Raw genomic sequence first — 41,982 nt, forward strand, 5'->3', positions numbered from 1 at the left:
CTACTGAACTCAGAGATAAATTGGAACAAAATACAATGTATTTCAGGGAAAAAATGACTGCTGCTGGTTTCGATATCAAAGAAGGGATTCATCCTATTGTACCAGTGATGTTATATGATGCTAAGTTAGCCCAGGAATTTGCTGCAAAAATGCTTGATGAAGGAATTTACGTAATTGGATTTTACTATCCTGTAGTTCCACAGGGAAAGGCGCGCATTCGTGTGCAGCTGTCTGCAGCCCATGAGCAGCATCATCTTGACAAAGCTATTGCTGCATTTATAAAAGTTGGTAAAGAATTGAAGGTTATTTCTTAATTCTGAACGCTGGCTTGTCGGAAACCGCCTTCACCTTAAAAAGGGGGCGGTTTCTTTGTGTAAAGATATTAATGAAATAGCTGTATATTTGGCATTATGTTGCAAGATAAAATTACACAGTATACTACTGAAATAAATGACTTTTCTACAGAAAATGTAGAAGAACTGGAGCAGTTTAGAATAAAGTTCCTGGGTACAAAAGGAATTATAAAAGATATTTTTGATGAATTTAAAGCAGTCTCTCCTGAGGAAAAGAAGACGCTTGGCAAGGTTTTAAATGAATTTAAACAGCTTGCAGAAAATAAATATCAAACACTTAAAGAACAGGATAAAAGTGAACTGATCGGAAAAGATGCGGGTTTAGACCTCACACTTCCCGGATCAGGCTTTGAAGTAGGTGCAAGGCATCCGCTGGCCCTGGTGAGAAGAGAAATTGTGGATATATTCAGTAAATTGGGATTTGTTGTAGCTGAAGGGCCGGAAATTGAAGATGACTGGCATAACTTCTCTGCATTGAATTTCCCTGAAGAACATCCGGCAAGAGATATGCAGGATACCTTTTTTATCAAAAAAGGCGGTGAACATGGCGATATTGCATTGAGAACCCACACATCCTCCGTGCAGGTAAGAATGATGGAAGCAGGAAAACCTCCTTTCAGGGCCTTAATGCCAGGGCGTGTTTACCGTAATGAAGCCATCTCGGCCAGGGCACATTGTTTCTTTCACCAGGTTGAAGGATTATATGTAGATGAAAATGTATCCTTTGCAGATCTAAAGCAAACATTATTCTATTTTGTACAGGAGCTTTATGGAGAGGGTACTAAAGTGCGTTTTCGCCCCTCTTATTTCCCTTTTACAGAACCTTCTGCAGAAATGGATATTTCCTGCACCATTTGTAAGGGAGAGGGATGCCAGTTTTGCAAATTTAGCGGTTGGGTAGAAATTCTGGGCTGTGGAATGGTAGACCCTAATGTGCTGGAAAATTGTGGCATAGATAGTAAAAAATATAGCGGATTTGCTTTTGGGATGGGAATCGAAAGAATTGCTAACCTCAAGTTTGTGATCAAAGATCTGCGTTTGTTCTCGGAAAATGATGCGCGTTTTCTAAAGCAGTATAAAACATCATTAATTTAATATGGGTAAGGCAACATGGTTTGTGATGCTGGTAGTAATACTGGTAAGTTGTGGTAAGTCGAGTAATGTTGTGCCTGATGTTCCAGTAAATTTAACTTTGCCATTAACAGATCCAAGGCTGCTGAATTTAAACAGCCCCGGAGGTGCAGTTACCATTAGTGGTTATGGAGTTGCCGGATTGATTATATACAGAACACTCACAGGAGGGTATGTAGCTTTTGATCGCTGCAGTACCGTAAATCCTGAAAAAAGATGTGCAGTGGTTTTAGATCCTGGAGCCTTTACGGCTACAGATCCCTGTTCGGGAGGGAAATTCCTGCTGGAAGACGGAAGCCCGGCAAAGGCCCCTGCTACGATTTCGTTAAAACAATACAGTGTGTTCCAGACCATAAACTCAATACAAATATCTAATTGATGGAACCAGAAAAGATTAAAGAGAGCATCATTAGGGCTGCAAAGGAGTTATTTCGAAAATATGGTTATCATAAGACCAGTGTAAATGAAATCGCTAAAAAAGCGAAGATTGCTAAGGCCACTATCTATAAATACTTCGAAAGCAAAGAACAGGTGTTGGATGCTATTTTAATGGATTATCTGGACCTGAACTTAAAAGAGATCCTGAAAAACAAAGCGCAGTTTACCGATGAAGAGGAGCACCTTAAAGCACTGGTAATGAAAACCTGCAGGCTTACTTTTACAGTTTGCAATGAATTTATAGGCTGGGATTTCGTCAGGGAAAATGCAAATTCACAGGAATTTTTGAAACACCTTTCAGACCAGCTTGAATCTTTACTGCTTTCGGCCTATTTAGGCCTGGATAGCTTTAAAAATAATCCTTCCAGAAGAGAAGGGCTGGCGTTTTTATTAAAGGCCAGCAAAAGTATTGTGTTTTCTTTTGCCTTTACCTCGGTTAGCGATTCTGATGTACGCAAGAATTTCGTAAGCTTTCAAAAAGAAATATTGCCCTTTCTGGTTAAAGCCGCATTGTAAACTTCCTTTGAAATTTGTTCATTTTATGACGAATATCACAGTATACTAGTTTGGTTTCCGGTATATAATCATCTATATTTACTTTGTAACATCGTTTATCATGAGCAAAGAGATATTAGAGATTTCGATATCAGTAGAGGAGAAATTTGATGTAAGCTTTAATCTTGTTGAAGGCATTTTTGGTTTAATCCTTAAAGTTTTTGGTAAGTAATTGTTAGTTGGCATATTTTTTCATTACAGGATATAGTTTATATCCTGGTAAGCCGGCATGAGGTCGCAGCTTTGATATGGCAAAAAAGTTGGCTCCAGCTTTCATGGCCTGTAAAAAACAATTATATTCTCATGAAATACCTGTCCTTAAAAACTAGGAACTGTTAAATACAAGCTTTAGCTTTGCAGCAGAATGAGTAGAAATAAAAAAGCGGGTACAGTTACTATCCTTCCTAACTTGAGTATTATTGATATTGCTGAAGAAGGTAAAGGAGTGGCTAAAGCCGATGAGCTGGTTGTGTTTGTTGATAAAGCCGTTCCAGGTGATATCGTTGATGTCAAAATCGTAAAAAAGAAAAAGAATTTTGCTGAGGCTATTATTGAAACGCTTCATACTGCATCAGAATTAAGGACTGATCCTTTTTGTCAGCATTTTGGTGTTTGCGGAGGATGTAAGTGGCAACATATGCAATATGATGCACAATTGCATTTTAAACAAAAAAATGTAGAGGCTGCATTGCAGCGATTGGCAAAAATTGATATTTCTTCTATAGAACCCATTCTGGGCTCAGCTGAAAATAAATATTACCGTAATAAACTGGAATATACTTTTTCCAATAAGCGCTGGCTAAATTCGCAGGATATGGCCGATCGCGATGATCTGGAAATGAATGCCCTGGGTTTTCATGTTCCATTGCGCTTTGATAAAATTCTGGATATACAACACTGTTATTTGCAGGCTGAGCCCTCCAACACGCTTCGAAACCAGGTGCGGGATTACGCCCTTAGAACTGGCTTAAGTTTTTACGACCTTCGTAACCATGAAGGAAATCTGAGAAATTTAATTATTAGAACCTCCTCTACAGGAGAAGTAATGGTAGTTGTGGTTTTTGCCTATGTAGAACAGGAGCAGGTTGATGGGTTGATGGAATATCTAAAAGTGAATTTCCCTGAAATTACTTCACTGCTTTATATAATCAATCAGAAAAAGAACGATACTATATTTGATCAGGATGTGATTACCTATGCGGGAAGGGATCATATTTTTGAAGAAATGAACGGACTCAAATTTAAGGTTGGGGCAAAGTCATTTTATCAGACCAATTCATTGCAGGCACATGAACTGTATAAGATTACCAAAGACTTTGCAGGTTTTAAAGGAGATGAGCTGGTTTATGACCTGTATACAGGCGCTGGAACTATTGCCAATTTTATTGCAGGCAGCGTAAAACAGGTAATTGGTGTAGAATATGTTCCCACAGCTATAGAAGATGCAAAATTTAATTCAGCATTGAATGGTATAGATAATACTGTTTTTTATGCAGGTGATATGAAAGACATACTCACTACAGAATTTATTGCTGAACATGGAAAGCCGGATGTGGTGATTACAGATCCACCAAGGGCTGGTATGCATACTGATGTTGTAGAACGTTTACTGGAGATGGAAGCAGATAAAATTGTGTATGTAAGCTGTAACGCAGCTACCCAGGCAAGAGATCTGGCCTTATTGAAGGAGAAATACCAGGTTAGCAGAATCAGGCCGGTGGATATGTTTCCGCATACACAACATGTAGAAAATGTTGTTTTATTAAATCTGATCAAATAATTATACCAATTAAGAAAAACAGAGATGGATATAGAAGAATTATTGCCACAACAGCCGGAGGGAGGAAAAGACGATAAAAAAGTTAGCCCGCTGGTGAGCCTGGAAAAAGATCTGGAATTATATAAAGAATCCATAAAAGAGATCGCTATAGAGATCATTGCTGAAGGAATTTCCAAACATCCTATATTTGTTGCACATCAGCATGAAGTATCCATTGGAGAGATAATCCTGAATAAAGATGAACTCAATACCAACTGGACTATTCAGGCTTCTATGGTAGAAGAATTTGTGGAGAAAGGCATCATTAAACCTGATTTACAGGAGTTGTTTTTGAGAGCTTATAAAAAGCCGGAAGAATTTATGTGCGTATTTGTAATCGTTCCTGAAGGGGCTAATTTTATTTACTATCCTTATCAAACAAGACGATAAGACCTAATGGATAACCCTACCCAATAACGATAGGTAGGGTTACTTTTTTAATCAATTTTCTTTACGTTTCCTTTTTTGGATCCGGATAAATCCTGCAAAGTGGCACTGCCTTTATATCCAATGCTGCCACCACTACTGGTTATACCCTGCAGTTCTTTAGTTACATTGAGCTTAACCGCTGCACCAGAGCTGGCCGTTACATTGGCATAATCCGTAGTCAGGCCCAGGGTATTTACCAGGCTCCCTGAACTGGAATCCAGTTTTAACTTTTCAGCTTTCCCGCTAAATGTTGCTGAGGCACCACTGCTGGCCTGTAACTGCAATTCTCCGCATGTGATGTTAGCATCTATAATGGCTCCTGAAGATACAGCTGCGTCTAAATGTTCTGCTGTTAGTGTGTTTTCTGTTTTTAACGAACTTCCACTGCTGGCAGTAATGTGGTTAAGGTTTTTATAAGTAATGTAAACCTTTGCAGTTCGGTTTCTCCAAACTTTTTTACTTCCAATATGGTTTATCCATTTTATATCTACATTGGTTCCAATCTGTTCAACCGATACTTCATCTATCAGCTTGTCTGTCGCAAGGATCTTTGCCGATTCAGAATCTCCGTGTGTAATGATCAACTCTATCCCTGCATTAACTGAAACAGAAGTAAAGTCGTTTACAGCTACATTTCTGATCTCCTGGGCGTTGACTGAAGGAATAGTAAAACACAGCGTGATCATAAGGAGCAAAGCTGTCTTAATTAGATTTAATGATTTCATGTGAATGGTTTTCGGATAATTGATTTAAACGCAAAAATCCCTATTTCTGTACAAAATAGGGATTTATATAATAATAAAAGCTGTTTATTCACCGATTCTTTGCACGTCACCTGTTCTTCTTGAAGAATTATCCTTTAATGACGGATTGCCACTATAACGGATTGTACCGCCGCTGCTTGTAGTTGTTTCCAGTGCTTTCGAAACGTGTACCTCTATATTTCCACCAGAGCTTGCAGTAGTTCTTGCATTTTCTGATGAAACTTTAAGGGCATTTACCGTACCACCAGAGCTGGACTCCAATACCATTTGACGGGCTATTCCTGTTAATGAAACAGATCCACCACTGCTAGCCTCTAATTCCAGTTCTCCACAGGCTATTTTAGCATCTATATTGGCACCGGAAGAAACACTCAGATCCAGATGGTTAGTTTTTACTGCATTTTCGGTTTTTAGAAAACTTCCGCTGCTCGCTGCAATCGCATTTAAGTTTTTATAAGTGATGTATACTTTTGCTTTTCTGTTGTTATGGTGTTTGCCAAATCCCCAATTATCTTTCCAGCCCACATTAATGCGGTTTCCACTTTTTTCTACCACTACCTCATCAATTACATCGGCATTGGCTACAATTTTTGCAGATTCAGAGGCTGCCTGTAAAATATGCAGCTCAATTCCGGCACTTACAGAAATCTCAGAAAAATATTTTACACTTACATTTCTCGTTTCCTGTGCTTTTAGTGACATACTAAAGGTTACAGCAATCAGGAATAAATATATAAATTTGATAGGTTGAAATGATTTCATAAACTTTTTCTTTAAAATTATAGGTAAGACGCTGACCCGGGAGAAATGTTACAAGTGTCAATCTGTTTGTTGCTGCCTTAATTAAATTCTGCTCACATTAGATCTTTTTGGATCAGAATTGTCCTTCAACATTGGATCTCCTTTATAACGTATACTGCTTCCGCTGCTGGTGTTGGTCTCCAACGACTTGCTAACGTTGACTTTAATGCTTGCACCAGAACTAGTGATCACTCTTCCATATTGTGCGGTTAAGCCTAGGGCATCTACAGAACTTCCTGAGCTCGCTTGTAAGGTGAGGTTCTTGATAGCACCGTTTAAATCGGCAGACGCACCGCTGCTGGTTCTCAAATCAAAATCTTCGCAGGCTATTTGTCCATCTATGCTCGCACCAGAAGATACCTCAGCATTTAAACGGTCAGTCTTTAAGATATTTTCAGTTTTTATAGAACTTCCGCTGCTGGCAGCGATATCATGTAATCTTTTATAAGTGATATATACTTTTACAGTAGTATTGTTAGTTCTGTTGTCTCTATGGAAATTTTCTCTCCAGCCAACTTTTACCCTATCTCCGGTCTTTTCTACTACTACTTCATTCACCAGGTCCTGGTCAGCTACAATTTTAGCAGATTCGGTTGTACCTTGTTTAATAATTAGTTCTATTCCTGCGCTTACGGAAACTTCAGAAAAATTATTTACAGCTACATTTTTAGTGACCTGGGCTTTTAACGACAGGGCAGTAAAGCATAAGGTAACCAGGACAAGAAAAGCAGGCTTAATTAAATTCAATGATTTCATATCAATATTTTCTTTAAGATTATACAAATAAGACGCAGTAGCTAGTTAAACGTTGCAACGTTTTGAAATTATTTTTCGGATATTTGATTAAGAAGCTTAAAATTCTTCTTTTTGTATCCTAACAAACATTACAAATGGCCGATTCGCAATTACTTATTTTAGATAAAAAACAAATCCAGCAGAAAATCAACCGTATAGCTTATCAAATACTGGAAGATAATTTAAATGAAAAAGAGATTGTGCTGGCAGGTATCTGGGACAGAGGATATAAACTGGCATTGAGGCTCAAGGAAATCTTATTGGAAATATCTGATCTGAAAATAACGATGTTTAAGATTGAGTTGGAGAAGGATACCAGTAAGCTGTCTGCGACAACAGATCTTGAACCTGTTAAGGTGAAGAATAAAGTAATCATCCTGGTTGATGATGTCCTCAATAGCGGTAAAACACTGGCCTATGGTTTTGGCGTTTTCTTAAATACACCACATAAAAAGATCCGTACTGTAGTACTGGTAGACAGAAGTCATAAGATTTTCCCTATTGCAACAGATTATGTAGGGCTTCAGATGGCTACTGTACTTAAAGAACATGTAGATGTGGTGCTTGATGTAGAAGGTCAGGAGGATGGTGTTTATTTAAGCTGATTATGCTTAATCTCATCATTGTATATGTTGTTCTTATATTCCTGATATTACGCTTTTCCGTAACGGTATTTAATTTTTTGTCAAATCCAAAACTGGGAAATTACGGAAAGCATTTTACGGATAAGGTTTCCATATTGGTGGATGCAACTGCAGATAACGATGGTTTGCTGAAATTGCTGACTGCCTTGCAAAAACAGGATTATCAGCGCATAGAAGTTTTCATTGATCATTCTAAACCGGAAGAAATTAATATTGATATCAATGACCTGTGCAAAAAAGATCAGCGTTTTAGGGTGAGGAAAAAGAGCTCAGGTAATATCAATCCGGCCGAAGAAACTACAGGGGCCTATCTTCTTTTTCTTGGCGTAAATACAATAGTTAAAAAAGGGCTGATCAATAGCTTAATCTATAGGACCAGGGTTTTTAACCTGGCATTGCTGAGTATTATTCCTACGCAATCGTTCTCCGGATTTATCAATTATTGCCTTGTTCCGCTCAACAACTTTGTACTACTTAATTTAACCCCTTTAAGGCTGGTACGTTTATTTTCAAGTCCTGTATTTTCGGCAGGCAGTAATCAATGCATGTTCTTTGACTCCGCTTTATATAGAAAATATGAATGGGAGCAGCGGTTTAATGGTAAACTGCCAGAGGCACTTGAAGTGGTTAAATCTGTAAAACAGGAAGGATTTAAGGCGGAGACCTTACTGGGAAATAAATTAATCTATACGTTTATCCCGTCTCATGGTTTTGTGTCTTTTCAAAAAATAGGTCAGCTGCTGCTGAGGAAATTTGGCAATAATATTTTTGCGGCCTTATTATATATCCTGCTGGTCGTAACAGGGCCGTTATTTATGCTGTTCAACTATGAATATAGCCTGCTTATACTTCCTGTGGGATTGATTTTCCTCACCAGGATGATGATCTCCTTTTTGTCGGGGCAGCATCCGTTATGGAATATCCTGCTGCATCCGCTGCAAATGTTGATGCTGTTGATATCCTTACTCACTGCAATTTTTGATAAAAGCATTCAGCTGATAAAAAGCAGAAATTAAGAATTTAATAAGCTTAGGGATATGAAACTCTTTTTGCGTAATTTTGTAGTACCAAGCATCTGCAGTATTTAAACAAAAACTTATGACCTACAATCTAGCCGTAACGATAGATAAAGCCTCAGGCTTTTGCTTCGGTGTAGTTTATGCAATAGAAATGGCTGAAGATATTCTGGCCGAAGAAGACTATTTGTATTGTCTGGGTGATATTGTTCACAATGATGAAGAAGTAAAACGTCTAACAGATAAAGGACTGCGTATTATTGATCACGAACAGTTACATCAGCTTTATGATGAAAAGGTACTGATCCGGGCGCATGGCGAAGCGCCTTCAACTTATCAGCTGGCATTAGAAAATAACCTGATTTTAATTGATGCTTCTTGTCCGGTAGTATTAAAACTGCAGAATCGGATAAAAAATTCTTATGATGATAAAGAGCAGATCCTGATCTTCGGAAAACATGGTCATGCTGAAGTAATTGGTCTTCAGGGACAGACTGATGGAAATGCCATTGTATTTCAGGACCTGGCAGAACTGGATCATATGGATCTTCCAAATAAGTTTACCTTATACAGTCAGACAACCAAAAGCACAGAAAAGTTCTACCACATCAAAGATCAGTTGCTCAGCAGGGGATATGAAGTGAAGGCCAACGATACCATTTGCAGGCAGGTTTCTAACCGTTACGAAGACCTCGAACAGTTTGTTGTAAATTATGACAGGATCATTTTTGTGTCGGGCAAGAAATCCTCCAATGGAAAAGTACTTTATGATGTCTGTAAAAAATACAATGATGAATCTTATTTCATTTCCAGTACAGATGAATTGGATCTGAACTGGTTCAATCCAAATGATAAAATTGGTATTTGCGGGGCTACTTCCACACCAATGTGGCTAATGGAGCAGGTAAAAGCCAAGCTAGAGTCGTTCTAACCGGTTTTGTTCATCATTAAAAAGTAATTATTCCACAGCCGTTTTTTAGCGGGTTTAGCTTAATGTATATTTGCGTCGAAACCTGATCTGTGATGTCATTTATGAGGAAATTTGTTTAAATAGATGATTTTATTCATTCATTTTTAGCATTAAACTTCCCTGGGTAATCTGGATAAGTTTCAATATAAAACTATGGGAAAAAAGGGTGTATTATTAGTGAATTTAGGAACCCCGGACAGCCCGGAGGTAAGTGATGTAAAAAAATATCTGGATGAATTTCTGATGGATGAACGTGTAATAGACGTGAATGCGTTCAGCAGAACATTATTGGTAAAAGGAGTAATCGTTCCTTTTCGAAGTCCTAAAACAGCAAAATTGTATAAAGAGATCTGGGATGAAAATGGCTCACCTCTGTTGTATTATAGTAAAATACAGGCAGCCCTTTTGCAGGAAGAACTTGGTGACGATTACCATGTAGAATTAGCGATGCGCTATCAGACCCCGTCTATTGCTTCGGCATTGGAAAATATGAAAGCTGGCCTGGTAGAAAGTATCCAGGTAATTCCCATGTTTCCTCAGTATGCTTCGGCAAGTACAGGTTCTGTGATTCAAAAGGTAATGGAAATTGTGGGGAAATGGCAAACTATTCCACCTGTATCTTTTGTAAATTCATTTCACGATAATGAACTGATGATTGGTGCATTCGCTGATAATGCCAGAAAATACCACCCTGAAACATATGATCAGATCTTATTTAGCTTTCATGGATTACCGGAGCGCCAGCTGAAAAAATGCGACCATTCCGGTCAGCATTGTCTAAAGGCAGACAACTGCTGTAATACATTAACCGATGTAAATAAATTTTGTTATTCGGCACAATGTCATGATACAGCGAGGCTGATTGCCGAAAGATTAAATATTCCTGCTGATCAATATTCGGTTTGTTTTCAATCCAGATTAGGTAAAGATCCCTGGGTACAGCCCTACACTAGTGAAGTACTAAAAGAGCTGGCTGCAAAAGGAAAAAAGAAACTGCTTGTTTTTTGTCCTGCTTTTGTGGCTGACTGCCTGGAAACACTATATGAGGTTACTGTAGAATATGGAGAAGATTTTAAAAAACTGGGTGGTGAAGAAGTTCAGTTGGTTTCCAGTTTAAATGAACATCCTCAGTGGATCGCTGCATTAGTAAAGATGGTGAAAGATCAGCATAGCGTTTAAATATAAGACTCCAGGTAATTGGTGATCTGTAAAGTTGATCCCGTTTTGTCCTGCACATACTTTTTAGCAGTAACTCCTGCATTTTTATCTGTCTGCAGTGTCTTAAACGCTGCAGACAGCTCTTCAATAGAGCTGATACTGATCGCGGCGCCAAAACTGATCAGGTCTTTCGCCTCCTGGAATTTATCATATTTTGGCCCAAAAATTACCGGCAGCCCAAATGCAGCGGCTTCCAGCGTATTGTGAATACCTGTGCCGAAACCTCCGCCAATATAAGCTATCAGACCATATTGATAAATAGAAGACAGCAGCCCGATGTTATCTATTAAAAGAACCTGCTTGTCCCTAAAATCAATCGTGTTTTCATTAAATTGTGAATATCGCAATCCATCCGGTATCAATTTAAGTAGCTGCTCTAAATGGCCCGCATCGATCTCATGCGGTGCAATAATAAATTTCCAACCCGGGAACTGATCAATTAATCCCGCAAGGAGTAGCTCATCCTGAGGCCAGGTGCTGCCGGCAACTAAAACAGGAGAAACCCCGCAGAATTTTTCTATCAGGGCAAGTTGCCTGGGGTTCTTTGCATTTTCTGATACCCTGTCAAAACGGGTATCGCCACTAAGGCTTATCTGTTCAAGCTTAATGCCTTTTAAGAGTTTTACACTCTCTTCATTCTGAACAAAAAAATGGGTAACCAGGCTCAGCATATGACGGTAAAAACCACCGTACCATTTAAAGAAAATCTGGTTAGGTCTAAAGATCCCGGAAATAATAATCAGTGGGATGCCTTTATCTTTTAGCGCTTTAAAATAGTGGAACCAGAACTCATATTTTGTGAAAATAACTATTTCAGGATTAATCAGGCTAACAAATTCTTTGGCGTTTTTGCTGGTATCCAGGGGAAGATAGAATACCCCATCCGCCAGGTCATAATTTTTACGTATTTCATAGCCAGAGGGGGAGAAGAAAGTAATAATAATCGATTTATGGGGATATTTATTTTTTAACTCTTCTAAAACTGGTCTTCCCTGCTCAAATTCTCCAAGAGAAGCAAAATGAAACCAAATATGTTTTTTTGTGAGATCTACCTTATTTGCTATAGTTTTAAAAATATTCTCTCTGCCTTTTATAAATAATTTAGCTTTAACGTTAAAGGGTGAAACGGTGTACAAGACTATTCTGTACAAAAAAATACCAAAATTATAAAGCCAAAGCATTTTGTAGGTTTATTTATTATCTTAGCCGAAGATACTCGATTAAAATTAAAATTTTCCGTATTATATGTTAAATCAATCTGTTTTTAGTGTGATGAAAACATATAGTTTTATGCTAGCTACTTAATAATTAAAAATATATTCATATGAAAATCGCCGTAATCGGAACAGGGTATGTTGGACTCGTAACAGGAACTTGTCTTGCAGAAACAGGTAACAACGTAATTTGTGTTGATATTGATAAAGCAAAAGTGCTCAAAATGCAGAATGGTGAAATACCTATCTATGAGCCAGGTTTGGATGTATTGTTTTTGAGAAACATTGAACAAAAAAGATTAACTTTTACTACTGATCTGGCGCTGGCTGTTAAAGACGCACAAATCATATTTATGGCATTGCCAACTCCTCCGGGAGGAGACGGAGCTGCAGATCTTTCCTATATTTTAGGTGCTGCAAAAGATATCTCTAAACTGGTTACAGAATATAAAGTTATAGTGAATAAATCTACTGTTCCTGTGGGTACAGCAGATAAAGTACAGGCTGTTTTCACCGAGAACACTGATGTTCAGATTGACGTGGTTTCAAACCCTGAATTTTTACGTGAAGGTGTAGCTGTTGACGATTTTATGAAACCAGACCGTGTGGTTATCGGTACACGCAGTGAGCGCGCACAAAAACTAATGGCTGAGTTATACGGGCCATATGTTCGTCAGGGTAATCCTATCCTGTTTATGGATGAGCGTTCTTCAGAGTTGACAAAATATGCAGCAAACTCGTTCCTGGCTACTAAAATCACTTTCATGAATGAAGTGGCTAATTTATGTGAACTGGTTGGTGCTGACGTTGATGCTGTCCGCAAAGGTATAGGTTCTGATGAAAGGATCGGTAAACGTTTCTTATTTCCAGGTATAGGTTATGGCGGATCTTGTTTCCCTAAGGATGTTCAGGCACTGGCTAAATCTGCTGAAGAGAATAAGTATGACTTTGCTATCCTTAAAGCCGTAATGGAAATCAATGAAAAACAAAAAACAGTTATCGTTGATAAAGTACTGAAATATTATAAAGATGGCATCAAAGGCAAACATTTTGCACTTTGGGGATTAGCCTTCAAACCTGAAACAGATGATATCCGTGAAGCACCAGCTTTGTATATCATCGATAAACTGGTAAACGAAGGAGCAACTGTTACTGTTTTCGATCCTGAAGGAATGCCAAATGTGAAAAAAGTCATTGGTGATAAAGTGAAATTTGCTGATAACCAATATGATGCTTTAGAAGGTGCTGATGCACTGCTGATCGCTACTGAATGGTCGGTATTCCGTAATCCTGATTTCGAGAAAATCGAAGAGAAACTTACCAACAAAGTTATTTTTGACGGACGTAACTTATACGACCTGCAGAAAATGATCGATTTGGGATATTATTATAACAGTATTGGCCGTAAATTGGTAGACTAATGGAACGCAAAAGAGTATTAATTACCGGTGCTGCCGGATTTCTGGGTTCGCATCTTTGCGACAGGTTTATCAAAGAAGATTATCATGTTATAGCAATGGATAACCTGATCACAGGCGACCTGCAAAACATTGAACATCTTTTTGCTTTAGAGAATTTTGAGTTTTCTCACCATGACGTCTCTAAATATGTTTATGTACCGGGCAAACTGGATTATATCCTTCATTTTGCATCTCCTGCAAGCCCTATAGATTATTTAAAAATCCCCATCCAAACATTAAAAGTGGGTTCATTGGGAACACACAACCTGCTTGGATTAGCTAAAAACAAAGGTGCCAGGATGATCATTGCTTCTACTTCTGAAGTATATGGTGATCCAAACGTAAATCCACAGCCGGAAGAATATTGGGGAAATGTTAATCCTGTAGGCCCACGTGGTGTATATGATGAAGCTAAACGTTTCCAGGAGGCCATCACGATGGCTTACCATACTTTCCATGGCCTGGAAACACGTATCGTACGTATTTTTAATACTTATGGTCCGAGAATGCGTCTTAACGACGGCCGCGTATTGCCTGCTTTTATCGGACAGGCATTAAGAGGCGAGGATCTGACTATTTTTGGGGATGGGTCACAAACACGTTCTTTCTGTTACGTTGATGATCTGGTTGAAGGTATTTATCGTTTATTATTAAGTGATTATGCACAGCCGGTAAATATTGGTAATCCTGATGAGATCACAATCAGTCAATTTGCTGAAGAGATCATCAAACTTACGGGAACTACACAAAAGGTAATTTATAAAGACCTGCCGATTGATGATCCAAAACAGCGTCAGCCGGATATTACTAAAGCCCGTGCATTGCTGAACTGGGAACCTAAGGTTGCCCGTGCAGAAGGACTTAAAATTACTTATGAGTATTTCAAAAGTTTACCTGCTGAAGCACTCGTTAATAACGATCATAAAGATTTTACAACTTATAACCGCTAATTATAAATGGGAAAAATATTGGTTACAGGAGGCACCGGATTTATTGGTTCTCATACAGCAGTAGAATTGATCAGTGCTGGTTATGATGTAATTCTTGCGGATGATTTTTCAAATTCTAATCCGAAGATTCTTACACAGCTGGAAACAATTACTGGTAAAAAACCTGAATTTATTGAGATAGATCTTTGTGATGAAGCTAAGGTAAAAGAACTGGTAGCACAGCATCCGGAAATTACCGGAGTGATCCATTTTGCAGCATTTAAGGCTGTAGGTGAGTCGGTACAGCAACCATTAAAGTATTACAGAAATAATTTCTATTCCTTAATTAACCTGATCACTGCTTTTAAAGGCAAGATCGATCTGGTATTCTCTTCTTCCTGTACAGTTTACGGTCAGCCGGATAAACTGCCTGTTACAGAGGATGCCCCTGTTAAAAAAGCGGAATCACCTTATGGAAATACGAAACAGATTGCGGAAGAGATGCTTACAGATACTTGTGCGGTTACGCCTGATCTAAAAGTGATTTCACTTCGTTATTTTAACCCGGTTGGCGCACATGCCTCTTCATTGATTGGCGAGCTGCCGATTGGTGTACCACAAAATCTGGTGCCTTTTATCACACAATCGGCAATTGGTAAACGCGGTCCGATTACAGTATACGGAAACGATTACAATACGCCCGATGGAAGTGCAATCAGGGATTATATCCATGTGGTAGATTTAGCTAAAGCGCATGTGGCAGCTATAAAACGTCTGGAAACTAAAAAAGCAGAAGGTAATTATGAAGTTTTTAACCTGGGTACAGGTAAAGGTTCTTCTGTACTGGAGATTATTCAGGCTTTTGAATCTTCTACAGGAGAAAAACTAAACTATACCATAGGCGCAAGAAGAGAAGGTGATGTAGAGCAGGTATGGGGTGATGTAACCAAATCCTCTGCACAGCTTGGCTGGACAGCAGAACTGGACGTCAACGAAATGATGTTGTCTGCATGGAACTGGGAAAAGTATTTGAAAGATAACCCATTTTAAATGCTGTTAAAGGATCATAAAGATCTTAAGGCTGCAATTACAGCTATACCTCCTAAAGAGAAGGATAAACTATTGTTGCGTCTGATTGCAAAAGATAAGGTGCTCACTGAGCACCTTCATTTTAAATTGCTGGAAGATGAAGCAGATCTGGCAGAAAGGTATCAGTCACTACTGGAAGAGATTGATGAAGCTGCGGAAATTTTGAACGGGATGAAAAAGTCCACTTCTAAAGATGTACTCCTGGTGCTGAGGAAACTGAACGGTAGGGTTAATCATCATTTCAAAGTAACTAAAGACCCGGATACAGAAGTTGAACTTCGCCTGCATTTATTAATAAATATGCCTATAGGATATAATGAAAGTGTTTTTTCACCTATGGCAAAGTTTAATGAAAGACTAAAAACATATTTTTTAAGAACTACGCTGGCCCTCTATAAAAAATACCAGAAACTGCATGAAGATCTGCAGTATGACTTAAAAGATAAATTTAATCAGATATTAGACAAGCTGCATCAGCACCAATTAACAAAGGCTGCCCGTGAAGTAGGGCTTCCGGAAGAATTATAAGCATAGGCTGATTAAAAAGCCTGAAAATAAGAAAATAAGATGAAGAAGATTTTAATTACAGGAGGTGCGGGGTTTATTGGTTCTCACGTAGTGCGTAGGTTCGTTAATAAATATCCCGACTATGAAATCGTAAACCTGGATAAATTAACTTATGCCGGCAATCTGGCTAATTTAACTGATATTGAAGCTAAGCCAAATTATAGGTTTGTTAAAGCTGATATTACAGATGCGGCAGAAATCAATAGCCTGTTCGAAAAAGAAAATTTTGATGCAGTAGTCCATCTTGCCGCAGAATCACATGTTGACCGTTCTATTATTGATCCGTCGGCATTTGTGATGACCAATGTAATCGGTACTGTAAACCTGCTTAATGCAGCGCGCGAATACTGGAAAGGTGATTACAACACAAAAAGGTTTTATCATGTTTCTACGGATGAAGTTTATGGCGCACTAGGTGATACCGGTATGTTCACAGAAAGTACCGCTTATGATCCGCATAGTCCATATTCGGCATCTAAAGCTTCTTCAGATCACTTTGTAAGAGCTTATCATGATACTTATGGCTTAGATGTAGTGATCTCTAATTGTTCTAACAATTATGGATCACATCATTTTCCTGAGAAACTGATCCCGCTGGCTATCAACAATATCAAGAATAATCTTCCGGTGCCAGTTTATGGTAAAGGAGAGAATATTCGCGACTGGTTATGGGTAGAGGATCACGCCCGTGCAATTGATGTGATTTTCCATGAAGCAAAAACTGGCGAGACTTATAATATCGGTGGCCATAATGAATGGAAAAATATTGATCTGATCAACCTGTTGTGTAAGATCATGGATAAAAAACTGGGACGTACAGCAGGTGAATCGGCTAAACTGATCACTTATGTAACAGACCGTGCCGGACATGATCTGCGTTATGCAATAGATTCTACTAAACTACAGGAAAAACTGAACTGGGTGCCTAGCTTACAATTTGAAGAAGGGCTGGAGAAAACAGTAGAATGGTATCTGGAAAATGAAGAATGGCTGACTAACGTTACTTCAGGGAACTATCAGAAATACTACGAGACTCAGTATAGCGCAAGATAGATCGTCTTGCCTGGTGCTCGCTTAAGAGTGCTTTCTGGCTTCGCTTAAAAAGGGACCCCCCTGTTTCAAGACTGCCTAGCGCTGAAACGCGCTAGAAGGCCTTGAAACAGGGGGGGGCCTTTTTTTAAGATGATCCTGTAGCGAGGTGGCATAGAAGATCCCTTAGAATAATCTATAAAAAAACGGGTATGGTATTTCGATGCCTTCTAGCGCGTTTCAGCGCTAGGCAGCATTGAAATACCATATCCGTTTTTTTAAAATATGACGATCTCCGAGAATAATCCACTTAGGCGTATCTTAGAAATAGAAATCCACTATTCGTAACGTAATGCTTCCACAGGATCTAACTTAGACGCTTTCCTTGCCGGGTAATATCCGGATAGGATACCAACCAATACACATAAGGCAAAACCCCCAAAGATGAAAAGCCAGGGAATAATGAATGATCCACCCATAGCTAATGAAATGGCATTTCCAAGCAGGATACCGAATAAGATCCCCATGGCTCCTCCCATCAGGCAGATTACTACGGCTTCTATCAGAAACTGCTTCCGGATCACTGAAGGATTAGCCCCAATTGCCTTTCTGATACCTATTTCCCGTGTTCTTTCCGTTACCGATACGAGCATGATATTCATTAACCCTATGGAGGCTCCGATCAGGGTAATTACACCAATAGCTACGCCTCCAATAGCGATATATTTCAGGTTTTCAAAAAGGGTTTGTGCTACGGCGTCACTTTTAGTGATCTCAAAATTATTGGGCTCAGTGATCTTGATCTTACGTACATTTCTAAATTCGGCAGTTGCCTCTCCAATTACATTATCCATCTGATCATTATTTGCTACGGTGATGGTGAGGGTATAGGAGGGGTTAGCATTGGAATTGATCACTTTAGCCTTATGCAAGGGAATAAATACGGCACGGTCTGTATTGTTCCCCAGGCTTGATCCTTTACTGCCGAGTACGCCAATAACTTTTAGCCGGCTGCTGCCTACGGTGATGATCTTATCTGTAGGGGATTCATGCTTAAACAGGGAATTACTAAGTTCGTTTCCTATGATACAAACATCTGTGCCCTGTTCGGCTTCCGCCTTGCTGAAATTTCTTCCAAGGGTCAGGTCGAGTCCCTGGGCTTTTAAACCATTCTCATCAATTCCCTGTACAACGATATTAGGGTTTGTTTTCTCTTTATTATATTTAGCTGTTGATGCCCTGGAGGCAATTACGCTAATGGTGACATCGGCAGGAACGGCCAGTCTGTTTTTAAAAGCTACAGCATCTTCATAGCGGATAGATTTAAACGGCTTTGCATCCTGTCCGGGGCCGCCAATACGAATACCTGTTCCCCGGTTCCTGATCGTAAATGAATTGGCCCCCATATTTGAAAAGGCTTCTGTCATACTTTTCTTTACTGCATCGAGCGTGGTTAAAATGCCGACCAGTGCTGATAAACCAATGGCAATAATCAAAGCGGTAAGCATTGTACGCAAGCGGTTACTTTTTATCGCCTGCAGTGCAAGTCTTATATTTTCTGTGTAGGTCATTGATCAGGTTAATTTAGCGGGGAACTAAAAAGTCCCGCTGTTAGGACAACGGGACCTGTAAAATGTTACACGGAAATGGAAAAAAGCTTAGACTGAAAAACTTGTTCCGCATCCGCAGGTACTTTCTGCATTAGGATTACTAAAAGTAAAACCTCTTGAGTTTAAGCCATCCTGCCAGTCTACCTGCATACCTATCAGGTACATCTGGTGTGCTTTATTCATAAAAATCTTCATTCCATCGATGATAAACTCCTGGTCGCCTTCTTTCTTCTGGTCAAAACCCAGCAAATAGCTCATTCCTGAACATCCGCCGCCATCAACACCAACACGCAAACCAAAGTCATCCGCAATTTCCTGCTGATCTTTTAATTTTATAAGTTCTTTTACAGCAGTTTCAGTAAAAGAAACTGGTGCAAACGCTGTCTCAACTGTACTCATGATATTTCTGATAAGGTTTAAACAAAGATAATAACAATTGGTTTAAGCTGTATGGGATCAAAATATACAAATAGTCAATTTGAGGTCAAGATTAAATTTATTCATAATAAAAATACATTTTTGTGAGCAATTAACATTTATAAAATGAATCTACAATACTTCGTTGAACAAGTTCTTATTCTGGCAGCCGGTGGTTTGATAGCCTTATTGGTTGGCTGGTCTTTTATAAAAAGTGATATCCAAAAATATCTGCGACCGGACGCTGTAGCACCGGTAAAAGACGAAAATGATCAATTGCTGCAACTTCGCTTGCAGGCGCACGAAAGACTGATCATTTTTACCGAGCGGCTTAATCCTTCCAATCTTTTTATCCGGTTAAACCAGCAGGGCTTTTCTGCAAGAGAACTGCAATCGGTCATTTTACACGAAATAAGATCAGAGTACCAGCACAATGTAAGTCAGCAGCTCTATATTAATTCTGCAAGCTGGAATATATTGCTTAAATTAAAAGAAGATACTATTGCCCTGATCAATAATGCAATGGCCGCGCTGCCTCAGGATGCATCGGGTACAGATCTGAGCAAAAAAGTACTGGAACATTTAGCTGAAATACAGGAAAGTCCTTATGCGTTGATGCTCGAAATGCTGAAACAGGATATTCACCATTTATTTTAACATGGAAGATAAAAAAAATGTCACCAGCTCCGGTATAGAGGTAAAAGCCCTTTATACCACAGCGCCGCCGATGACTGAGAAACCTGGTGAATTTCCCTATACCAGGGGTATTCAGAAAGATATGTACCGTGGCCGTTTGTGGACTATGCGTCAATACGCGGGCTTCAGCACAGCTGAAGAATCCAATAAGCGGTATCATTACCTGCTGCAGCAGGGAACAACAGGGCTGTCTGTAGCCTTTGATCTTCCTACGCAAATAGGCTACGACTCAGATCATGAAATGTCTGAAGGGGAAGTCGGTAAAGTAGGTGTAGCTATCGACTCGTTGCAGGACATGGAAATACTTTTTGATGGAATTGAGCTGGAGAAGATCACCACATCGATGACCATCAACGCCACTGCTGCCATTCTGCTGGCGATGTACATTGCACTTGCAAAAAAGCAGGGAGCTGATATCAGACAGATATCAGGTACCATACAGAATGATATTTTGAAAGAATATGCGGCAAGAGGTACCTATATCTATCCGCCAAAACCATCTATGCGGATCATTACCGATATTTTTGAATACTGCAGCAATGAAGTTCCCAAATGGAATACGATTTCCATTTCCGGTTATCATATCAGAGAGGCTGGTTCTACCGCAGTGCAGGAGTTGGCATTCACACTGGCCAATGGTAAAGCTTATTTAAATGCTGCGCTGGAAAAAGGTCTGGATATCAATATTTTTGCACGCCGGCTTTCTTTTTTCTTCAATTGCCATAATAATTTTTTTGAGGAGATCGCGAAATTCCGTGCCGCAAGAAGAATGTGGGCAAATATTACAAAATCGCTGGGGGCCACTGATGAGAAAGCGCAGATGCTGCGGTTCCATACACAAACGGGCGGCTCTACGCTTACTGCGCAGCAGCCGATGAACAATATCATACGCGTAACCAATCAGGCTATGGCGGCGGTGCTTGGTGGCACGCAGTCGCTGCATACCAATGGTTATGATGAGGCATTGTCGTTACCAACAGAAGCTGCTGCAAAAATTGCCCTGCGCACGCAGCAGGTGATCGCTTTTGAGAGTGGTGTAACCGATACTGTTGATCCATTGGCCGGTTCCTTTTTTGTAGAGAATTTAACCAATGAAATTGAAGCTGCGGCCCAATTGTACATCGATAAAATTGATGCCATGGGAGGGTCGGTAAATGCAATTGAAAATGGATATATCCAAAATGAAATTGCTGCCTCGGCTTATCAGTATCAACTGGAAGTAGAAGGGGTTGGCAAAATAATTGTAGGTGTAAATAAATTTGCCCAGAAAGAGGAAGGAATTACCGATACGCTGACTATTGATGAATCGGTCAGAAATATACAAACTGAGAAGATAAAACGATTGAGGATAACCAGAAGCACACCTGAAGTGAGTTCAGCGCTGTTTGATTTGAGAAATGCAGCAAAATCAACAGAAAATTTAATGCCATTTATTTTGACTGCTGTGGAAGCCTATGCAACACTGGGAGAAATTGCAGATGTACTGCGGGAAGTTTTTGGAGAGTACTAATTTAGGGTTAATAAATAGTTATCCACACAAAAAATTTAGGTTAAGGGGGATATGCTACTGCTGACTAAGTACTTACTAAATAAATGAAATTTTAGTTTTTTTTGTTGATAATTTTTTGAATCTTCGATCTCTCGAAAAGCTATTTTTTTAATGCTGTTTAGGTCATCTAAAATCAACATTTATAGAATCTATGGAAAAAACTAGTACCGAAGTATGGAAAAACTGTCTACAGATTATTAAGGACAATATCCCGAGTCAAAGTTTCAAAACTTGGTTCGAACCGATTTCTGCCCTTAAACTGGATGGCAAGGTTTTAACCATACAGGTCCCCAGTTTATTTTTCTATGAATGGCTGGAGGAACATTATGTTGGCCTCCTGCGCAAAACAGTTAAAAAGCAATTAGGCGAAGAAGGAAGGCTTGAATATAATATCGTTGTCGACAAATCTTCCAATAGCGGTTCTCCTTATACCACAAACATGCCCTCGAACGGGAATGGTGCAGAAGCAAAAATGCAATCTATGCCCATACCTGTTTCTATCAACAAGGATATAAAAAATCCTTTTATCATTCCGGGACTAAAGAAACTAAATGTAGACCCTCAGCTAAACTCAAATTATACTTTCGAGAACTATATTGAGGGCGATTGTAATCGTCTGGCACGTTCGGCAGGTTATGCTGTTGCGGCAAAACCAGGCGGGACTTCATTTAATCCCCTGATGATTTATGGGGGTGTAGGTTTAGGTAAAACACACCTGGCCCAGGCGATCGGAAATGAGATCAAAAGAACAATGTCCGATAAGCTGGTGATCTATGTATCCTGCGAGAAATTCTGTCAGCAGTTTGTAGACTCCCTGAAAAATAATACCATTAACGATTTTGTGAATTTCTACCAGGCAATGGATGTGATCATTATGGATGATGTACACAACTTTGCAGGGAAAGAGAAAACACAGGATATCTTTTTCCATATTTTTAACCACCTGCACCAGTCGGGCAAACAGGTAATTCTTACTTCAGATAAAGCGCCTAAAGACTTAGCAGGTTTAGAAGAGCGGCTACTAAGCCGGTTTAAATGGGGTCTTTCTGCAGATCTTCAAATCCCGGATCTCGAAACCCGGATCGCTATCCTCAGAAAAAAAATGTATGCAGATGGAATTGAACTTCCTCAGGAAGTTGTAGAATATGTAGCTAACAATATTGATAACAACGTAAGGGAACTGGAAGGTGCTATGGTTTCTCTGCTGGCACAATCAACCTTAAATAAAAAAGACATAGATCTTTCTTTGGCTAAACAGATGTTAAAGAACTTTATTAAAAACACCACCAAGGAAATTTCCATGGAATACATTCAAAAATTAGTCTGTGAGTATTTCGAGGTTCCTGTTGATATGGTAAAATCTCCTACAAGGAAACGTGAAATTGTACAGGCCCGTCAGATTTCGATGTACCTTTCCAAGAGCCATACTAAATCCTCCCTCAAAACTATCGGTGCTTTTTTTGGTGGTAGGGACCACTCTACGGTAATCTATGCCTGTCAAACGGTAGAAGACCTGATCGATACAGATAAGAAGTTTAAGGGATATGTACATGATATACAGAAGAAGCTTAAAATGAGCTAATCTGAATAAAATCTTAATAAAAAGCCCAGGTCATTTTAGATGTCTGGGCTTTTTAATGCACTGTCTTCCGGGAAACAGACAAATTATTTGTAATCCGGTTTATGTGATTGCTTCCAGCTTTAGCAGTCCATAGAAAAGTGCAGCTGCATGCAGCGCCTGGTCTATCTGGTTATCAGCTAAAAGTTGTTTAACCTCATCAATCGTGTATTCTTCCACATTTAAGATCTCATGTTCATCCAGATGCTGGTCCTGAATTTTAACCCCGCCCTTCATCAGGTAAGTGAATGTACGGTTGGTGGAAGTAGCCGGATTTGGATAAAGTGTAGCGATCAGCTCACAGCTGTCAAACGCATATCCCGTTTCTTCCAGCAGTTCTCTTCTAACGCCGGCTTCGGGGTCTTCTCCCGGTTCAACTACTCCGCCTGGTACTTCCAGTGAAATAATATCTGCTGCGTGACGGTACTGTCTTACCAGCACCAGTTTATTCTCTTTAGTCAGTGCGATTGCATTTGCCCAGTCAGGGTATTCAAGCACATAATAATCGTCCTTTATTGTTCCGTTTTGTAGTTTGCAGGTATCTACGCGTAAAGTTGCCCACTTTTCTTTAACCAGGTATCTGGAAGAAAGCTTTTGCCATTTGAGGATTTCCATTCGTATCTGTTGTATTTCGTATGCTATAGCTAATAAAGCCTTAAATGTTGTTTTACCGATTTTTGTCTGCCCAGGTTGATCATATTGATCACATGGTGTTTTACCTCCAGGATCTGATAGATTGCCTGCAGTTTTTCTGCGAGCGACTTATTTTTATCTGCAGCCTCTGCAGGCTCAAATTTTAAATAAAGGAGCTGTGAAAAAAGGTCCAGCTTTTCGGGAGAAAAATCTTTTTTAGCCAGAAAGGCGAGGAAATCTTCCAGGCTGCTGGCCAAAAGATCGGGCAGGAAAATCCCGAATTCCTCTTCCAGCGTATGCTCCAGCTCATTATCTGCTTCTTCCAGCTTGCCTTCCAGCTGTAATCCCATAATTCTGGCCAGTGCCTGTGCCAGTTTTTGTATCTCTGCGGTTAATAAATCTCTTCTATACATAATTCCTCCTTACCAGCTTCCGCTGCTACCACCACCACCAAAACTACCACCGCCGAATCCACCGAACCCGCCGCCGCCGCTATCTCCGCTTCCGCCACCCCAGTTACTACCAGAAGATCCTCTGCCCAGGCCGCCGCCAAGTAACATTCCCAGTAAGAAGCCATTGCCTGCGCCGCGGCCTCCTAAAACCTGGCTGCCACCGCTGCCGCCGCCTCTGCTAATAATGACCACAATAATAATGATGATGACCAAAACGATAAATATAGCATTCCCATGATCCTGTTTGGCAACCTTAGGATTGTCATTTTTATATTCACCTTTCGCGTATTTGATCAGGGCAGTTGTGCCCGCATCTAATCCGCCATAATAATCTCCTGCTTTAAAAGAAGGCTTGATCTCATTTTCAATAACCCTTTTGGTAATGATATCTGGTATGGCCCCTTCCAGTCCGTAGCCGGTTTGAATAGAAATCTTACGGTCGCCCAGCGCTACCACGATCATGATTCCATTGTTCTTCTTGCCGCCGCCAACACCCCAGCTTCTGCCCAGGCCCAATGCATATTCATTGATATCGTATTCTCCAACACTTTTTAAAATAGCTATAGAGATCTGTGTGGAAGTAGAATCATCATAAGCAACCAATTTGTTTTCCAGCTGCTGTTTCTGTGTTTCGGAAAGCGTACCCGTATAATCATTTACCAGGGTGCTGGGTTTAGCAGGATAGGTTTGCGCAAATCCGCTTATATATAATAATGCAAGGAATAATGCTAAGATTAGTTTCTTCATTTGTCCTTAGTTTGATTCCTTTTGGTCCATAAATATAATACTATTGGGCAGTTCATTAATATCGCCATCGCGGTGAGGGAAATAAATGGATAGTTTTTCACCGGTAAGTTTAATGCCTGCAATCAGTCCGTTTACAATACTGCCGCTGGCAAAATGAGCCTGCATAGCGATCTTTGTAGTTTCCCAAAAATCATCTGTAACTACCTTATGGATGCCCTTGTCACCAATAATCGCAAACTTACGGTCGCCATAAGCCAGATAGATCAATACATTGTGGTGCAATGATGTTTTATCCATACCCAGTTTATCAAAATAAGCAGTCGCCCGGTCAAAAGCTTCTCCTTTACAATGCTTTTCTACAGCAACTCTAATCTCGCCCGATGTAAGTTTCTCCGCATCAGCGATGGCGGTTGTAATCAGGTCTTGTTCGTGTTCATTCAGGAATGACATATAACATTATAGATTAAACAGATAAAGGGTAATGTGTATTTTATTAAAAAACACAGATTACCCTTAACTATTATACGGTGAATTAAAATTGTACTTTTGGTGCATTCTCCGCACCTGCGTCAGCCTGGAAGCCCGCTTTTTGCTTAAAGCCAAACATTCCGGCAGTCAGGTTATTGGGGAAAGATCTTACTTTAATATTGTAATCCTGAACTGCGTCGTTAAAATCTTTACGGGCAACGGCAATCCTGTTTTCTGTTCCTTCCAGTTGTACAGAAAGGTCGCTGAACTGTTGGGTAGCCTTTAATTCAGGATAATTTTCTGTAAGTACCATCAGTTTACCTAAAGCCTGGCTTACCTGACCTTGCGCAGCCTGAAATTTCTCCAGCTTTTCTGGTGTAAGGTCATCCGCACTTACCTTAACCTGTGTAGCCTTTGCACGTGCGTCAACTACAGCCGTCAATGTACTTTGTTCAAATTTCGCTGCACCTTTTACAGTGCTTACCAGATTAGGTATCAAATCAGAACGGCGTTGGTATTGGGTTTCTACCTGGTTCCACTTAGTTTTTACATTTTCATCAAGCTGAACCATTGAATTATAGCCACAACTGCTAAGCAGGGTAGTGAAGAACAAGGCTGCAATTATTCCTAGTACTGTCTTTTTCATTTTTATGAGTTTTGGTTTAACCAATGTTAATTTACACAATAGGACTCAATTTCCATACCCATGTTCTTATTCAAGAACAAAAACTGACAGGATCAGGTTAAATATAAAATAAACGCTTGTTTATTTCTGTAAAGTGGACTTTTTGACAGGGTAGTTGAAAATTTAAATATAATTTAAAAGTTTCTGTTAAAACCCAAATTGGGGACTGATCAATAAAAGCTTCATTTTATTTTAATTTTTTAAAAAATTGTGTGTTTGTAACAAAAATAATATATTTAGAATGTATAGCGGTAAACGCCTTATTAACACCTGAAATTTATTTATCTAATTTACTAAAACTCTCGTATGATTAAAAATCTACCCTCTCCATTTTGTGCTGTCCTGTTGTTATTAACCTGCTTTTGCGCGTTTAATGCTTCTGCCCAGCTTTCTTTTACCGGACAGCTGCGCGACAGGGCGGAACTCCGCGACGGTTATGGTACTTTAGAGTCCAGCGCCAATAAAAATGCTGCATTTATCTCACAGCGAACAAGGCTTATCCTGGATTACAAAAACAGCAGGCTTATTTTTCATACGTCTATTCAGGATGTGAGGTTATGGGGCCAGGATGCGTCAACAATCAGCAATGCCGACGGAAGCCGTTTAGGTGTTCATGAAGCCTGGGCAGAACTGATCCTTTCTAATAAAAAAGATACTTCATTCAAAAAATCACCTTTTGATTATTTTGCCGTAAAAATTGGTCGCCAGGAACTGGTATATGATGACGAACGTTTGCTGGGTAATGCCGACTGGCTGCAGCAGGGCAGAAGACACGATGCCGTTGTTTTTAAGCTAATAGAGAAAGGCTGGCAGGTAGATCTTGGCGGTGCTTTTAACCAAAATTCTGATGCCATCAATTACAATGGTACCTATTACACACCGGCCAACATTCCTGCAACGATAAAAGACAGTAAAGGAAACCTGGTGAACACCCCGGCTGGCTTTATACCATTTATAAACAGCGCAGGTGTCAGTGCAAAAAACGGAAGCCCTGCATTCCTCAATATACCGGGTACCAATACCATTAACCAGGACTACAAAGCCATGCAATTTCTTTACATCGGTAAAAAGTTTGATAAAACCCTGGTATCGGCCTTGTTTCTAACTGATCAGTTTGCAAAATACAAGCTGGATTCAGTAAAAAATACTGCTGGTACTGATGTTGGTTATGTATATGGAAGAAGGTTCAACATTCCGGGAGTGAATTTGCGTTATACCACTGGATTGTTTATTAAACCTGTTTTTGGCGATCATGAACAATGGAATTTAAATGGAAGTTTTTATTACCAGGGCGGGCATGATAAAGATGGAAACAGCCTAAGTGCCTATTCATACACGGCATCGGTAAATTACAAAACTGCTGTGATGAGCTACATGGCAGGGTGGGATTACCTATCCGGAAATAATTCATTTTCTACATCTACTACCAGTCACCGCTTTGATCCCTTATATGGAAGTCCTCATAGATTCTGGGGTACAATGGACTATTTTTATGCAACCAGTGGTTCACCAACAGGTGGTTTAAATAATCCATATCTTAAGGTTAAATTTACTTCAGTTAATAAAAGATTTACTACAGAGCTGGCCAACCATTATTTTTTCCTTGCTGATAATCAAAAAGACCTGACTGGTAATGCTGTAAGTAAATATTTGGGTACAGAGTTTGATTTAACCAATAGCTATAAACTGAACAAGTTTACCAATGTAGATTTGGGTCTTTCGTATATGGCTGCCACCCATAGTATGGAATATGCCAAAGGTATCACACCGGGCACTGCCAGATTGAGCCCTTTTTGGGCTTACCTGCAATTAAACATTAAACCAGAATTTCTCAATAAATAGCAGGTTAAATGCTGTTATTGAAATAATAAAACCATAAGTTCGTTTTAACGTCATTCTTATCACTAAACTTATGGTTTTAAAATTTAAATCAATGATCAGCTTCAGGCTGAAATATTTCATGATCCTATTGGCTGGAATGACCATCCTGGTAAGTCAGTCCTCTTACGCTCAATTCTCTTACCGGCCAGGAAGGCAAGGCAGACAGGAAAGGCGGGAAGATGCCGACGCATCAAATGGTTCTGATGAAATCCCGCTTTGGCGTGGCGTTCCTCCTGATGGTCCCGGGCCACGGGGAAGGGAAAGGGTTTCAGATAAAGGATCTTACACCCATATTTCTCAGGCCCGTTTAATTGTGCACAGGCCAAAACATCCAAACGGAATGGCTGTACTGATTATCAGTGGCGGAGGATATGCCCATATCGAAATAGGTAAGGAAAGTAATCCTGCTGCCGTTTGGCTGCAATCGCAGGGAATAACTGCTTTTGAACTCATTTACAGATTACCCGGAGAAGGATGGGGAAGTACTGATGTGCCTTTCCAAGATGGACAGCGGGCAATGCGACTGATTCGCAGTATGTCCGAAAGGTTCGGAATAGATTCTCATAAAGTAGGTATCATGGGATTTTCGGCCGGAGGTCATTTGGCTGCAATGACAGAAACTGAGCCTGATAAAGATTTATATCCTTCTACAGACAGGGCTGACCGTATTTCTGCCCGTCCTGATTTTGTGGCCCTTCTTTATCCGGTGATCACGATGCTTCCGCCATACAATACCACGCATTCGGAAAAAGAATTGATTGGAAAAAACCCCACTCGTTCAGAGCAAAAGGCCTATTCAGCACAATTGCTGGTTAATGAACAAACACCGCCAACTTTCCTGGCACAGGCGGCCGATGATCCGATTTCAAATATCGAGAATAGCCGTTCGATGTACAGCGCACTGCAAAAATTTAATATACCTTCAGAGTTGCATGTTTTTCCTGCCGGAGGACATGGCTGGGGAATGGGCGCTCCGGGTTCACCGGAAAGTACATGGCCTGAGCTATTTAAAACCTGGGCAAAGAAAAATAGAATCTGGCAATAAGTGAGCTTATTTATACATACGCCCGGCATCTCATCTAAAAGATGCCGGACGTGCGTATATCAATTAATCTTTATGCTGTATGCCCGATGCTAACAAAGTGGTGCTAAAGCCTAATAAGGCGATCAATGCAAACGACCAGCGCAGGCTGGTAAGCTGGGCGATAAAACCAATCAAAGGCGGTCCTATCAGGAAACCCAGGAAACCCACTGTTGAAACCGCCGCGATGGCAACTCCTGGCGGCAGGGTTTTTGACTTTCCTGCAAGGGCAAGCACCAGTGGTACTACCGAAGAAACGCCGATACCCACCAGCAAAAAGCCTAATGTCGCAATGTAAATATTTGGAAAAATGATAGACAGCAACAAGCCCGTTGTACTGATGATACCACTGCATTGCAATACCCGTTTCATTCCAAAACGGGTAACCAGACGGTCGGCAGTAAAGCGCCCGCCCGCCATAGTGCCCATAAATGCAATATAACCTACTGTAGTTAAAGACGCTTGTACTGCAACTACCTTTTGAAAATATACACCACTCCAGTCAAATAATGTACCTTCTGTAATCAGGCTTGCAAAGGCAATTAATCCCAGCTTAAGGATAGTTTTATCCGGTTTTGCAAAAAGGGGCTGTGTTTCATGAATGGCGTCTGCCGGCAACAGAAACTTCGAAAAAATGAAAACTAATATCCAGCACAAGAAAGCAATAAAGAAAAAGTGAAGCCATACAGGACAGTTTAGTGCGATTGCGAGCGTTCCCAGGGCAACACCTGTAAATCCTGCCAGGCTCCATAGTCCATGGAAAGAAGCCATGATAGATCTTTTATAGAGCGCTTCTATGCCTACCGCCTGTGTATTCATCGCTATTTCAAATACATTGTTCAGGAAACCGAAAAGGAACAAAACAATTATTAATTGCCAGATATGCGAACTAAAGCCAATACAACAAAGGATGAACGGGAAAAGCACTGCCGCTATAACCAGCATTTTACGACTGCCATAGCGGGTCACCATCCAGCCCGAAACAGGCAGGCTGATCATTAAACCTACAGGAAGGGAAAATAATATGCTTCCCAATTCTGCATTGTTTAAACTGAAATGTGCTTTCAGTTCATGAATGCGGCATGCCCAGCTGGAATAAGTAAGACCGGCAATGAAAAAAAAAGCACTGGCTGCTATGCGAAAGTTCCGTTTATTATCTTTCATCTTACGCATACCATCCAAGATGCTCGCTTAAATCATTATAATCAATAATCTTGATGATTTTATTTAAGTGGGCGATCCGCTTATTTTCTATACCGATGAACTGAATGCCTAACTTTTTTGTTGCTTCATAATCCCAGTTTCCATCACCTATATAAACAATATCTGATAGTGCTGTTTCCTGCTGATGTTTTTCGTCCATCTTCCTGATGGTATGGGCGATAATATCATGTCTGGCCATCGCATCCTGTGCAAAAGATGCAGCCGCGCAGCCTTCAATATTGATGCCGGCACAGCGCAGCTTAAACTGTGCCGATTCCCGCCATCCACCAGTAGCCAGTCCAACACTAATATGTTCTTGTTGATACAAGGTTTCGAGTGTTTTTCCTGCGCGGCTGATCTCCCGCATACAATCAGGCTGTTTTTGGTGCTCCTGTTCTAACAGTGAGCAAAAATGGCTGATAAATTTGTCTCTCTCTTCCTCAGTACAGGCCCGCCCCAAATTTTCTATAAACAACTGATTAATGATACCTGAATCAGTAGTATGTTCATAATGGCCGTAGTCTGTATTAAAATTCCTGAAGTTAAAAATATCTTCTATTGCCCGGGTAAAGCAATAATCATCAATCGTGGTGGTGTCGGTTAAAGTACCGTCTATATCAAATATAATATATTTCATAATTTTTTTCTGTTAAACTATAACGTGATCATTGACTTCAAACTGGAGATTACATTAGTCCGGCTTTTGGTTTCCAGGTTGCAACCCAGGTCTTTCAGCGCATCACTAAAATCATCCAGGCTGTAGCTATTGGTGATGAGTTTTTCCAAACCAAGATCTCCGCTGTTGATCAGGTCAACCGCATGTTTAAACGTATCCTGGGAATCAATAGAACCGATGATAGAAATGCTGCGGTCGGCGATCTCCCTTGGATTGATCGTTTGCAGGTTATTTCGTAAACCCATCATTGATATTTTTCCTCCATCTGCAATGGCCTGCATTGATTTTTCCAGCAGACTGCCTGTAGTATCTATGATCAGGTCATACTGATTTTTTTCCGGAATAAACTCAGTAGCTAGTTTCCAGCCTTTGGCTAATATATTTTGCTGTTCTATTAGTTTTATCCTGCTTTCCGAAGATTCATAGATTACCCCTTCTTTTATACCGTGTTCCTTAAGGGCGATATAAAAAAGCAAACCTATAGGGCCTCCTCCCAATATTGCAGTGCGCATGAAGGGGCTAACGGCAAGTTTTTTTACAGCAGTAAGTACGCAGCTTAGTGGCTCTGACATCGCTCCCTGCTCAAAAGGTATATGATCCTTCAGCGGATAGATAAAACGGCTGGTGGTTTTAAATAATTTGGTAAATGTGCCATCAATAGAAACACCGGCTTCAGTATTTGCTTTGGCTAAGCAATGGTTACGCAGTCCTTTTCTGCAGTGATCGCAATTGCCACAATAAAAAGTCGGGTCAATAATCACCCGGTCGCCTATCTGATGATTTTCAACATTGCTGCCTTTCGCTACAATTATCCCTGCAGATTCATGGCCGATAATGACTTGTGGACGGGCCATATACTCGCCTGAAATAATACTGAGATCTGTGCCGCAGATGCCTGTAGCACAGATTTCCACAATTACGTCGTCGGCGTGGTTGATAACTGGTTCTTCTCTTTCTTCTATCCTGATCTCCCAGGGTTTATGATATACGATTGCTTTCATGAAATTCGGGTTGTAGTTGACGGAATAATTTATTTAATCTGTAGCAGATCTCTTCTATGTCATCCTGCGTAGCAGTCAACGTAGGACGTACTTTGAGTACATTGCCGAATCCATATCTGGACCCCCTTAATATCATTTTATGATCTTGCAGGGCCAGTTCAATCAGGCGGTTGGTCATATCTGTATCAGGCAAACCATCTTTATCTACAATTTCCAGCCCCCACATATAACCTATACCTCTTACATCTCCAATGATATAGCCGTAGTCTTCTTTGAGCTGATGCAGTAGTTTGCCCAAAATCTTCCCGTTTTCCCGAACATTCTGCAGAAAACCTTCCCTTGAAACGATCTCCATAGTTTTTTTCGAAGCAGCGAGTGATAATAAATTGCCTCCAGAGGTATATGAATGTTCAAATTTCTCCAACACAGCAAATTGCGAGCGAAAAAGTATGGCTGCGGCGGGAATACCAATGCCGCCCAATCCTTTTGCCAGTGTGATGATGTCTGGTTGTATGTCGTAATGTTCACTCGCAAACATGTAACCTGTTCTGCCGATGCCAGTTTGTACTTCATCAGCAATCAGCACAATTTCCAGTTCCTCACAAATCTTCTTAATCCGTTCAAAATATCCCTCTGGTGGAATGATATTCCCCCCATTTCCGAGCACAGGTTCAATGATCATGCAGGATACATTGTCAGAACTTCCATATTTTGCATAGTCGTAAATAGCTTCCGCACATAAAAACCCACAGGCAGGGGCTCCCTTTGCACCATAAGGGCAACGATAGCAATAAGGTGCAGGAACTACACCATTCTGGATGGTAATGGTGTGTGGAAAAGACTTTCGGCGAAATGCATTTCCTGAAATGGCTGTGGTGAAAAGGGTTTGGCCATGGTGCGACAAAGCGAGGCTTACCACTTCGCTTTTTCCATTGTACTTGTTGGCGATCTTTATGGCGCCTTCATTGGCTGTGGAGCCAATGATATCCCGCATCCATCCATCTGTAATGTATTCCGGGGCCTGTTCCAGAATATCATCCAGTACATCCTGTGCAATGTCACCTGTGAATGATGACGAAGCGTGAATAAGATCTTCAACTTGTTTCTTAAGGACTTCCACCAGTTCCGGGTGACTGTAGCCCAGAGAGATATTAAAGGTACCTGACACCGCATCGATATATTCTTCCTGCTGATCTGTGTAGAGGTGAATACCGCGTCCTTTTACAAAATTAATGTTGTCTGACATAATTAATACTTTTGCTCGTTTATATTTAGTTTTTTAATCAAAAAATATTTTACAATTCGTATTTATTGTAAATATTTTAATTTTAATGATCTTTGAAACTGAATTTATTAGTATTAATGAGCTAATTAAATAATTTTATATCAATGGGTAGTTCATTTATATGAAATCGATTGTTTAAATATGTTACCACTTGTTAATTTTTAGTAAAAAAATAAATATTTTTATTATAAAAATTGTTAAAATATTCTTTTACAGTGCTTTGAGGTCAGGGCATAAAAAAAGGGCAAATTGCCCTGTTAAAATGGAATAGCTATAATAGATGCTGAAGATTAAAATTTATTTTACAGCCTCTACTTTAAAGTCTTCAAAAGTTACGGGAAAGCTTTGTTTGCCTGGGGCAGCAGCTACCACTCCAATTTGTACTTTAACTCCGGGAGGGAAATAAGCGAGTCTCAGCATATCGTAATTCTTTTGATCAAAGGAATATTTGATTTCTACGTAATCTCCTTTTCTGAGTAGTTTTAACCAAACAGATGGCGGGCTATCATGACGTGGGACTACAGACCAGTCTGATACTTCCCTGGTTACCACAGCACTTACGTTCTGAACGCCATTTACATATTCAATACCGCTCTTGATCCAGTTTTTCTCATCTATCCTGATCATCAAGCCGGCCTGGTGAAAAAGTTCTTTGTAATTACCTGTAATTTTTACACTGGCTTCAAAATTACCTTCCATTTCCTGGTAATAAAATGGACCATTATCACGCTTGAAACCGTAATGGGTTACCTGCCAGTAATCTGTGTTCGGATCAACAGTGAAAGTTAGTTTGCCAGCATTTCCTTCCCATTTTATGGGTTGGTTAAACCATTTCATTGCTGGCTGCTGGTTCTGGGCAAAGCTGCCCGTTGCCGAAAATAAAAGAATAATCATGCTCATTTTACAGATTTTGTAAATAATTCTTGTTTCTGTTTTCATACTGATTTATAAAAATTTAAAGGCTTAAGTTAATGTTTCTAAAAGAATTAATCTATCTTTTATTTTATATTTTTTACATTTTTGTGTAAAAAGCCTCTATTTTGGCTTTTAAAAGCCATTGTTTTCATGCTTTCTGATGGTTTGATGATCCTTTTATCCCTGATCTGGCTATATAGAATTTACAGGTGTTTATATTAAATACCATCAAAAATTCTCATCTTACTTTTTTTATAGGTTAAAAGCCTGTTAACAATTATATAAAGGCATACATCATTTTTTTATTTACATCACTATTGATAATGTTTACATTCTATCATTCATTTGTCCACCTGCTTTTTATAGGTATTATCGCTTTATTCCCGGTTGTAAACCCAATTGGCTCTGCATTTATTATCAGTCCTTATCTAACAAATCTAAATTCGGCCGAAAAAAGAATGGCTGTAAACAGAATTACATTGTATGCTTTCTCAATTTGTACAGTTTCTTTATTTGCCGGACAGTGGATATTGGAGCTGTTTGGTATTTCTATTCCGGTGATCCAACTGGCCGGAGGGATCATGATCTGTAAAATGGGATGGGACAACCTGTCTTCAGATAAAAAAGAAGGTACCGCTAAAGCGGGTGATGGGGCAGCAGCTAAGCTATCCGGTTATAGTGATATAGAAGATAAATTATTTTATCCTATCACTTTCCCGGTAACTACAGGTGCAGGTACTATCTCTGTATTATTCACCTTAAGCGCACACAGTGCTTCCACTAACCGGACAGATTATCTCATCAATACCGGGGCTATATTTTTATCTGTCATTGTGATGTGCATATTGATTTATATATTTTATCTAAACACAAAAAAGATAATAAATTATATGGGGTCTAATGCAGAAATGATGTTCAATCGGATCTCCGCATTCCTGATATTTTGTGTGGGTCTTCAAATTGCTATCACAGGGATTAGAAGTTTGTTCAAAATGTAACCGGATACTACGATCAGCACGCTCTCTTTTTATCATTTTTAAGCAACACTCTCAATGTCATTGAGCGGTGGGCTTTTCAAAAGATAAGATCATTCCTGCGATTTCTGTACCTTTGCCCCGATTCAGGATAAAAACCTGACAGAATTATGCAAAAAGAAATAGAAATTACTGTTGCCCCTGAGGACGCTGAGCAGGAAGAACAAATTATCAGTCAGCTTTCTGCTGTTTTAAAAATAGAAAAATCCCATATTCACGGGTATAAAATTCTGAAAAGATCCATTGATGCACGCTCCAGGAAAGTGATTTTCAGGATGCAGGTAAAGGTATTTGTAGATGAAACCCCGGTGCCTGAAGTATTTAGTCTCGATTATCCGAACGTAAGCGACAAAAAGCGGGTGATCATTGTAGGTGCTGGTCCTGCGGGACTTTTTGCTGCATTGCAATGCATCGAGAATGGGATGAAGCCTGTTGTGCTGGAACGTGGAAAAGATGTAAAACAGCGCAGAAGAGACCTCGCATTGATTAATAAAGAAGGGATTGTGAATACAGAATCCAATTATTGTTACGGAGAAGGTGGTGCGGGAACTTACTCTGACGGAAAGTTATATACCCGTTCCAATAAACGCGGTGATATCAACAAGGTGCTCCAGATTTTTGTACAGCACGGCGCAGCAGAAGATATATTGATCGATGCCCGCCCCCATATCGGAACCAACAAACTGCCTCATATTATTACAGCCATCAGGGAAACTATATTAAATGCTGGGGGAGAAGTTCACTTCGATCAGAAAGTCACAGATTTTATCATTGAGTTTGGAAAAATAAAAGGGGTGGTGATTAATAATGAGCATACCCTGACAGCAGATGCTGTTATATTAGCTACAGGACATTCCGCAAGAGATATTTATACTTTATTACATACAAAGGGCATTCTGGTAGAGGCTAAACCTTTCGCCTTAGGCGTAAGAATTGAACATCCGCAATCGATTATTGATGCAGCACAATACCACTGTCCGGTAAGGAGTGAATTTTTACCTCCTGCCTATTACAGCCTGGTGGAACAGGTAGGGAGCAGGGGGGTGTTTTCCTTTTGCATGTGTCCCGGTGGAATTATAGCCCCCTGTGCCACCCATGAAAATGAAATTGTGGTCAATGGCTGGTCGCCTTCAAAGAGAAATAATCCCTTCGCCAATTCGGGAACAGTAGTTCAGGTTACCCTCGAAGATGTTCCGGGAGATGACCCGCTGCGGATGATGAACTTCCAGACGGAAATTGAAAGAACAGCTTTTGCTTTGGGCGGAGGCAATTTAGTTGCCCCTGGTCAGCGAATGGTAGACTTTGTGGAAAGCAGGATCTCCGCAGATCTGCCAAAAAATTCATACCTGCCGGGCACAAGAAGTGTGATGCTCAAAGAGACGCTTCCTGATTTTATCGCTTCCAGTTTAAAGAATGCGTTACCGCTTTTCGGAAAAAAAATGAAAGGTTATTATACCAATGAAGCGATATTGGTAGGTGTAGAAAGCAGAAGCTCTTCACCTGTGCGTATCCCCCGCGACCGGGAAACATTTCAGCACCCTGAAGTGGTGGGATTATATCCTTGTGCTGAGGGCGCTGGTTATGCCGGAGGAATTGTATCGGCTGCAATAGATGGCGTTAACTGTGCAAATGCTGTCCTGAAGTTTAATTAAACATTTTATTGGACGAAACTGTTGTTGGATTATTACGGTCATCATAACAGCTCACAGCTCATACTGCTGAATTACTGAATAAACAATGAAACCTGCATGAGCTTACAGCTCTCAAAAAGAAACGCATAAGCTCATGCAAGCTTCATAACCAATGAAAAAACAAATATATTCTGATGAAAAACACACTCATTATAGGTGCAACTCCAAATCCTGCAAGATATGCTTATCGTGCAGCAAACCTATTAAAGTCAAAAGGTCATTCAATTATCAATGTAGGTATTAAAAGTGGCGAAGTTGCCGGCGTAACTATAGAAAAACCGGGAGAAATCCATACTGAAGTGGACACCATTACTTTATATATTGGTCCGCATCTGCAATCCGAATATGTTGATTATATTCTTCAAACCAATCCTAAACGTGTAATTTTTAACCCGGGAACAGAAAATGACGAACTCGAAAAGCTGCTTAGAAAAAACAATATAGAACCTGTTGAGGCCTGTACATTGGTTTTATTAGCTACAGGACAATACTAAGGGATTTGTTTTTTCAGCCATAAGGCGAGATCAGCTGCCGCTTTATCATTTTCAAAACCGGTTGTTAATCTTCCATTTACATATTCGTTATACAGCCAGGGATCTCCTACGGCAAATACAGTACCTTTACCATATCGCGTTTTGCAGGCGATCACAGCTCCGTTCGCAGATTTCAGGACAGCTTTTGCCTCCCCTGTAAGTTGAATACTGCATACATCTTTCAGAAATACCTTTGTAGCGGTTTTAAAAATTCCCATATCTGTAATGATAGCAGTACCATCATTAAAATGGGCATCGTCTATGACATGATTTTGAAGATCGTTATTAAAGTGAAGTCCGAATTTTCCTGCCAGGATGTTCAAATGCGGAAGTTCTACATTGGCGCTGTCGTTAGCCATCATAACCAATATGCCTCCGGCTTTAACCCATTTTGAAATGTTGACGGCATCTTTTTCAAGAATATAGTTTGGCTGAGGACTTTCTTTGCTGTTATCCGGGTCTACAATGATGTAAATGGATGTTCCCTTTAAATTAACTTCGGTTGGTGCAGTTTCAAGTGTCCTTAAGGTCATGCCTAATTGTTTAAAACTATTTCCCCAGATAGAAAAGCCTGTATTGGCATGATCTTCCCATAAGTAATGATACCGCTGATCTCCATCTGCGGTATGATGGGATTCATGATTAAAATAGTAATCGAGGGTAACTGTCTGGCCTTGGGCAACACCCGCTATAGCTAAGAGGAGGATAAGAATGCCAGCAAAACCTGGGTATATGACTTTGTACATACTGATAGATTTGGAGTTAATCATTTGATATATTTGGTGATCGCCTTGCATAAAACTAAGGCTTTAAATAAAAATAAGATTACTAAAACGTTTACAATTTAAACATTTGTTGCTCTCATCTGCGTATTATAATTTAGCTCAAAGCTTTATTGCGCAGGCAGCATCTTAAAACGGAGAGGTGGTAATGATTCGTGCTCCATTATAGTTTACTGTGATCATAAAGGTAGCGGTGGTAAATTAAACTCCCTATCAGGATCAGCAGGCTGAATATTAAAAATTGATGCGATAAGATAGAAAACATACTCAGGATGGCAAAAATGAAAAGGAACTTCAGGTAATTTTCCATGTTGTCGTCCAGTAGGTACAAGATCATAAACATGGTAAGTAAACCGGCTGTGGCAAAGAAAATCCCTGACAATATAAAACCGGCAGAAAAATTTGCGGTGAAGCTGTAAAGGAGTAATTCTGGTAAAAAAAGCGTAACCAAAGAAAGTAATGTATACAAGGTTTTTTTTGAATTACTGACTGGCAGGCTGTTGGTAAACCTGAGATTTGATTTTTCAAATCTTAATAGGGCAGCAATAAGCATACTATGTGATAAAATAGCAGCAAGCAAGGCGATCAGATATACCCGTATATCAAGGCCAACATCAGCAAACATCCAAAGTATCCCTTTAAACAGCACAAAAGATAAAACCTTACAGATCACAAACATTAGTGTCTGCATTTCTAAAACATAATATATCAGCCATGTCCAGTATGGTTTTCTTAAACCGATTTTTGGAAACACAATCAATTGCCTGGCGGGATTAAAAGTATAATTAATGCTATAATAGGTATAGGCTGCTAATCCATACAGGATAATTGTGATGTACAAAGAAATTATTATAGCCGTGTAATAGTAACCATGAAAAATAGCCATGGCGAAGACTATTATGGTATATAATAATACGGGACATAATACGATGGCATATAATCCTATCCAGCTTTGCAGCTGATTTTTCTTTGTTGACATCGCGCTGACCTGTACAAAATTATAGGAGGGATGAGCTATTCTCTGTTTCATAAAGAACAGACTTTTTATCGCGTAAGCCATTATGAGTCCAAAAAAGACGCTTATAGTAAGAGGGGAAGAGCAGATTGCCAGTGTCAGTGTAATATGGTAGTTTAGTAGTTGTCCGGGTGGTACAGCACCAAATAATAAATAAAAAATGAAAAGAAGGAATCCAGCATGCTGTGCATAGAATTCCCTTCCAAAAGTATTTATCCATAATTTTAGCATACAGCCAGCTGGTGATTGCGGATTTCAAAAATACCATTTAATGGGATTTTATGCTGATCGATTTCCTGATGTGAGGAGATCAGAAATGTTTTCCCCTGCTGATGAAAGGTTTTTATCAGGTTATATAGTACTTCTGCCGATGCGGTATCTATAGTAATTAATGGTTCATCTAATATATATAGCTGCACTTCTCCAATAAATGCGGCTATCAAGGACAGTTTCTTCAGCATCCCGCTGGAATAACTGCTGATTTTATTTCCCATGAAATCTTCCATTTTAAATTGCCCGACAAGTTTATCAGCAATTTTATGATCCGCTTTTCTTACTGCAATGTAATAATCTAATAATTCCTGCCCGGTAAGAAAAGGGGGATATTGAGGTTCTGCTTCTGCATAACTGATCATAGCGCGGTAAGCTACAGGTTGCTGTCGCAGATAGATTTGATCAATAGCTGTTTCGCCCTTGAATGGCGTCTGACCTGCAATAGTTTTAAATAAGGTAGTTTTTCCTGTTCCGTTACCGCCTTTAATCCAGTAAATCCCGGTAGAGATTTTCCACTCGGCAAATTCCAGTATGGTATGGCTACCGTAGGTTTTGGTCAGGTTGGTGAGATGGAGTGCTGCCATATTAAATTATCAGACGTTAAAGCAGACGGAATGTTACAGCTATAGAATCCCCAAAAGAAGGTAAACGTTCTTGTTCTACCGATAGTCGCTTTTTGGCTATCATTTCAACATATTCAGATCCTATGCAAGCTTTTTCCGCAACCATTTGCGAACTGGCTCATCATACCATTTCAATGTAGCATAGGCCAAAACGACCCCGCCTATTAAAATAAGTAACGCATAGGGCCATGCCTGTACAATCGTTACGCCTTTATGATTGCTGATCCAGGCAACGTAAAAATAAACCAGCGGGTAATGTACCATGTAAAGCGGATAGGAGATATCACCTAAAAATTTACATATCCTGTTCTCTCTTTGAGTTTGCATCACGCCGCTGGCGCCAAGGTATACTATAAGCGGGAAAACGATGATAATGCAAACAGATTCATAGATCCCGTTCATCCAGGCATGCTCAGCTCCGCCAATGCGCGGCATGTAAAGTATGATGGCTACTAAAAGGCTGCAGTATAAAAAGGCATTTTTAATTTGAGTCGGCTTCGCTACACGTGAAAGTAACAGACCGGAAAAGAAAGGGTATAGGGTACGGGTTAGCCCAATGCTTACCTGTTCCACATTTAATGTCCAGCCACCAGCAACATCTCCGTTTGTGATTGCCAGGTGTGCGAGTGCGATAGCGGCGATGCCTACTAAGATACTTAATGCTGTTTTGGAAAATTTCCTGATCCAGACAGCATAAAGAATGTTGGCAATATATTCAAAGAACAATGACCATCCCACGCTATTCAGGGGGTGCATCTCTTGCCAGCCACGTATATCAAGCGATAAAGGTACGGGCAGGATAGTATAACCGATTAGCATCACCAGCAACATCTTCCACATAGGAATAGTATGAATGAGCGGCCATAACGTAGAGTCCGTAAAATAGAATCCGATAGCGCCGAGGGTCATTCCCAAAATCACCATTGGCTGAAGACGTTCGATACGGCGTTTGAAAAAATTGCCAACGGTCATTTTATGCCAGCGATCGTCGTAAGCATAGCCGATCACGAAACCTGATAATAAAAAGAAAAGGTCGACAGCCAGATAACCGTGATTGACGAGATTGTCTAAATGACCGGTTGATAATGGCTCGGCCAGGTGAAATGTTACAACAATTATGGCTGCGACACCGCGGAGACCGTCTAATATGGGATAGTGTGGCTTGGGAGCCAGCTCGTTGTTCAGGTTAGTTCTCATGTAATCGATTGTAAAAATTGCAATTTGTAAAAAATAGATAACATTTAGTTATCCGACTGAATGTTAATTCCAGGTTGACATTATCTAAAAATTTCGTTGTTCTACCTGATTTGACACTACACAGCTAATCTAACTCTTTGAAACTCCACGATATTTATTGGTTTTGATTATGAATTTTTCAAATTGTGCCAATCATTAAATTAGGCAGAACCGCGTAAATTGTAAAACTGAACAATTTTCCTAACTGTACTGATCTTATGAATCCGCAATAACTAAGATGTTAGCTGATCAGTTTGCATTCTGATCAATTGCTTAAAATAAGAAAGTGTTTCAGATTCAATTGGGTGATATTGGACTGGGCTTTGTTTGTGCTGTATGACACGCGTCAGGCTAAATCGGGAAAGAAAAAGCGACGTGTCAGGTGAATCCCGGAAAATAAATAATTAGTAACACTAAAATGGCAAGGTTTTCCAGGAGGTAAACCCTATTCAGTAATTAAATTTATCATAGTAAACCATAGGCAGTAAAAACAAATTTCATTGTAAACCCAAATTAGTAATTTACTTTCTTAATGTAAACTTATGTCAGTATAGTATAAGGAAAAGGACATTTTGAGATGGTTTTGACTTCGGTTTGGGTTGGTAGGGGATTGGTAGGGTGTTGGTAGGGTGTTGGTTCGGGGTTGGTTCGGGTAAG

At 39.9% G+C, this 41,982-nt stretch carries 43 protein-coding genes; 23 read left to right on the plus strand and 20 right to left on the minus strand.

The features are described 5' to 3' along the window. The 6 genes from GSQ84_RS28060 to GSQ84_RS13605 all read left to right on the plus strand — a co-directional run. On the plus strand, positions 1-314 hold a 314-nt coding region (locus GSQ84_RS28060; protein ID WP_254070858.1), incomplete at its 5' end, for an aminotransferase class I/II-fold pyridoxal phosphate-dependent enzyme. A 96-nt stretch (positions 315-410) separates the two neighbouring features. After that, entirely contained in the window at positions 411-1,448 is a 1,038-nt protein-coding gene (gene pheS, locus GSQ84_RS13585; protein ID WP_158797814.1) for a phenylalanine--tRNA ligase subunit alpha, read from the plus strand. A 1-nt stretch (position 1,449) separates the two neighbouring features. Next, positions 1,450-1,863: a hypothetical protein gene (locus GSQ84_RS13590; RefSeq protein WP_158797815.1), complete on the plus strand. Its 414-nt coding sequence runs from the start codon at positions 1,450-1,452 to the stop codon at positions 1,861-1,863. Continuing rightward, on the plus strand, positions 1,863-2,438 hold the full coding sequence (locus GSQ84_RS13595) for a TetR/AcrR family transcriptional regulator (RefSeq protein ID WP_158797816.1): 576 nt from the start codon (positions 1,863-1,865) through the stop codon (positions 2,436-2,438). The genes GSQ84_RS13590 and GSQ84_RS13595 overlap by 1 nt, the downstream gene beginning before the upstream one ends. 403 nt (positions 2,439-2,841) lie before the next feature. Then, positions 2,842-4,257 carry a 23S rRNA (uracil(1939)-C(5))-methyltransferase RlmD gene (gene rlmD / locus GSQ84_RS13600; RefSeq protein WP_158797817.1) on the plus strand — a complete coding sequence of 472 codons (1,416 nt, stop codon included), beginning with the start codon at positions 2,842-2,844 and terminating at the stop codon, positions 4,255-4,257. Positions 4,258-4,281: 24 nt separating this feature from the next. After that, on the plus strand, positions 4,282-4,686 hold the full coding sequence (locus tag GSQ84_RS13605; RefSeq protein ID WP_158797818.1) for a hypothetical protein: 405 nt from the start codon (positions 4,282-4,284) through the stop codon (positions 4,684-4,686). Positions 4,687-4,733: 47 nt separating this feature from the next. On the opposite strand, the gene GSQ84_RS13610 is transcribed toward GSQ84_RS13605, so the two are convergent. From GSQ84_RS13610 to GSQ84_RS13620, 3 genes are all read right to left on the minus strand, one after another. Then, positions 4,734-5,450 (minus strand): head GIN domain-containing protein, encoded by a 717-nt coding sequence (locus GSQ84_RS13610; protein ID WP_158797819.1) that lies wholly within the window; start codon positions 5,448-5,450, stop codon positions 4,734-4,736. A gap of 84 nt (positions 5,451-5,534) precedes the next feature. Beyond that, positions 5,535-6,251: a head GIN domain-containing protein gene (locus GSQ84_RS13615; protein WP_158797820.1), complete on the minus strand. Its 717-nt coding sequence runs from the start codon at positions 6,249-6,251 to the stop codon at positions 5,535-5,537. Positions 6,252-6,332: 81 nt separating this feature from the next. Next, a complete protein-coding gene (locus GSQ84_RS13620; protein WP_158797821.1) occupies positions 6,333-7,046 on the minus strand; it encodes a head GIN domain-containing protein in 714 nt (237 codons plus the stop codon). Positions 7,047-7,180: 134 nt separating this feature from the next. Between GSQ84_RS13620 and GSQ84_RS13625 the strand changes: the two genes are divergently transcribed. The 4 genes from GSQ84_RS13625 to hemH all read left to right on the plus strand — a co-directional run bounded on the left by GSQ84_RS13625 (position 7,181) and on the right by hemH (position 10,894). Then, the gene (locus GSQ84_RS13625) at positions 7,181-7,690 is read left to right on the plus strand and encodes a phosphoribosyltransferase family protein (RefSeq protein ID WP_158797822.1); all 510 of its coding nucleotides are present in this window, start codon (positions 7,181-7,183) and stop codon (positions 7,688-7,690) included. A gap of 77 nt (positions 7,691-7,767) precedes the next feature. Next, on the plus strand, positions 7,768-8,745 hold the full coding sequence (locus GSQ84_RS13630) for a glycosyltransferase (protein ID WP_216848918.1): 978 nt from the start codon (positions 7,768-7,770) through the stop codon (positions 8,743-8,745). An 82-nt stretch (positions 8,746-8,827) separates the two neighbouring features. Next, the gene (locus tag GSQ84_RS13635; RefSeq protein ID WP_158797824.1) at positions 8,828-9,676 is read left to right on the plus strand and encodes a 4-hydroxy-3-methylbut-2-enyl diphosphate reductase; all 849 of its coding nucleotides are present in this window, start codon (positions 8,828-8,830) and stop codon (positions 9,674-9,676) included. A 192-nt stretch (positions 9,677-9,868) separates the two neighbouring features. Further along, positions 9,869-10,894 (plus strand): ferrochelatase, encoded by a 1,026-nt coding sequence (gene hemH / locus GSQ84_RS13640; protein WP_158797825.1) that lies wholly within the window; start codon positions 9,869-9,871, stop codon positions 10,892-10,894. Here hemH and GSQ84_RS13645 read toward each other — a convergent pair. Next, entirely contained in the window at positions 10,891-12,084 is a 1,194-nt protein-coding gene (locus tag GSQ84_RS13645; protein ID WP_371416369.1) for a 3-deoxy-D-manno-octulosonic acid transferase, read from the minus strand. The two genes, hemH and GSQ84_RS13645, sit on opposite strands and share 4 nt — an antisense overlap. A gap of 173 nt (positions 12,085-12,257) precedes the next feature. Here GSQ84_RS13645 and GSQ84_RS13650 point away from each other — a divergent pair, with 173 nt between their 5' ends. Genes GSQ84_RS13650 through rfbB form a run of 5 tightly spaced genes read left to right on the plus strand, consistent with a single transcriptional unit; the run spans position 12,258 to position 17,245 of the window. Beyond that, the gene (locus tag GSQ84_RS13650) at positions 12,258-13,568 is read left to right on the plus strand and encodes a UDP-glucose/GDP-mannose dehydrogenase family protein (RefSeq protein ID WP_158797827.1); all 1,311 of its coding nucleotides are present in this window, start codon (positions 12,258-12,260) and stop codon (positions 13,566-13,568) included. Further along, complete coding sequence (locus GSQ84_RS13655) at positions 13,568-14,557, plus strand: UDP-glucuronic acid decarboxylase family protein (RefSeq protein ID WP_158797828.1); 990 nt, start codon at positions 13,568-13,570, stop codon at positions 14,555-14,557. Before GSQ84_RS13650 ends, GSQ84_RS13655 begins: the two co-directional genes overlap by 1 nt. Before the next feature lie 6 nt (positions 14,558-14,563). After that, positions 14,564-15,586, plus strand: coding sequence for a UDP-glucose 4-epimerase GalE (gene galE, locus GSQ84_RS13660; RefSeq protein ID WP_158797829.1), 1,023 nt, complete (start codon positions 14,564-14,566; stop codon positions 15,584-15,586). Next, entirely contained in the window at positions 15,587-16,153 is a 567-nt protein-coding gene (locus GSQ84_RS13665; RefSeq protein ID WP_158797830.1) for a hypothetical protein, read from the plus strand. It abuts the gene before it with no gap. A 39-nt stretch (positions 16,154-16,192) separates the two neighbouring features. Continuing rightward, positions 16,193-17,245 (plus strand): dTDP-glucose 4,6-dehydratase, encoded by a 1,053-nt coding sequence (rfbB, locus tag GSQ84_RS13670; RefSeq protein WP_158797831.1) that lies wholly within the window; start codon positions 16,193-16,195, stop codon positions 17,243-17,245. 314 nt (positions 17,246-17,559) lie between these two features. On the opposite strand, the gene GSQ84_RS13675 is transcribed toward rfbB, so the two are convergent. Further along, positions 17,560-18,792 carry an ABC transporter permease gene (locus tag GSQ84_RS13675; protein WP_158797832.1) on the minus strand — a complete coding sequence of 411 codons (1,233 nt, stop codon included), beginning with the start codon at positions 18,790-18,792 and terminating at the stop codon, positions 17,560-17,562. An 87-nt stretch (positions 18,793-18,879) separates the two neighbouring features. Then, on the minus strand, positions 18,880-19,230 hold the full coding sequence (locus tag GSQ84_RS13680; protein ID WP_158797833.1) for an iron-sulfur cluster assembly accessory protein: 351 nt from the start codon (positions 19,228-19,230) through the stop codon (positions 18,880-18,882). Between the two features lie 144 nt (positions 19,231-19,374). Between GSQ84_RS13680 and GSQ84_RS13685 the strand changes: the two genes are divergently transcribed. From GSQ84_RS13685 to dnaA, 3 genes are all read left to right on the plus strand, one after another. Continuing rightward, positions 19,375-19,905: a hypothetical protein gene (locus GSQ84_RS13685; protein ID WP_158797834.1), complete on the plus strand. Its 531-nt coding sequence runs from the start codon at positions 19,375-19,377 to the stop codon at positions 19,903-19,905. A 1-nt stretch (position 19,906) separates the two neighbouring features. Beyond that, complete coding sequence (locus GSQ84_RS13690) at positions 19,907-21,454, plus strand: methylmalonyl-CoA mutase (protein ID WP_158797835.1); 1,548 nt, start codon at positions 19,907-19,909, stop codon at positions 21,452-21,454. A 190-nt stretch (positions 21,455-21,644) separates the two neighbouring features. Then, a complete protein-coding gene (gene dnaA, locus GSQ84_RS13695) occupies positions 21,645-23,075 on the plus strand; it encodes a chromosomal replication initiator protein DnaA (protein WP_158797836.1) in 1,431 nt (476 codons plus the stop codon). Between the two features lie 99 nt (positions 23,076-23,174). Here the strand turns inward: dnaA and GSQ84_RS13700 are convergent, their stop codons facing one another. The 5 genes from GSQ84_RS13700 to GSQ84_RS13720 form a co-directional block, all read right to left on the minus strand. After that, the gene (locus GSQ84_RS13700; RefSeq protein WP_174238660.1) at positions 23,175-23,726 is read right to left on the minus strand and encodes an NUDIX hydrolase; all 552 of its coding nucleotides are present in this window, start codon (positions 23,724-23,726) and stop codon (positions 23,175-23,177) included. A gap of 29 nt (positions 23,727-23,755) precedes the next feature. After that, positions 23,756-24,157, minus strand: a complete 402-nt coding sequence (locus GSQ84_RS13705) for a hypothetical protein (protein WP_158797837.1) — start codon at positions 24,155-24,157, stop codon at positions 23,756-23,758. 9 nt (positions 24,158-24,166) lie between these two features. Continuing rightward, positions 24,167-24,943 (minus strand): YgcG family protein, encoded by a 777-nt coding sequence (locus GSQ84_RS13710; RefSeq protein ID WP_158797838.1) that lies wholly within the window; start codon positions 24,941-24,943, stop codon positions 24,167-24,169. Positions 24,944-24,949: 6 nt separating this feature from the next. Continuing rightward, a complete protein-coding gene (locus GSQ84_RS13715) occupies positions 24,950-25,393 on the minus strand; it encodes a TPM domain-containing protein (protein ID WP_158797839.1) in 444 nt (147 codons plus the stop codon). An 82-nt stretch (positions 25,394-25,475) separates the two neighbouring features. Further along, positions 25,476-26,057 (minus strand): LemA family protein, encoded by a 582-nt coding sequence (locus GSQ84_RS13720; RefSeq protein WP_158797840.1) that lies wholly within the window; start codon positions 26,055-26,057, stop codon positions 25,476-25,478. A 345-nt stretch (positions 26,058-26,402) separates the two neighbouring features. Here GSQ84_RS13720 and GSQ84_RS13725 point away from each other — a divergent pair, with 345 nt between their 5' ends. Both GSQ84_RS13725 and GSQ84_RS13730 read left to right on the plus strand, forming a co-directional pair. Then, positions 26,403-27,938, plus strand: a complete 1,536-nt coding sequence (locus GSQ84_RS13725; protein WP_158797841.1) for an alginate export family protein — start codon at positions 26,403-26,405, stop codon at positions 27,936-27,938. A 91-nt stretch (positions 27,939-28,029) separates the two neighbouring features. Beyond that, entirely contained in the window at positions 28,030-29,022 is a 993-nt protein-coding gene (locus GSQ84_RS13730) for an alpha/beta hydrolase (protein ID WP_158797842.1), read from the plus strand. A 63-nt stretch (positions 29,023-29,085) separates the two neighbouring features. Here GSQ84_RS13730 and GSQ84_RS13735 read toward each other — a convergent pair whose 3' ends face one another. From GSQ84_RS13735 to GSQ84_RS13755, 5 genes are all read right to left on the minus strand, one after another. After that, positions 29,086-30,222: an MFS transporter gene (locus tag GSQ84_RS13735; protein WP_254070859.1), complete on the minus strand. Its 1,137-nt coding sequence runs from the start codon at positions 30,220-30,222 to the stop codon at positions 29,086-29,088. 1 nt (position 30,223) lies between these two features. Beyond that, positions 30,224-30,898 carry an HAD hydrolase-like protein gene (locus GSQ84_RS13740; RefSeq protein ID WP_158797844.1) on the minus strand — a complete coding sequence of 225 codons (675 nt, stop codon included), beginning with the start codon at positions 30,896-30,898 and terminating at the stop codon, positions 30,224-30,226. A 17-nt stretch (positions 30,899-30,915) separates the two neighbouring features. Then, entirely contained in the window at positions 30,916-31,938 is a 1,023-nt protein-coding gene (locus GSQ84_RS13745; RefSeq protein WP_158797845.1) for a zinc-binding dehydrogenase, read from the minus strand. Next, positions 31,916-33,184: an aspartate aminotransferase family protein gene (locus GSQ84_RS13750; RefSeq protein ID WP_158797846.1), complete on the minus strand. Its 1,269-nt coding sequence runs from the start codon at positions 33,182-33,184 to the stop codon at positions 31,916-31,918. Before GSQ84_RS13750 ends, GSQ84_RS13745 begins: the two co-directional genes overlap by 23 nt. A gap of 336 nt (positions 33,185-33,520) precedes the next feature. Beyond that, positions 33,521-34,162, minus strand: a complete 642-nt coding sequence (locus GSQ84_RS13755; protein ID WP_254070860.1) for a DUF1349 domain-containing protein — start codon at positions 34,160-34,162, stop codon at positions 33,521-33,523. A gap of 299 nt (positions 34,163-34,461) precedes the next feature. Here GSQ84_RS13755 and GSQ84_RS13760 point away from each other — a divergent pair, with 299 nt between their 5' ends. From GSQ84_RS13760 to GSQ84_RS13770, 3 genes are all read left to right on the plus strand, one after another. After that, a complete protein-coding gene (locus tag GSQ84_RS13760; protein ID WP_158797847.1) occupies positions 34,462-35,136 on the plus strand; it encodes a MarC family protein in 675 nt (224 codons plus the stop codon). Between the two features lie 146 nt (positions 35,137-35,282). Continuing rightward, positions 35,283-36,824, plus strand: coding sequence for an NAD(P)/FAD-dependent oxidoreductase (locus GSQ84_RS13765; RefSeq protein ID WP_158797848.1), 1,542 nt, complete (start codon positions 35,283-35,285; stop codon positions 36,822-36,824). A gap of 173 nt (positions 36,825-36,997) precedes the next feature. Beyond that, positions 36,998-37,357 (plus strand): CoA-binding protein, encoded by a 360-nt coding sequence (locus GSQ84_RS13770; protein WP_158797849.1) that lies wholly within the window; start codon positions 36,998-37,000, stop codon positions 37,355-37,357. Here GSQ84_RS13770 and GSQ84_RS13775 read toward each other — a convergent pair. The 4 genes from GSQ84_RS13775 to GSQ84_RS13790 form a co-directional block, all read right to left on the minus strand. Further along, positions 37,354-38,142 carry a hypothetical protein gene (locus GSQ84_RS13775; RefSeq protein ID WP_158797850.1) on the minus strand — a complete coding sequence of 263 codons (789 nt, stop codon included), beginning with the start codon at positions 38,140-38,142 and terminating at the stop codon, positions 37,354-37,356. The two genes, GSQ84_RS13770 and GSQ84_RS13775, sit on opposite strands and share 4 nt — an antisense overlap. A gap of 199 nt (positions 38,143-38,341) precedes the next feature. Further along, complete coding sequence (locus GSQ84_RS13780; protein ID WP_158797851.1) at positions 38,342-39,208, minus strand: hypothetical protein; 867 nt, start codon at positions 39,206-39,208, stop codon at positions 38,342-38,344. Positions 39,209-39,417: 209 nt separating this feature from the next. Further along, positions 39,418-40,050: an ABC transporter ATP-binding protein gene (locus GSQ84_RS13785; protein WP_158797852.1), complete on the minus strand. Its 633-nt coding sequence runs from the start codon at positions 40,048-40,050 to the stop codon at positions 39,418-39,420. A 120-nt stretch (positions 40,051-40,170) separates the two neighbouring features. Beyond that, complete coding sequence (locus GSQ84_RS13790; RefSeq protein ID WP_158797853.1) at positions 40,171-41,286, minus strand: acyltransferase; 1,116 nt, start codon at positions 41,284-41,286, stop codon at positions 40,171-40,173. Positions 41,287-41,982: the final 696 nt, after the last annotated feature.

It is taken from the genome of Pedobacter sp. L105 (assembly GCF_009765875.1).
Lineage (GTDB): Bacteria > Bacteroidota > Bacteroidia > Sphingobacteriales > Sphingobacteriaceae > Pedobacter.

Bases quoted from the DNA above. Each gene is read 5' to 3' on its own strand.
- pheS (WP_158797814.1), top strand. From the start codon at position 411: ATGTTGCAAGATAAAATTACACAGTATACTACTGAAATAAATGACTTT.
- GSQ84_RS13590 (WP_158797815.1), top strand. From the start codon at position 1,450: ATGGGTAAGGCAACATGGTTTGTGATGCTGGTAGTAATACTGGTAAGT.
- GSQ84_RS13595 (WP_158797816.1), top strand. From the start codon at position 1,863: ATGGAACCAGAAAAGATTAAAGAGAGCATCATTAGGGCTGCAAAGGAG.
- rlmD (WP_158797817.1), top strand. From the start codon at position 2,842: ATGAGTAGAAATAAAAAAGCGGGTACAGTTACTATCCTTCCTAACTTG.
- GSQ84_RS13605 (WP_158797818.1), top strand. From the start codon at position 4,282: ATGGATATAGAAGAATTATTGCCACAACAGCCGGAGGGAGGAAAAGAC.
- GSQ84_RS13610 (WP_158797819.1), bottom strand. From the start codon at position 5,450: ATGAAATCATTAAATCTAATTAAGACAGCTTTGCTCCTTATGATCACG.
- GSQ84_RS13615 (WP_158797820.1), bottom strand. From the start codon at position 6,251: ATGAAATCATTTCAACCTATCAAATTTATATATTTATTCCTGATTGCT.
- GSQ84_RS13620 (WP_158797821.1), bottom strand. From the start codon at position 7,046: ATGAAATCATTGAATTTAATTAAGCCTGCTTTTCTTGTCCTGGTTACC.
- GSQ84_RS13625 (WP_158797822.1), top strand. From the start codon at position 7,181: ATGGCCGATTCGCAATTACTTATTTTAGATAAAAAACAAATCCAGCAG.
- GSQ84_RS13635 (WP_158797824.1), top strand. From the start codon at position 8,828: ATGACCTACAATCTAGCCGTAACGATAGATAAAGCCTCAGGCTTTTGC.
- hemH (WP_158797825.1), top strand. From the start codon at position 9,869: ATGGGAAAAAAGGGTGTATTATTAGTGAATTTAGGAACCCCGGACAGC.
- GSQ84_RS13650 (WP_158797827.1), top strand. From the start codon at position 12,258: ATGAAAATCGCCGTAATCGGAACAGGGTATGTTGGACTCGTAACAGGA.
- GSQ84_RS13655 (WP_158797828.1), top strand. From the start codon at position 13,568: ATGGAACGCAAAAGAGTATTAATTACCGGTGCTGCCGGATTTCTGGGT.
- galE (WP_158797829.1), top strand. From the start codon at position 14,564: ATGGGAAAAATATTGGTTACAGGAGGCACCGGATTTATTGGTTCTCAT.
- GSQ84_RS13665 (WP_158797830.1), top strand. From the start codon at position 15,587: ATGCTGTTAAAGGATCATAAAGATCTTAAGGCTGCAATTACAGCTATA.
- rfbB (WP_158797831.1), top strand. From the start codon at position 16,193: ATGAAGAAGATTTTAATTACAGGAGGTGCGGGGTTTATTGGTTCTCAC.
- GSQ84_RS13675 (WP_158797832.1), bottom strand. From the start codon at position 18,792: ATGACCTACACAGAAAATATAAGACTTGCACTGCAGGCGATAAAAAGT.
- GSQ84_RS13680 (WP_158797833.1), bottom strand. From the start codon at position 19,230: ATGAGTACAGTTGAGACAGCGTTTGCACCAGTTTCTTTTACTGAAACT.
- GSQ84_RS13685 (WP_158797834.1), top strand. From the start codon at position 19,375: ATGAATCTACAATACTTCGTTGAACAAGTTCTTATTCTGGCAGCCGGT.
- GSQ84_RS13690 (WP_158797835.1), top strand. From the start codon at position 19,907: ATGGAAGATAAAAAAAATGTCACCAGCTCCGGTATAGAGGTAAAAGCC.
- dnaA (WP_158797836.1), top strand. From the start codon at position 21,645: ATGGAAAAAACTAGTACCGAAGTATGGAAAAACTGTCTACAGATTATT.
- GSQ84_RS13700 (WP_174238660.1), bottom strand. From the start codon at position 23,726: ATGGAAATCCTCAAATGGCAAAAGCTTTCTTCCAGATACCTGGTTAAA.
- GSQ84_RS13705 (WP_158797837.1), bottom strand. From the start codon at position 24,157: ATGTATAGAAGAGATTTATTAACCGCAGAGATACAAAAACTGGCACAG.
- GSQ84_RS13710 (WP_158797838.1), bottom strand. From the start codon at position 24,943: ATGAAGAAACTAATCTTAGCATTATTCCTTGCATTATTATATATAAGC.
- GSQ84_RS13715 (WP_158797839.1), bottom strand. From the start codon at position 25,393: ATGTCATTCCTGAATGAACACGAACAAGACCTGATTACAACCGCCATC.
- GSQ84_RS13720 (WP_158797840.1), bottom strand. From the start codon at position 26,057: ATGAAAAAGACAGTACTAGGAATAATTGCAGCCTTGTTCTTCACTACC.
- GSQ84_RS13725 (WP_158797841.1), top strand. From the start codon at position 26,403: ATGATTAAAAATCTACCCTCTCCATTTTGTGCTGTCCTGTTGTTATTA.
- GSQ84_RS13730 (WP_158797842.1), top strand. From the start codon at position 28,030: ATGATCAGCTTCAGGCTGAAATATTTCATGATCCTATTGGCTGGAATG.
- GSQ84_RS13735 (WP_254070859.1), bottom strand. From the start codon at position 30,222: ATGAAAGATAATAAACGGAACTTTCGCATAGCAGCCAGTGCTTTTTTT.
- GSQ84_RS13740 (WP_158797844.1), bottom strand. From the start codon at position 30,898: ATGAAATATATTATATTTGATATAGACGGTACTTTAACCGACACCACC.
- GSQ84_RS13745 (WP_158797845.1), bottom strand. From the start codon at position 31,938: ATGAAAGCAATCGTATATCATAAACCCTGGGAGATCAGGATAGAAGAA.
- GSQ84_RS13750 (WP_158797846.1), bottom strand. From the start codon at position 33,184: ATGTCAGACAACATTAATTTTGTAAAAGGACGCGGTATTCACCTCTAC.
- GSQ84_RS13755 (WP_254070860.1), bottom strand. From the start codon at position 34,162: ATGAAAACAGAAACAAGAATTATTTACAAAATCTGTAAAATGAGCATG.
- GSQ84_RS13760 (WP_158797847.1), top strand. From the start codon at position 34,462: ATGTTTACATTCTATCATTCATTTGTCCACCTGCTTTTTATAGGTATT.
- GSQ84_RS13765 (WP_158797848.1), top strand. From the start codon at position 35,283: ATGCAAAAAGAAATAGAAATTACTGTTGCCCCTGAGGACGCTGAGCAG.
- GSQ84_RS13770 (WP_158797849.1), top strand. From the start codon at position 36,998: ATGAAAAACACACTCATTATAGGTGCAACTCCAAATCCTGCAAGATAT.
- GSQ84_RS13775 (WP_158797850.1), bottom strand. From the start codon at position 38,142: ATGTACAAAGTCATATACCCAGGTTTTGCTGGCATTCTTATCCTCCTC.
- GSQ84_RS13780 (WP_158797851.1), bottom strand. From the start codon at position 39,208: ATGAAACAGAGAATAGCTCATCCCTCCTATAATTTTGTACAGGTCAGC.
- GSQ84_RS13785 (WP_158797852.1), bottom strand. From the start codon at position 40,050: ATGGCAGCACTCCATCTCACCAACCTGACCAAAACCTACGGTAGCCAT.
- GSQ84_RS13790 (WP_158797853.1), bottom strand. From the start codon at position 41,286: ATGAGAACTAACCTGAACAACGAGCTGGCTCCCAAGCCACACTATCCC.